The sequence below is a fragment of the Arthrobacter glacialis genome, from assembly GCF_002909445.1.
GTDB classification, from domain to species: domain Bacteria; phylum Actinomycetota; class Actinomycetes; order Actinomycetales; family Micrococcaceae; genus Specibacter; species Specibacter glacialis.
In genome coordinates this window covers 113,938-171,608 of record NZ_PPXC01000003.1, presented here as the reverse complement: position 1 = coordinate 171,608, position 57,671 = coordinate 113,938, and the positions used below count along the sequence as shown (strand labels likewise).

51 protein-coding genes and 1 tRNA gene (2 of these 52 only partly in view) are annotated in these 57,671 nt (G+C 61.3%); 35 read left to right on the top strand and 17 right to left on the bottom strand.

Annotation, left to right across the window (positions count from 1 at the left end; translation table 11 throughout):
- A protein-coding gene (locus CVS27_RS04655) for a hypothetical protein (RefSeq protein WP_103464565.1) crosses the window boundary here: on the bottom strand, positions 1 to 604 show its 5' portion. 242 nt of this gene lie to the left of the window's left edge; the window shows 604 of its 846 coding nt (coding positions 1–604); it begins with the start codon at positions 602 to 604; its stop codon lies off the left edge, out of view.
- Positions 605 to 914: 310 nt separating this feature from the next.
- Here CVS27_RS04655 and CVS27_RS04650 point away from each other — a divergent pair, with 310 nt between their 5' ends.
- Positions 915 to 2,780, top strand: coding sequence for an HNH endonuclease (locus CVS27_RS04650; protein ID WP_165788251.1), 1,866 nt, complete (start codon positions 915 to 917; stop codon positions 2,778 to 2,780).
- 1 nt (position 2,781) lies between these two features.
- Here the strand turns inward: CVS27_RS04650 and CVS27_RS04645 are convergent, their stop codons facing one another.
- The 6 genes from CVS27_RS04645 to CVS27_RS04620 all read right to left on the bottom strand — a co-directional run bounded on the left by CVS27_RS04645 (position 2,782) and on the right by CVS27_RS04620 (position 12,882).
- Positions 2,782 to 3,426 (bottom strand): class I SAM-dependent methyltransferase, encoded by a 645-nt coding sequence (locus CVS27_RS04645; protein WP_103464563.1) that lies wholly within the window; start codon positions 3,424 to 3,426, stop codon positions 2,782 to 2,784.
- A gap of 103 nt (positions 3,427 to 3,529) precedes the next feature.
- Positions 3,530 to 7,810, bottom strand: a complete 4,281-nt coding sequence (locus tag CVS27_RS04640) for an alpha-L-fucosidase (RefSeq protein ID WP_103464562.1) — start codon at positions 7,808 to 7,810, stop codon at positions 3,530 to 3,532.
- Positions 7,811 to 8,046: 236 nt separating this feature from the next.
- Positions 8,047 to 9,507, bottom strand: coding sequence for a carboxylesterase/lipase family protein (locus CVS27_RS04635; RefSeq protein WP_103464561.1), 1,461 nt, complete (start codon positions 9,505 to 9,507; stop codon positions 8,047 to 8,049).
- 58 nt (positions 9,508 to 9,565) lie between these two features.
- On the bottom strand, positions 9,566 to 10,978 hold the full coding sequence (locus CVS27_RS04630; RefSeq protein WP_103464560.1) for a GH1 family beta-glucosidase: 1,413 nt from the start codon (positions 10,976 to 10,978) through the stop codon (positions 9,566 to 9,568).
- 94 nt (positions 10,979 to 11,072) lie between these two features.
- Positions 11,073 to 12,035, bottom strand: a complete 963-nt coding sequence (locus CVS27_RS04625; RefSeq protein WP_103464559.1) for an endonuclease/exonuclease/phosphatase family protein — start codon at positions 12,033 to 12,035, stop codon at positions 11,073 to 11,075.
- Between the two features lie 52 nt (positions 12,036 to 12,087).
- Entirely contained in the window at positions 12,088 to 12,882 is a 795-nt protein-coding gene (locus CVS27_RS04620; protein ID WP_103464558.1) for an AraC family transcriptional regulator, read from the bottom strand.
- 72 nt (positions 12,883 to 12,954) lie between these two features.
- Between CVS27_RS04620 and CVS27_RS04615 the strand changes: the two genes are divergently transcribed.
- The gene (locus CVS27_RS04615; RefSeq protein ID WP_103464557.1) at positions 12,955 to 13,464 is read left to right on the top strand and encodes a VOC family protein; all 510 of its coding nucleotides are present in this window, start codon (positions 12,955 to 12,957) and stop codon (positions 13,462 to 13,464) included.
- A 52-nt stretch (positions 13,465 to 13,516) separates the two neighbouring features.
- On the opposite strand, the gene CVS27_RS04610 is transcribed toward CVS27_RS04615, so the two are convergent.
- A tRNA-Arg gene (locus tag CVS27_RS04610) sits at positions 13,517 to 13,589 on the bottom strand.
- Positions 13,590 to 13,763: 174 nt separating this feature from the next.
- Here CVS27_RS04610 and CVS27_RS04605 point away from each other — a divergent pair.
- The 10 genes from CVS27_RS04605 to CVS27_RS04560 all read left to right on the top strand — a co-directional run bounded on the left by CVS27_RS04605 (position 13,764) and on the right by CVS27_RS04560 (position 27,207).
- Positions 13,764 to 15,041: an MFS transporter gene (locus CVS27_RS04605; protein WP_103464556.1), complete on the top strand. Its 1,278-nt coding sequence runs from the start codon at positions 13,764 to 13,766 to the stop codon at positions 15,039 to 15,041.
- Positions 15,042 to 15,084: 43 nt separating this feature from the next.
- A complete protein-coding gene (gene argS, locus CVS27_RS04600) occupies positions 15,085 to 16,737 on the top strand; it encodes an arginine--tRNA ligase (RefSeq protein WP_103464555.1) in 1,653 nt (550 codons plus the stop codon).
- Positions 16,738 to 16,740: 3 nt separating this feature from the next.
- Positions 16,741 to 18,207 (top strand): diaminopimelate decarboxylase, encoded by a 1,467-nt coding sequence (gene lysA / locus CVS27_RS04595; RefSeq protein ID WP_103464554.1) that lies wholly within the window; start codon positions 16,741 to 16,743, stop codon positions 18,205 to 18,207.
- 37 nt (positions 18,208 to 18,244) lie between these two features.
- The gene (locus CVS27_RS04590; RefSeq protein ID WP_103464750.1) at positions 18,245 to 19,582 is read left to right on the top strand and encodes a homoserine dehydrogenase; all 1,338 of its coding nucleotides are present in this window, start codon (positions 18,245 to 18,247) and stop codon (positions 19,580 to 19,582) included.
- A complete protein-coding gene (gene thrC / locus CVS27_RS04585) occupies positions 19,582 to 20,685 on the top strand; it encodes a threonine synthase (protein ID WP_103464553.1) in 1,104 nt (367 codons plus the stop codon). Before CVS27_RS04590 ends, thrC begins: the two co-directional genes overlap by 1 nt.
- A 27-nt stretch (positions 20,686 to 20,712) precedes the next feature.
- Positions 20,713 to 21,687: a homoserine kinase gene (gene thrB, locus CVS27_RS04580; RefSeq protein ID WP_243400053.1), complete on the top strand. Its 975-nt coding sequence runs from the start codon at positions 20,713 to 20,715 to the stop codon at positions 21,685 to 21,687.
- A gap of 330 nt (positions 21,688 to 22,017) precedes the next feature.
- Positions 22,018 to 24,183, top strand: a complete 2,166-nt coding sequence (rho, locus tag CVS27_RS04575; protein ID WP_103464551.1) for a transcription termination factor Rho — start codon at positions 22,018 to 22,020, stop codon at positions 24,181 to 24,183.
- Between the two features lie 154 nt (positions 24,184 to 24,337).
- Positions 24,338 to 25,414: a peptide chain release factor 1 gene (prfA, locus tag CVS27_RS04570; protein WP_103464550.1), complete on the top strand. Its 1,077-nt coding sequence runs from the start codon at positions 24,338 to 24,340 to the stop codon at positions 25,412 to 25,414.
- Complete coding sequence (gene prmC / locus CVS27_RS04565; protein WP_103464549.1) at positions 25,377 to 26,267, top strand: peptide chain release factor N(5)-glutamine methyltransferase; 891 nt, start codon at positions 25,377 to 25,379, stop codon at positions 26,265 to 26,267. Before prfA ends, prmC begins: the two co-directional genes overlap by 38 nt.
- 73 nt (positions 26,268 to 26,340) lie before the next feature.
- Positions 26,341 to 27,207, top strand: a complete 867-nt coding sequence (locus tag CVS27_RS04560; RefSeq protein ID WP_103464548.1) for an L-threonylcarbamoyladenylate synthase — start codon at positions 26,341 to 26,343, stop codon at positions 27,205 to 27,207.
- 85 nt (positions 27,208 to 27,292) lie between these two features.
- Here CVS27_RS04560 and CVS27_RS04555 read toward each other — a convergent pair whose 3' ends face one another.
- The 4 genes from CVS27_RS04555 to CVS27_RS04540 form a co-directional block, all read right to left on the bottom strand.
- Positions 27,293 to 27,682, bottom strand: coding sequence for a (R)-mandelonitrile lyase (locus tag CVS27_RS04555; RefSeq protein WP_103464547.1), 390 nt, complete (start codon positions 27,680 to 27,682; stop codon positions 27,293 to 27,295).
- A gap of 118 nt (positions 27,683 to 27,800) precedes the next feature.
- Entirely contained in the window at positions 27,801 to 28,802 is a 1,002-nt protein-coding gene (locus tag CVS27_RS04550; RefSeq protein ID WP_103464546.1) for an NAD-dependent epimerase/dehydratase family protein, read from the bottom strand.
- Complete coding sequence (locus tag CVS27_RS04545) at positions 28,792 to 29,775, bottom strand: glycosyltransferase (protein ID WP_165788085.1); 984 nt, start codon at positions 29,773 to 29,775, stop codon at positions 28,792 to 28,794. Before CVS27_RS04545 ends, CVS27_RS04550 begins: the two co-directional genes overlap by 11 nt.
- Complete coding sequence (locus CVS27_RS04540; protein ID WP_103464749.1) at positions 29,772 to 30,671, bottom strand: glycosyltransferase family 2 protein; 900 nt, start codon at positions 30,669 to 30,671, stop codon at positions 29,772 to 29,774. Before CVS27_RS04540 ends, CVS27_RS04545 begins: the two co-directional genes overlap by 4 nt.
- Before the next feature lie 195 nt (positions 30,672 to 30,866).
- Between CVS27_RS04540 and CVS27_RS04535 the strand changes: the two genes are divergently transcribed.
- The 14 genes from CVS27_RS04535 to CVS27_RS04470 all read left to right on the top strand — a co-directional run bounded on the left by CVS27_RS04535 (position 30,867) and on the right by CVS27_RS04470 (position 42,983).
- Positions 30,867 to 32,750 (top strand): nucleoside-diphosphate sugar epimerase/dehydratase, encoded by a 1,884-nt coding sequence (locus CVS27_RS04535; protein WP_243399726.1) that lies wholly within the window; start codon positions 30,867 to 30,869, stop codon positions 32,748 to 32,750.
- Positions 32,750 to 33,787, top strand: coding sequence for an MraY family glycosyltransferase (locus CVS27_RS04530; RefSeq protein WP_103464544.1), 1,038 nt, complete (start codon positions 32,750 to 32,752; stop codon positions 33,785 to 33,787). The genes CVS27_RS04535 and CVS27_RS04530 overlap by 1 nt, the downstream gene beginning before the upstream one ends.
- 145 nt (positions 33,788 to 33,932) lie before the next feature.
- A complete protein-coding gene (locus tag CVS27_RS04525) occupies positions 33,933 to 34,442 on the top strand; it encodes a Cg1360 family ATP-synthase-associated protein (protein ID WP_207767446.1) in 510 nt (169 codons plus the stop codon).
- On the top strand, positions 34,432 to 34,686 hold the full coding sequence (locus CVS27_RS04520; RefSeq protein WP_103464543.1) for an MFS transporter: 255 nt from the start codon (positions 34,432 to 34,434) through the stop codon (positions 34,684 to 34,686). Before CVS27_RS04525 ends, CVS27_RS04520 begins: the two co-directional genes overlap by 11 nt.
- Positions 34,687 to 34,777: 91 nt before the next feature.
- On the top strand, positions 34,778 to 35,590 hold the full coding sequence (atpB, locus tag CVS27_RS04515; protein WP_165788084.1) for a F0F1 ATP synthase subunit A: 813 nt from the start codon (positions 34,778 to 34,780) through the stop codon (positions 35,588 to 35,590).
- 87 nt (positions 35,591 to 35,677) lie between these two features.
- Positions 35,678 to 35,893: an ATP synthase F0 subunit C gene (locus CVS27_RS04510; RefSeq protein WP_038463392.1), complete on the top strand. Its 216-nt coding sequence runs from the start codon at positions 35,678 to 35,680 to the stop codon at positions 35,891 to 35,893.
- Between the two features lie 75 nt (positions 35,894 to 35,968).
- Entirely contained in the window at positions 35,969 to 36,523 is a 555-nt protein-coding gene (locus CVS27_RS04505) for a F0F1 ATP synthase subunit B (RefSeq protein WP_370739465.1), read from the top strand.
- Positions 36,523 to 37,338 carry a F0F1 ATP synthase subunit delta gene (locus tag CVS27_RS04500; protein ID WP_103464542.1) on the top strand — a complete coding sequence of 272 codons (816 nt, stop codon included), beginning with the start codon at positions 36,523 to 36,525 and terminating at the stop codon, positions 37,336 to 37,338. The genes CVS27_RS04505 and CVS27_RS04500 overlap by 1 nt, the downstream gene beginning before the upstream one ends.
- Before the next feature lie 114 nt (positions 37,339 to 37,452).
- Positions 37,453 to 39,090 (top strand): F0F1 ATP synthase subunit alpha, encoded by a 1,638-nt coding sequence (gene atpA / locus CVS27_RS04495; protein ID WP_103464541.1) that lies wholly within the window; start codon positions 37,453 to 37,455, stop codon positions 39,088 to 39,090.
- Positions 39,091 to 39,161: 71 nt separating this feature from the next.
- Positions 39,162 to 40,055: a F0F1 ATP synthase subunit gamma gene (locus CVS27_RS04490; RefSeq protein WP_103464540.1), complete on the top strand. Its 894-nt coding sequence runs from the start codon at positions 39,162 to 39,164 to the stop codon at positions 40,053 to 40,055.
- Positions 40,056 to 40,106: 51 nt separating this feature from the next.
- A complete protein-coding gene (gene atpD / locus CVS27_RS04485) occupies positions 40,107 to 41,564 on the top strand; it encodes a F0F1 ATP synthase subunit beta (protein WP_103464539.1) in 1,458 nt (485 codons plus the stop codon).
- A gap of 2 nt (positions 41,565 to 41,566) precedes the next feature.
- Complete coding sequence (locus CVS27_RS04480) at positions 41,567 to 41,857, top strand: F0F1 ATP synthase subunit epsilon (RefSeq protein WP_103464538.1); 291 nt, start codon at positions 41,567 to 41,569, stop codon at positions 41,855 to 41,857.
- 10 nt (positions 41,858 to 41,867) lie between these two features.
- Positions 41,868 to 42,299 (top strand): DUF2550 domain-containing protein, encoded by a 432-nt coding sequence (locus CVS27_RS04475; protein WP_103464537.1) that lies wholly within the window; start codon positions 41,868 to 41,870, stop codon positions 42,297 to 42,299.
- Between the two features lie 126 nt (positions 42,300 to 42,425).
- Positions 42,426 to 42,983 carry a DM13 domain-containing protein gene (locus tag CVS27_RS04470; protein ID WP_243400052.1) on the top strand — a complete coding sequence of 186 codons (558 nt, stop codon included), beginning with the start codon at positions 42,426 to 42,428 and terminating at the stop codon, positions 42,981 to 42,983.
- A 75-nt stretch (positions 42,984 to 43,058) separates the two neighbouring features.
- Here CVS27_RS04470 and CVS27_RS04465 read toward each other — a convergent pair whose 3' ends face one another.
- The 3 genes from CVS27_RS04465 to nucS form a co-directional block, all read right to left on the bottom strand.
- The gene (locus CVS27_RS04465) at positions 43,059 to 43,262 is read right to left on the bottom strand and encodes a cold-shock protein (protein ID WP_103464536.1); all 204 of its coding nucleotides are present in this window, start codon (positions 43,260 to 43,262) and stop codon (positions 43,059 to 43,061) included.
- 202 nt (positions 43,263 to 43,464) lie between these two features.
- Positions 43,465 to 44,709, bottom strand: coding sequence for an N-acetylglucosamine-6-phosphate deacetylase (locus CVS27_RS04460; protein ID WP_103464535.1), 1,245 nt, complete (start codon positions 44,707 to 44,709; stop codon positions 43,465 to 43,467).
- A 34-nt stretch (positions 44,710 to 44,743) separates the two neighbouring features.
- On the bottom strand, positions 44,744 to 45,439 hold the full coding sequence (nucS, locus tag CVS27_RS04455) for an endonuclease NucS (RefSeq protein WP_103464744.1): 696 nt from the start codon (positions 45,437 to 45,439) through the stop codon (positions 44,744 to 44,746).
- A 122-nt stretch (positions 45,440 to 45,561) separates the two neighbouring features.
- Between nucS and CVS27_RS04450 the strand changes: the two genes are divergently transcribed.
- A complete protein-coding gene (locus CVS27_RS04450) occupies positions 45,562 to 45,885 on the top strand; it encodes an Rv1322 family protein (RefSeq protein ID WP_103464534.1) in 324 nt (107 codons plus the stop codon).
- Positions 45,886 to 45,895: 10 nt separating this feature from the next.
- Entirely contained in the window at positions 45,896 to 46,687 is a 792-nt protein-coding gene (locus tag CVS27_RS04445; protein WP_103464533.1) for an alpha/beta hydrolase, read from the top strand.
- A gap of 82 nt (positions 46,688 to 46,769) precedes the next feature.
- Here the strand turns inward: CVS27_RS04445 and CVS27_RS04440 are convergent, their stop codons facing one another.
- Positions 46,770 to 48,197, bottom strand: a complete 1,428-nt coding sequence (locus tag CVS27_RS04440; protein WP_103464532.1) for an AI-2E family transporter — start codon at positions 48,195 to 48,197, stop codon at positions 46,770 to 46,772.
- 206 nt (positions 48,198 to 48,403) lie between these two features.
- Between CVS27_RS04440 and CVS27_RS04435 the strand changes: the two genes are divergently transcribed.
- The 7 genes from CVS27_RS04435 (at position 48,404) to CVS27_RS04405 (ending at position 57,450) form a co-directional block, all read left to right on the top strand.
- Positions 48,404 to 50,569, top strand: coding sequence for a DUF8094 domain-containing protein (locus CVS27_RS04435; protein WP_133162874.1), 2,166 nt, complete (start codon positions 48,404 to 48,406; stop codon positions 50,567 to 50,569).
- An 86-nt stretch (positions 50,570 to 50,655) separates the two neighbouring features.
- A complete protein-coding gene (locus CVS27_RS04430) occupies positions 50,656 to 51,588 on the top strand; it encodes a tetratricopeptide repeat protein (protein WP_103464530.1) in 933 nt (310 codons plus the stop codon).
- 151 nt (positions 51,589 to 51,739) lie between these two features.
- Positions 51,740 to 52,531, top strand: coding sequence for an ABC transporter ATP-binding protein (locus CVS27_RS04425; protein WP_103464529.1), 792 nt, complete (start codon positions 51,740 to 51,742; stop codon positions 52,529 to 52,531).
- A complete protein-coding gene (locus CVS27_RS04420; RefSeq protein WP_103464528.1) occupies positions 52,513 to 54,108 on the top strand; it encodes a transporter in 1,596 nt (531 codons plus the stop codon). Before CVS27_RS04425 ends, CVS27_RS04420 begins: the two co-directional genes overlap by 19 nt.
- Positions 54,109 to 54,205: 97 nt before the next feature.
- Positions 54,206 to 54,988 (top strand): glucosamine-6-phosphate deaminase, encoded by a 783-nt coding sequence (gene nagB / locus CVS27_RS04415; RefSeq protein ID WP_103464527.1) that lies wholly within the window; start codon positions 54,206 to 54,208, stop codon positions 54,986 to 54,988.
- A 264-nt stretch (positions 54,989 to 55,252) separates the two neighbouring features.
- Positions 55,253 to 55,576: a DUF3039 domain-containing protein gene (locus tag CVS27_RS04410; RefSeq protein ID WP_103464526.1), complete on the top strand. Its 324-nt coding sequence runs from the start codon at positions 55,253 to 55,255 to the stop codon at positions 55,574 to 55,576.
- Positions 55,577 to 55,680: 104 nt separating this feature from the next.
- On the top strand, positions 55,681 to 57,450 hold the full coding sequence (locus tag CVS27_RS04405) for a DEAD/DEAH box helicase (RefSeq protein ID WP_103464525.1): 1,770 nt from the start codon (positions 55,681 to 55,683) through the stop codon (positions 57,448 to 57,450).
- Positions 57,451 to 57,566: 116 nt separating this feature from the next.
- On the opposite strand, the gene CVS27_RS04400 is transcribed toward CVS27_RS04405, so the two are convergent.
- A protein-coding gene (locus tag CVS27_RS04400; RefSeq protein ID WP_103464524.1) for an isochorismatase family protein crosses the window boundary here: on the bottom strand, positions 57,567 to 57,671 show its 3' portion. Its footprint extends 513 nt past the window's final position; 105 of the gene's 618 nt are visible here — the last part of the coding sequence; its start codon lies beyond the right edge, outside the window; its stop codon occupies positions 57,567 to 57,569.

Here is a 57,671-nt window from a genome sequence, read left to right as displayed (position 1 = left end):
TTCGAGCCGACAGTTCGCGCCAACGGCGGTCAAATGCAGACATGCGCGGATCCGCCAGAGCAAGCGTGGTGTTGAGCCGGTGCAGGGCAAGAACTGCGGAACCGCCAAAGGCAACGGCCATGAGAAGGAGGGGCACGCCGTCGTTCTTCACAGCGATGAACCCCGGAACCAGCCCTGCGGTGATGACGAAAGCCGTGAAAGCAGCCAGAATCGCGGCCGGGAGTAGGAATGCGCGCTTAGGCAGCAGCGGGAACCTGGTGTTGCTAGCCGGAATTTTGGTGGCGGGGAGGGCGGAGAACAGGAGCAGCCCGCCGCTGGCCGAGAGCCCGGCGGTGACGGCAACCGGCAGGCCCTCTTGGCCGGACAGGCCAACGGACAGCCGGAAAAGGGTGGCAAACATGACCGCTGCAAAGGCGATTGCTGCCACTGTGCGCCATTGGGCTTTCTTCATGGCCCTATCCTGCTCAACAGGCGTGGCATGGATCTGTGCCCTGCCGGCGCCAATGGCTAACGGTGCCTTCTTTTTGGCGATCCATGATGCGGTGGCAGTGGCGGCCCAGGCCAGGGCGGCAAGAATCGCCAACGCAGCAATCAATTTGGTCATGGGGGAAAGTCTTTCATGGATCACGCGGGCGCCGGCCTTGTCACTTCCATGTGGCTGGAGTGGGTCATCGTTGCTTCGTGGCCCTTTTCCTGATTGATTCCTCCACAGGCAACGCTGGGCGTGCCGCCATCCACAGATTTCGCTCAAAGGCCTTGCAGGGCTGCCAGAATGTCAGAGCCGGGCGATAGAATCTATGTATAAGAAGAACAGAAGTAATCCGTATAAATATTTGATTATCGATTCAGGATTTGGCCACATCAAGGGCTTTGGTTCTCGGAGCTGGAGCTGGACTGGCAAGGCGGTGAGCGGCATGGCTGTACCCGAATGGCTCGACCCCACGGCCATGGACCCTGCCGGGCTGGCCGCCGACGTGGCAGGGGCCGCCGAAGGAGGTATGCCGCCGTTTGGAGCCGTCATCTCTCAGATGACCGAAAGCCCTGCAAACCCTGGCGCAGCGGCCATGGAAAAGTGCCACGACATGGTGGCCATCGGTACCGCCATGCTGGAATTCTGCGGCGGCTTCTTCGACCCTGTGGTCCTAGCACAGCTGGATGCCGCACTTGCACACGAGTTTTCCCGGCAGGAACGGGGCAAGGTTGCTGCCGCCACAGCGGCTGTGGCGGCGGGTGTCCGCGAAGGGCGCACCGCGGAAGTGCTGGCCCATTTGAGCCAGCGCGTGGCAACAGCTAGGACTGCGTCCACCAAGTCCGAGTCCCAGGCCGCCTTGGCCACAGGGGTCCTCACCTCCCTGGGCGGTTCAGCAGATGCGGGCGGATTTGATCCTCATACTGTGGATCAAATCTCGGGCGCGGCCCTGATCGATCTCATTGGTGTCCTGGAGGAAGCCAAGAATGCCATTTCCGCCACCCAAGCCCACGCCCAGACACTGTTCGTTGCCCAACAGCGGCTTGAACAGGCTTGTGCAGGAATTCCCAAGGAAAAACTGGGCAGGGGCATTGCCCATCAGCTGGCCCTGGCCCGCCATGAATCTCCCCACCGCGGGCGCCAGCTGTGTGAATTGTCTGAAGTTTTGGTGCGGGAATTGCCCTACAGCATGAGGGCCTTTTCACAGGGCCGGATCAGCGAGTACAAGGCTGGGACTATCGCCAAGGAAACAGTGTTCCTTTCATTGGCGGACCGGGCCCATGTGGACCAATCCATCTGCGGGGACCCGGACGCCGTCGGACTTCTGGGCAATAGGGAACTGGGCGCCGCGGCAAGAAAGGCCGCCTATACCCTGGATCCCCCGGCTTTTGTGAAGCGCCATGAGAAAGCCGTGGGGGACAGATATGTCTCGCTTCGCCCGGCCGCCGACGGCATGACCTACCTGACCGCGCTGATACCGCTGAAACAAGGGGTCCGCATTCTGACCGCGCTCACCAAGGTTGCCGACAGCCTCAGGGCGTCCGGTGACGAACGGGGCAAGGGGCAGATCATGGCGGATGCGCTCATGCACCGGTTGGTCCGCCATGCCCCCTGCAACGATGGCGCCGGAACACCGAGCGACCACAGGGGTGTGCCGGTGGGAGGTTCTGCGCAGGATCAGGCTAGTTTGCAGGCAATAGCTCTAACGGGCGGGACCCAAGTCCAGACATTGTGCACCACTGTAGATGAAGCCAGTATTTCCCTTGAACTGGTCATGACTGACAGATCGCTTTTTGGCAGTGCAAACGATCCGGCTGTGCTGGTCGGCTACGACCCCATTCCGGCGCCCATTGCGCGCAGCATGGTCCTTGGCGGTGGCGGTGGCGGTGGCGGTGGCGGGTCCGCCCCGCAAGTGTGGCTGAAGAGGCTGTTTACGCATCCGGAGACCAGCCAGCTCATGGCCATGGACTCTCAAGCCAGACTCTTCCCTGAGGGCATGAAAGAGTTCCTTAGACTCCAGGACCAGCGATGCCAAACACCGTATTGTGATGCGCCCATTCGCGAATACGACCACATCAAGGCCTATGCGGCCGGTGGCGCCACGTCCGTGGACAACGGCCAAGGCCTGTGCTCCGACTGCAACCAGGCAAAGGAAGCGCCGGGCTGGTCGTCCACCAAGGCTGCCGAGGCTTCTGTTGCACGCGAGGGCCCGCCCATCACCGAAATCAAAACTCCAACGGGGCACCGATATATCTCCACAGCGCCCCCGCTGCCAGGCCCTCAAGGACGTCGCCGCAGGCATCGACGGTAACTCACTTCAACCGTACGGCCCGCATGACCTCGTCGTGGATGGTGATGGTTTCGCCGTCGGGCCCTGACGCACTTCGGGGACGGGATGCGGCAACCACCACGTCCCACTGTGAGGGGTCCAAGGCTTCGGCGATCTGCTTGGCAGTGAAGAACATATCCGCACCCAGTGCCCGGTGGGCGCCAGCTGCACTGTCCGACGGCGCGTGCCCCACGATCAGCAGCGTCCCACCCGGGACAACGGCTGCCGCCAGCCGTGCAAACAACTTGTCTCGATCAGGGCGCGGCAGGTGCATGAATTGGGCCGAGATCAGGTCGAACGAGGCTGCCGGAGGAGTCCAGCCCAGCAGGTCGTGGTGCTCCCAGGCGACGGATCCGGGAAGCTCCAGCTCGGCCGAGTGGGCAGCTGCACGCTGCAAAGCAACCGTGGAGATGTCCACACCCGTCACCTGCCAGCCCTGCCCGGCCAGCCAGACGGAATCGGCGCCCTCGCCGCAGCCGACGTCGAGTGCTTTCTTGGGCGCCTGTACCGAACCGGAATCGAGTGCAGCAGCCTCGGCGACGAGTTGCGGATTGGGGTTGCCGCTCCAGATCTTGCCGCTGTTGCCGTAGCGCTCGTTCCAATAGGTCTCATCAAAAATAGTCGTCATGGATACAGGCTACAACGGCCGCCAATCCGCGACGGGAACAGCTGTGCCCGGCACACCGTGTGTACCGGGCACAGACTTTATTCAGTTGTGGTGTTCAGATCAGCTATGCCCGCTTGCCGCGACGTCGGATCATCAGGACAGAAGCTGATCCGGCCAGCAGAAGGACCATCGCCCACAGGAGCCCTGACGTTGCGGTGGACCCTGTGGTTGCCAGATCGCCCTTGTCAGCGGCTGCTGGGGTGGTGGCAGCCGTCGCAGCGGCAGTGGACGGGGAGGTGGCCGCTGTTGACGGACCGCCAGCCGCTGCCACGTTCACCGTGATGCTGACTTCAGCTGCCCTTCCGTCACCAGCGGTGCCGCTGATGACAATCGTGTGGACACCCGCGGGGACACTCACTGGCACCGTGGCCGTGAGGGTTGCAGTCCCGTTGGCTGCCACCCCCGCGGTGCCCAGGACCACGGGGTCCGAATGCAGGGTAAAGGTTGCGGTGCTCCCCGGCTTGAAGTTCTTGCCGGTCATGGTCAGCTCGGAACCCGCAGCCACGGTTTCCTTGTTGACCGTGCCCGCCGGCTCACCGCTGGCAGGAGTCGTGGTGGCTGGTGCCGTAGTTGCCGGAACTGTTGGTGGCGCCGTAGTGGGTGGTGCCGTGGTGGGAGCAGCCGTTGTGGGCGGCGCCGTAGTTGCCGGAACTGTTGGTGGCGCCGTAGTGGGTGGCGCCGTAGTGGGAACCACCACCGGAGCCGTGACCTTTAGTGCCGCAGAGGCAGTCTTTGCACCTTGGGTCGCCGCCACTGTGAAGTCCCCGGCAGACGTTGCGCCCGGAACTGTAACGGCAATGGTTGCACCGCCCTGGGCATTCGTGGTGATCTTGCCCAGGCTGATGGCTCCCGGACGCAGTTCCAGCGTGGCTTCCTGATTGGCTGAAAAGCCGGCCAGGGTGACTGTGACGCTCTTGCCGGCCTCAACAGTGGCCGCACTCAGGCTCGTTGTCGGTGTGGCGGGTTCCACCACGCCTGCGACCGTCCAGCCCTTGGAGGCGAACGCGCCAAACTTCTCGGCCAGTGGTTTGCCGCCGATCAACGCTGCCGCGCCTGTGCCGTACGAGGTGACGGTGATTGGCGCAGCAGCCGTTCCATAGCCCCAGAAGGGGGTGTCGGATGCTGCGCAGTCGGTACCGGCCTTGAACGCGATGGTGGCTCCGGTGGCGATTTCCAACTGGCGGAACTGCTCTAGGGAGTTGAATGGGCGGGCCTCGGTGCCAATCCCGGCAAGTGGGGCCTTGCAGTCAACATAGAGGTTCATGGCAGGCGCGGGGGCAGCTGCCAAATCACCGTAGAGCGAGAGGTTGGACAGGTGCGCGGGTGCACGGGTTTCCTTGATGGTGACGCGGAATTCCTTTGCCGTCACAGGGGCGGCAAACTTCAGGATGCGTGTGACACCGATGGTGCCCCCGCCTGTTCCGCCACCGTTGGTGGCGTCATTGTTGACGGCCGTCCACGTGCCATTGACCTTGGCTTCCACAGTGAACTTCTCCACTGTTTGGCCGTGTTCAAGCACGTGTTCGCTCAACGAGATGTTGCTGACGGCCTTGGCCGAGCCCAGATCGATGCCCACCACGGAATCCACGCTCAGGGCCTGGCTGGCGCCCGTGCGGGCATTGTCATCCGTGAGCAACATGGAGTTTTCGCCGTTGACTGACACGGGCAGGCCCAACGCCAGATCATTAGTGAACGACTTGTCCCGAGCCGTCTTGAACCCCTGCAGTGCTGTCACCGAGGCAGGCGCAAACTTGCCCGTGGTGGTGGGGGGAACGTTGAGCAGCAGCACAGAGTTTCGGCCAACGGACTGGTAGTACTTGTTCATCATTTCGGCGGGCTGCTTGGGGGCATCGTTGGGGTGCGCAAACCAGCCCTGGGTCAGGCGCATGTCAGCCTCGCCCGGCCACCAGTGCAGGCTGTTGGCCTGGCCGTTCTTGACCGAACTGATCACGGAGGACCGCGAGCCGAGATTGTCCGAACCCTCTGATGCAACGGACTTGATCTTGCCGCCGTCCGTGGGACGGGTGATGGGCAGCACGCCCCATTCATTGGCACGGGCCACGCCCTGCTCGTTGCCGATCCAGCGAACGTCGTTGCCGCCTACAGCGACCACTGACTGGGGCTGAAGCTTGGCAATCATGTCGTAGAACGCGGGGTAGTCGTAGAACTCCTGCTTGCCCGTGTTGCCTTGGGCGCCGTCGAACCAGACCTCATCAACCTGGCCGTACTGGGTCAGGATCTCGTACAGGGTGTTCAGGAAGAAGGCGCCGTAGTCGGTGGCCTGGTACTTGAAGGAGGGGATGGTCTTGCCTGCGCGGTCATCGCCGGCAACAAGGGTGGGGATGGTGCGTTCGCTCTTGGCGCTGCCGTTGCCGAACACGCCGTCGACTTCCTGGTTGGAGTCGGCGGGGGACATGTACAGGCCAACCTTCATGCCGTACTTGTGGGCGGCATCGGTGAATTCCTTCACCACGTCGCCCTTGCCGTTCTTCCACGGTGAGGATGCCACCGTGTAGTCGGTGTAGCGGGAGGGGTAGGACAAGAAGCCGTCGTGGTGCTTAACAGTCAACACTGCGTAGCGGTAGCCGTTGTCGCGCAGGGTCTTGACCCAGCTGTCCGCGTCAAAGTCCGTGGGGTTGAAACGGGCGGGGTCTTCGGTGCCGTGGCCCCACTCCTGGTTGTAGAAGGTGTTGATGCCGAAGTGGAGGAAAGCTGTCTGGCGGGACTCCTGCCATTCCAGCTGTGCCTTGGTGGGGCGCACGAGCGCTGATTTGGCCAGGATATTGGCTTCGCAGTCGCCCGTGCTGACGGAGATGTAGTTGGCCGGATCAACCAGAAGAGGCTCGCACACCTCGGGCTCGCCGGGAGTGAGGTCCTGGTACTTCACGGCTGCGGGCTCGTAGCCGGCGGTCAGTGCGGCGAAGCGGGTCTTGTCCAATGATCCCTTGAAGGCACGGTTGTTTGCGGCTTCCTTCACCTCGGCACCGAAGGTTGCCGTGGTGTTGGATGCGGAGTTCTTAATGGCTTGCAGGCCTGTCACGGGCGCCAGCAGCTTACCGTCCATGCCGGCAACCACCTCGGCGGTGCCGTCGCTCTTGGGCACATAGACCATGGAGAAAGTGTGCGGCTTGTTGACTTCAGGCACCGGAACTGACTCGGAGTAGGTCTTCCAGGAGCCGCTCGCGTTGGAGCTAAAACCGTATTCAAACGACGTCCCGCCGTTGTTGTAGCGGGCAAACAGATTGCCGCCAACGGCGATCACGGGTGCCTGGGCAACCTGGGGTCCGGACGGTGTGAACGTTGCCTCGGCAACAAAGCCCTTGTCCAGCTTGGTGGTGCCGAGCGGAAAGGCTGTTGCCGTGAAGTCCATACCCTCGTCGGTGGCCGTCAGGGTGGCTTTGCCCCCGGCAACAGTCTCGGTGCCGGCTCGGCGGTTCAGGGTGCCCAGCAGTACATCGCTGCCGGAGGCCGTGTAGGCGTTGCCTGCCAGTGCGCCGTCGTAGGAGACGTCAAGCAGATCTGTGGAGGCGGGCTTGGGCTGGTATTCAAAGGCGGAGGGGGCGAAGGCACCCGCTGCCTTGGCCAAGCGGGCATCGTGCAGCATGCCGCTGAATCCTCGTCCGGATCCGCCCGGGTTGATCTCGTAACCGAAACCAAAAATGGAGCCCAGGTTGGCGGCGTTCTTCGCCGGGGCCGTGCTGCTCACGGCTGGCAGCGTCACGCCGTCGAGCATGACGGTGAGCGTGGCGCCTGTCGCCGTGGGGAAGTAGTGGAAGGAAAGTGCGTGTTCCTTGTTCAGGGCCGGGTACGCAAAAGTGGCCTTGTTGGATGTCCAGGTTGATCCGGTGAGGGAGTCGAAGCCGTAGCGCAGCTCGCCGCTTTGGGCGCGGATATAGAAGTTGCCGCCAGCGGAGAAAATGGTGGACAAGTCCGCAGAGCTGGCGGGCGTGAACTTCACCTCGCCCAAGAAGCCCTGGTCCGCCGTGTCGGTGCCGGTGGTCATGTCGGTGGGTGCGTAGCGGATGCCCTGGGCGCCGCCCGTGAGCCGCACGCCGGAGAGCGGGACCTGCTCCTCATTGCCGGTCACCCGGTTGAGTGCGCCGTGCATGATTTCATCCCCTGTGGTGGTGTAGGCGGTGTTGCCCACCAGGGAACCGTTGAACCCCACGTTGAGCGAATCGCTCGTAGCTGCCTGGGCCGCAAGGTTCGGTGCCATGAGGGCCCCCACCAGGCCCAGCGTGGCAAGCCCGGCCAGGGCAGGGGCTTTCCGGGATTTGCCCCGGGAACTTGGCGGTGCAGGCGCAGGCGCACCTTTCGCCTTGATGCGGACGGAGTCGAAAATCATGAAGGCTTCTCCCTTGTAAATGAACCAGTCTCAGGTCGGCACAGCCATGATTTGGTCAGGCAACGCCGCCCACACCCAACTTAAACATCGGATGTATGTGATTCAAGATACTCGCAGAGGGCTTGTTGGTGCTGAATATTACGGGAAAGTTCTCGATAACAACATTGTCAATTAGAGCAACTTGTCTATTCGTCAACGGGTAGTAGACATCAGATGTTGCGAGGGAGTTAAGCCCGCTACGGAGTGAGTGCTGCGCGTTCGTCATCCCGTGGTGCCAGGACCACGGGGTTGCCTGCGCCGTCGAACATCTTGACGGGCCGGTGAGCTGTCCAAGGCTGCCAGCCGGGGCTCCCGGAAACGGCAAAGTCCACCCACGCCTTGTGCATCTCGGTGGCCAGCGCTTGCGGGGCGGTGCTGCCGGCCAACCCCAGCGAATCGGGGGAGGACAGATCGTCAAAGACAAATCCAAGTTCGACGGCGTGTGCGGCTCGCAGATACTCCACAGGGCTCTGCCAAGCGAACTCATACACAAAAGTGGGCGCCGGTCCGGACAAGCGGGCATCGGCGAGCTGGTTGACTGGCACACGCAGCAGCTTGTCGGTGGCCAGTGCACCGAGGATTTCACCCGTGATGGAGTGGGGGCGGTTGCGCTTGAATAGCATGACGGCGGCGGCGGAGATGCCAACTTTGCGCCGAGCAAGGGCCAGATGGATGCCCTTGAGTTTCATGACCAGACCGGAGGGGACCAGCCACAGCCGGGCCTCGTCCGTGGTTGTCCCAATGAGCAGGGGGATCCCTGTTCCGGCCCCGGAAGTCAGGGCATCGAAGGGGTTCGCCGGCACCAGCGCCGGATCCAGAGTCAGAGCGTAACCTGCCCCTCCCGTAATGGGGGTGGAACCGGCGGTGACCCGTGCCTGGGCGGCCAAAAGTTCCTCAGGAGTCGTCCGGGCAAAGTCGTCCCGGGTGGCCGAAACCTTCAGATCCTTGGCGATCTTGGCGGTGATCCTGCCAGACTTCTTCGCTGGCTGTGCGGTGAGCGGTCCGCTTTGAATGATGGCGCGGCTGAACAGGTCCGATGCCTGCGGGTGGGCCAGCAAGGCTGCCACCGTGTTGCCCCCGGCAGACTGGCCAAACACCGTCACGCGGGTAGGGTCGCCGCCAAAGGCAGCAATTTCAGCCTGGACCCAGCGCAGCGCCGCCAGCTGATCCGCCAGGCCCAAGTTCAGCGGGGCATCCTCAAGGACGGAAAATCCCTCGGCACCCAGCCGGTAGTTGGGCGCCACATAGACCACGCCATCACGGGCGAATGCGCCACCTTGGTACCCGCTCAAGGCGTTGGAACCATGCTGCAGCGAGCCGCCGTGAAACCACACCATGACCGGCAACAGTCCCTCGCCACGCTCGGCGGGTGCGGCAATGTTGAGGTTCAAATAGTCATCGCCGGGGATGATCGCTGTGGGCAGAATCCTCGCCATGGCGCCGGCGTAGGGGTTTTGGGGCGCAGTGGGGCCCAGCTCCGTGGCGCTGCGCACGCCCTCCCACGGCGTCACCGGTGCGGGCAGGGCAAACCTCAGTGCGCCTGTTGGTGCGCTGGCGTAGGGTATGCCCAAATAGTGTTCGACGCCGTGACTCACGGACCCTTGAACGTCACCCGCGGAGGTGGATGCCGTGGGGCGTTCGGTGCCGATTTCTGTCACAAGGAGCTCCTTATTTCTGCGGCAGTCCACCAGCTGGTGGCATCCACGATGGTGTTGCTCACTGTACAGGGGCGCCGTTTGCTTCCATTTTGGTTGGGGCGGCGCTTTTTGTGTGGCGGATCAACTGTTGGTACCAGTGGTAGGAATCCTTGGGAGTGCGCTTTTGGGTTTCGTAGTCAACATGGACCAGTCCGAATCGCTGGGAGAAGCCCACAGCCCACTCAAAGTTATCCAGCAGGGACCAGTGGAAGTAGCCCCTGACATCGACCCCTGCGTCCATGGCGGTCTTTAGGGCATGCAGGTGGCCGTTGGTGTACTCGATCCGGCGCGCATCCCGCACCCGTCCTTCACCATCGGGACCATCATTGATGGCGGCGCCGTTCTCGGTGATGTAGATGGGCGGCAACTTTTCGCCATAGCGCTCCTTGAAACCGAGCAGCAACTCGGTGAACGCCTCCGGCACAATTGGCCAGTCAAAGTCTGTGCGGGGGTACCCCTCGAGCGTCCGCAAGGAGAACGGCAGGGTCGAGTCCAGGGCATGGCCGTCAATTAGTGCTGCCTCCCCACCTGCGGGCGCACCCACCAGAGTGGGGTTGTAGGAGTTGATGCCGTACCAGTCGATGGGGGTTGAAATGGTGGCCAAATCGCCGTCGGGAACGGGCGGCAGGAAGGGGGCCAACTCCTGGGGGTAGGCGCCAGCGAGAATGGGGTCGGCAAAGATCCAGTTGGCCACGTTGTCGTAGAGCCCGGCAGCCTGCAGGTCCTCTTCACGCTCACTGGCCGGCCAGGTTGCGGCATGGTTGTTGGCGATGCCAATGTTCCCCGCACCGGCGGATCGCAAGGCTTGAACGCCCAGACCATGTGCCAATAGGAGGTTGTGGGCTGCGGGGAGTGCGTCAAAGCCCAACGAAAGTCCTGGCGCCTGGATGCCTGCCCCGTAGCCGAGCATGGTCAACACCACTGGTTCGTTGATGGTGATCCAGCGGGGAATCCTGTCCGCAAAGTGTTCGCCCACAATGAGTGCGTAGTCGGCAAAACGGCTGGCAGTGTCGCGATTGAGCCAGCCGCCGCTCTGTTCGAGTTCCAGCGGGGTGTCCCAGTGGAACAGTGTTGGGCTGGGGGCGATGCCCGACTCCAACAAACCGTCAACAAGCCTGTCGTAGAAAGCCAGGCCCGCCGGGTTCACCGGCCCGGTTCCGCCCGGCTGTATCCGTGACCAGGAGAAACTAAAGCGGTAGGCATCCACACCCAGTTCACTCATGAGCGCGATGTCTTCCGGGTAGCGGTGGTAGTGGTCGCAGGCAACATCTCCGGTGTCACCATTGACTATTCGCCCCGGCTCAGCCACAAAGGCATCCCAGCTCGAAGGGCCCCTGCCAGCTTCTTTAATTGCGCCCTCAATTTGGTATGCGGCGGTGGAAACGCCCCACACAAAATCGCGCGGAAAATGGGGGAAAGTGAGTTTTTCCACGGAGACCTTTCATTGACGCCCTTGGGCATGAGCCTCTCGGAAGAGCGGCTGGAAGTCAAGGTTTTCCCCGCTGGGGACCGTCTACAGGTTGAAGCTACAGGTTGAAGGTGGCGTGGATGGCCAGGTGGTCACTGGCCCCGGCGGGCACCACAGAGTTTGAGGTAACGGTCAAGCCGCGTTGGAGAATATGGTCCAGACGGGTGATTGGCATCGGTTTGGCGGGCCAGGTGAACCCCGCCAAGCCGTCGTCCTGGGCGGGTTCACTCAGGTGTTTGGTGAGGGCGGAGAAGTATCTGTCGGTGGACGCTGCATTAAAGTCGCCCACCGCGATGACCTTCTTGCTCGGGTCCTCGGCTATTGTCTGGGCAAGGCTGGCCAGCATGGTGTCCCTGTCGGAATGCTCCAACGGCCGGGCGGATGCAGCGTGCACCACATAGATGCGCACCAGGCCGCCGGGCGTATCAAGATCCGCCGACAAGGCCCTGTTCCAGCCCAGGCCCAGGCCCTGCGGTGAGGGGTTGAGGATGGGGTAGTTGCTCCACAGCCCAACAGTGCCAATGCGGTAAGAGAATTCGTAGTGGGGGTTGAGCTCGGCGTCCACGGCGTCCCGGGACGCGCCGTCGATCTCCTGCAAGGCAATAACCTGGGCGCCTGTGGCGGCAAGGCTCCTGGCCGAGTCGCCCGCGGTGCCTGATCCGGCCTGAACGTTTTGGCTGATAACGCTCAACGACGCTTCCGATGATGCAGGCGCGGACCAGGCCAGGGGAACCATTCCCGGAATAAAAAGCAGCGCCCAGACCAGTGCTGGCACCAGGACGGCAACGGCCAGCTGCCTGGGTCGCGCGGCGAGGGCCAGCAGGCCAAGGACAGGGATCAGGGCGCCAAACCAGATCAGGCCCGAATCCACAATGAGACCCAGCCCGGCGATTTCCGGGAGCCATGCGTGGGCCAGCAGTATGAAGGTCAAGGTCAGGGAACCGAGCAGCACAAAAAGGTTCAGTACCGGGCGTTTCCGGGACCGTCGTGTGGGGCCGTGGTGTTCCTGAAGCAAGTCCATCGCATCCACGTTGTCACGGGATTGTGAGCGAATGCTGAGAGGAAGCAGTGGGTTAAGGGTGCGGGCCGTTCACTGTGCTGCGGTAACTGCTGGGGGAGAATTCCAGGAATCGTTGGAAGTCATTGGCCAGATGGGCTTGATCGGCGTAGCCAAGGTCGGCGGCGATCCCGGCCAGGTCAAGCCCGGGGTGGGTCCGGACCTTGTCGGCGGCCTCCTGCAGGCGCCGTCGTCGAATCAAGGCAGCCGGACTCAGCCCAACATACTTCTTGGCCAGCCGTTGCAGGGTCCGCGGCGACACCGCCAGCTGCTGTGCTGCGTCCTCGATCCGGACTACTTCCGGTGAGGACCCAAGCAGCTCCGCCATGGAATTGGCCAGCAAGGCTTCGGGGGAGACCTCGGCAACGGTTTCCAGGAGCCACGCCGTGAATTCCTCAACGGCATCGTTTCGGCGCTGAGCGGGGTCGGCGCCACCCATCGCCGCCACCACGGCAGATTGCAAGGCCGGAAGACTCAGGGCCACCTCGCGATCGCGCAATGCTGCGGGATCCGTGGTGAAGGCGGGAATGGCAGCCGGGCGCAGCAGCGCCCCCACGGCCCACCCATGGCCGGTGAGATCACGGTGTGAGGTGCGGGTGGTCGGGCCGGAGAACTCCACTGCGTGGGGCTGAACCACCAGATTGGAGGCGGCGAAGGCTATCAACTGCTGTCGGGATGAACGGCCAGGTTCAATGTCCCATTCCGGGATCCAAAACCACTGCACCAGGTCCTTAACGGAATCTGGTGCGGGCAAACGGTGAAATGTTGGCAATCGGGTGGGGTACAGGATGCCTTTGAAGGGATTCGCCACGCACCGAGTCTACTTTTTGTGCTGTCGCGAATCTACAAGCTTATTTCCGTGACTATGAGTACCGTCGCTTCCATGACTGAAAACAAGAGCCCAGAATTGACCGCAGCAGCCAATGGAGAATTCACCACTCAGGGGGTTCCGCACGGCTTCACATCCCTGACGCCGTTTCTGGCCATCCCGGGTGCCAAGGACGCGCTCGCATTCTATGCAGAAGTGTTTGGCGCCCGGGTGCTCGGTGTTACCGAGTTCGACGGCGTGGTGGTGCACGCCGAGCTCGACTTTGGCCAGGGCCGCCTGCAGATCGGTGAACCGAGTCCGCACTACCATCTGGTTCCGTCCCCGGAAGGCGACAACGACTGCTATTCGATGGGCTTGTACTGCCCGGATGTGGATGCTCTGGTGGCCCGGGCTCAGGAGGCCGGGGCAGTGATTCGGGAACCCGTCACCAATTTTGTCTCGGGCGACCGTTTCGCCAGCATCAGGGACCCCTTCGGTGTTCGGTGGTCCATCATGACGCGGGTTCAGGACCTCTCCGAGGATGAAAGCGCGCAGCGGGTTGCGGATTGGGCCGCGTCGCAATAAAGAAGGCATAAAGAAACCCCGCCAATTCAATGAATTGGCGGGGTTTTTTGTGTGCCCTCGGAGGGATTCGAACCCCCGACCTACGGTACCGGAAACCGACGCTCTATCCCCTGAGCTACGAAGGCGTGGCAACCGTGGCTGCCAAAGGGAACGAGAAAGAGCTTAGCAGGTGCGGGGCGCCCAATGTAAAACCGGGTCCACAACAGCCCTAAACACGTGGCAAGCATCATCACCGCGGCCGCCGAATAATGCTGTCGGGACCAACACCCGCGGGGTAACGTTGGGGCAATGGTGAACACATGGTAGGCAAATTGCGTCCCTCCGCATGGATTCTCGCGGCGGCCATAATCCTGACGGCGTTGACGCTGCGATCCGCTGTGACAGTGGTGCCGCCACTCATTACCAGCATTAACAACGACCTCCCGCTGAGTGCCACTTCCATCGGCATCCTGGGCATGCTTCCCACCGCGGCGTTCGGGCTTTTCGGCTTTCTGACCCCCTATGTGATCCGCTGGGCCTCCCTGGAAAAACTCATCATCCTTTCCATTCTGGTGGGGATTGTGGGTCAGATTGCCCGCGTCCTGGCACCCAACACCCCACTTTTTCTGGTCTTTTCGGTGATTGCCTTTGGCGGCCTGGGCGCCGGCAACGTGCTCCTGCCGCCGCTGGTCAAGAAGTATTTCCCCGCCAAGGTGGGCCTGATGACGGCCCTCTATGTGACAGCACTTTCGCTCGGCACGGCCATTCCGGCTCAGCTCGCGGTCCCCATCGCCGACGCCACTTCCTGGCAGCTTTCCCTTGCTGCGTGGGCCGGGATCAGCACCATTGCCTTGATCCCGTGGCTGGTTGCCTTCATGTCACCACGGACGACGTCGAACCCGGCTTCCCCGAGAACCCCGCCCGCCGCTGTGCCCGCCGAGGCGGACTTGGTGATCAAGTCATCCTCGGCAACAGTCTCACCGGCCAAGGCGCCAAAAATGAACCTGTGGCGCTCGCCCACCGCGTGGGGACTGACGCTCATGTTCGGCTGCACGTCCCTGAATACCTATGCCATGTTCGCCTGGTTGCCGGCCATCCTTACTGAGGCCGGTCTGGACAGGGGAGCCGCCGGCTCAATGCTGGCCCTCTTTGCGGCCCTGGGCTTGCCATTGAGCCTTGCTATCCCTCTCATCGCGGCAAAAATGCGCAATCCCTTCCCGGCTGTGCTGGTCATGCTGGGCTGCTTCATCGCGGGGTACCTGGGGCTGCTGCTTTCACCGGCGTCGGGCACCTGGATTTGGGTGTCACTGGCCGGTTTGGGCCCTGGAACGTTCCCGCTGTCGCTGCTGCTGATCAACCACCGCACCCGGACCCAGCTCGGGGCCGGAGCGCTCTCTGGATTCAGCCAGGGGATGGGCTACACCTTCGCCTGCACGGGTCCGCTGTTCTTTGGCCTGCTGCATCAGTGGACGGGCTCGTGGACGGCCCCGTTCCTGTTCCTGTTCGCCACCTTGATGCTTCTGGGGGCCGGCGCCTGGATCATCTGCCGCCCCAAGATGCTCGAGGACGATTTCGCGCAAGCTCCCGTCAACTCCTAGCAGGATTGGGGGAGGGAACGGGGAGAACCGTACACTTAGGGGTGTGACTCCTGAAGAACTTTCTGCCGCCATTACCACCTGCCTAAAAGATGCCGTCGACGCCGGTGAACTCAGTGTTCCCGTCGAGGCCCTGCCCACGGAAGTCAAGGTGGACCGGCCCAAGAGCCGCGAGCACGGCGACTGGGCCACCAATATTGCCCTCCAGCTGGCCAAGCCGGCGGGAGTTCCGCCGCGCAAAATCGCCGAAGTCCTCAGCACCCGCCTGGCGCAAATTCCCGGCGTTTCCACGGTGGACATTGCCGGTCCCGGCTTCCTGAACATCATTCTTGACGCTGCCGCCGCAGGCGAACTGGCCAAGGCAATCGTTGAAGCCGGCGAAAGCTTCGGCACCACTGCAGCCATGGCCGGCACCAAGATCAACCTGGAATTCGTCTCCGCCAACCCCACCGGCCCCATCCACCTCGGTGGCACCCGTTGGGCAGCAGTGGGCGACTCCCTGGCCCGCATCTTCCAGTCTCAGGGCGCCGACGTCACTCGTGAGTACTACTTCAATGACCACGGCAACCAGATTGACAAGTTTGCCCGCTCATTGCTGGCCAGCGCCAAGGGCGAGGCCGCACCGGAAGACGGCTACGGCGGCGACTACATCGAGGACATCGCCAAGGAAGTCATGGCGAACAACCCCGGCATCCTTGACTCAGCGGATCCCCAGGAAGAGTTCCGCGCCCAGGGCGTTGAGCTCATGTTTGCCGCCATCCGCGCCTCCCTGCACGAGTTCGGCGTGGACTTTGATGTCTACTTCCACGAGAACTCCTTGTTTGAGAACGGTGCCGTGGAGAAGCTTCTGGACCAGCTCAAGGGCTCCGGCAACATGTACCTCAAGGACGGCGCCTGGTGGCTGAACTCCACCGACTACGGCGACGACAAGGACCGCGTGGTCATCAAGAGTGACGGCAACGCAGCCTATATTGCCGGCGATATAGCCTACTTCAAGAACAAGCGCGACCGCGGCTTTGACCTGTGCATCTACATGCTCGGCGCCGACCACCACGGCTATGTTGCCCGCCTGAAGGCAGCAGCTGCGGCCATGGGCGACGACGCCAACCGCGTTGAGGTCCTCATCGGCCAGATGGTGAACCTGGTTCAGGACGGCAAGCCAGTCCGCATGTCCAAGCGCGCCGGCACAGTGGTCACCATGGAAGACCTCGTGGAGGTTGTTGGCACGGACGCCGCCCGCTACTCGCTGGCCCGCTTCTCCTCCGACTCCAACATTGACATCGACTTGGACGTGCTGACCAAGAAGTCCAACGAGAACCCCGTGTTCTACGTGCAGTACGCCCATGCCCGCACCCGCGCGGTGGGCCGCAACGCAGCAGCCGCAGACGTGGAGCGCACCTCCTTTGATGCAGCAACCCTGACCCACGCAACGGAGTCTGAGCTCCTCGCCGTGCTGGGCCAGTACCCGGGCGTGCTCAACCAGGCCGCCTCCTTCCGCGAACCGCACCGCGTGGCCCGCCACCTGGAAGTCATCGCCGGCGCCTATCACCGCTGGTACGACGCCTGCCGCGTGACCCCCATGGGCGAGGAAGCCATCACCGACACGAACCGCACCCGCCTCTGGCTCAACGACGCCGTGGGCCAGGTTCTCGCCAACGGCCTGTCCCTGTTGGGTGTCTCAGCTCCGGAACGGATGTAAGCCATGACTGACACAACCTCAGCGGTCCAGCAGATTGCCGGCGCCGAGCTGGCACCGGCGTGGCTGCCTGCCGCCGGTGACGTCAATGAGCTTGTCCCTGCCATGTGGGCGCACGACGTCGAACGCGGACCAAACGGGGAAGTCACCATCAGTGGCATCCCGGTGAGTGAACTGAAGGCCCAGTTTGGCACCCCGCTGTTCGTCATGAGCGAGGACGACTTCCGCGCCCGTGCACGGACGTTCAAGACTGCCTTTGATCAGGCATTCAAAGACATTTGCGGCGGCGTGGACGTCTACTACGCAGGCAAGGCCTTCTTGTCCACCGAAGTGGCCCGCTGGGTGGATTCCGAGGGCCTGCGCCTGGACACGTGCTCCGGCGGTGAACTGGCCGTGGCCAAGCGTGCCGGCCTGTCCGGCGCAAACCTGGGGTTGCACGGCAACAACAAGTCCAGCGCCGAGATCAACCGCGCCCTGGACATGGGCCTGGGTCGCATTGTTGTGGACAGCTTGCATGAGCTTGCGCGGGTGGCCGACATTGCGGGCGCCCGCGGCGTGAAGGCCAACGTCATGTTGCGCCTGACCCCCGGCGTGCACGCCCACACGCACGAATCGATTGCCACAGCGCACGAGGACCAGAAGTTCGGCCTCTCCTTCATTGCCGAGGATCCGGAGGCACCCGGCATGAGCGCTGCCGAGGCGGCCGCAAAGCTGGCCGTGGAGTCGGCGAGCATCAACTTCCTGGGCTTCCACGCCCACATCGGATCGCAAATCTTTGAGGCCGAGGGCTTTGAAATTGCCGCCCGCAAGCTGTTGGCCTTCACCAACGAAATCCAGAACAAGTACAGCATCACGCTGCCCGAGCTGGACCTGGGTGGCGGCTACGGCATCGCCTATACGGCAGTGGACACCCCGCGGCCCGCCGCCGAGGTCGCGGAGGCCATGGCCGCCGTCGTCCGAGAAACTTGCGCACAGCTGGGCATGAGCTGCCCGCGCCTGTCCATTGAGCCCGGCCGTGCCATTGTCGGCAGCACCACCTTCACCTTGTATGAGACCGGCACGCTGAAAACCGTGCAGGTTGAGGTGGACGGCCAAGAAGATGTGACGGCGCCGCGCCGCTATGTTTCGGTGGATGGCGGTATGAGCGACAACGCCCGTCCGGTGCTTTATGACGCGGATTATTCGGCCGTCGTGGCCAACAGGTCCTCCATTGCGACTCCAGCTTTGTCCCGAGTGGTGGGCAAACATTGCGAGAGTGGTGACATTGTTGTTAGAGATGTATATCTGCCCAATGACGTGGCGGCCGGGGATTTGCTTGCAGTCCCCGGAACGGGCGCGTACTGCTGGGCATTGGCCAGCAACTATAACTATGTGCCCCGTCCGCCCGTCGTCGCCGTAAAAAACGGCACCGCACGCTTGATTGTGCGGGGCGAAACCGAAGATGATTTGCTGGCACGCGATTTAGGGGCCTAGAGGGACTTTGACAGAGCGCAACACCGCGGACACTGATGTGACCGCCAATAGCAAGACCTTGAAAGTGGCGCTCCTTGGAGCAGGAAATGTGGGCTCGCAAGTCGCGCGCATTTTGCTCGACGACGCCGACGCCTTGGCTGCCCGCACGGGTGCCCGTTTGGAGTTGGTGGGCATTGCCGTGCGGAACGTTGACGCGCCCCGTGAGGTTGAACTGCCCCGCGAGCTATTTACCACCGACGCCTCGGCGCTAGTGCGTGGAGCCGACATTGTCATTGAGCTCATGGGTGGCTTGGAGCCGGCCCGCACGCTGATTCTGGAAGCCATTGAGCACGGCGCCGCAGTTGTCACCGGAAACAAGGCGCTGCTGGCAGTGGATGGCCCCACCTTGTATGAGAAGGCTGACGCCGCAGGCGTCCAGCTCTCCTTCGAGGCTGCCGTGGCTGGCGCCATCCCCATTCTGCGCCCCATCAATGACAGCCTGGCCGGGGACAAGATCACCCGCATCATGGGCATCGTCAATGGCACCACCAACTACATCCTGGACGCAATGGATTCCACCGGGGCCCAGTTTGCTGACGCGTTGGCTGACGCCACTCGCCTGGGCTACGCCGAAGCAGACCCCACAGCCGACATTGAAGGTCACGACGCGGCAGCCAAGGGCGCCATTTTGGCCTCACTGGCCTTCCACACCCGCTTTGCACTGGAGGATGTGGATTGCCAGGGCATCACCGAGGTGACGGCGGCTGACATCGCAGCGGCCAAGGATGCCGGCTACGTCATCAAGCTGCTGGCGATTGCCGAGAAACTTGAGGCAGCGAACAGCGACGGCGCGATCACCAGTGGTGTCAGCGTCCGCGTGCACCCCACCTTGATTCCCCGTGAGCACCCGCTGGGTGCCGTGCGCGGAGCCTTCAACGCTGTATTTGTTGAGGCGGAATCGGCCGGTGAATTGATGTTCTATGGTCGTGGCGCCGGTGGGTCGCCCACCGCGTCCGCAGTCATGGGCGATGTTGTCTCGGCTGCACGCCGCATGGTCTTGGGCGGCCCCGGCCGCACCGAATCAACCATTGAGGTGCTGCCGGTACTGCCGATCGAAGCCGTCACCACGCAGTACTACATTGGCATAGACGCGGCGGACCAGCCGGGCGTTCTGGCAAAGATTTCAGCGCTCTTTGCGCAGAATGGTGTCTCCATTGAGACCATGCGACAAACAGTGCACAGTGAAGGCAACGGCCACGACGGGCCCGGCTCGGCAGAGCTGCGCATCGTCACACACCGTGCCAGCGAGGCTGCCTTGGCAGCAACTGTTGAGGCCATCAAGGGTCTTGACATCATTAATTCCGTAACGAGTGTCTTGAGGGTGGAGGGAGTCTAATGGCTCACCAGTGGCGCGGAGTTGTCCGCGAATATGCAGAGCGTTTGCCGGTCACGGCAGAAACCAAGATCATCACGTTGGGTGAAGGTGGCACACCGCTGGTGTTCGCTACGCACCTTTCCGAGCTCACCGGTTCCAAGGTCTACCTGAAGGTGGAGGGCATGAACCCCACCGGTTCCTTCAAGGACCGCGGCATGACCATGGCCATGACGGCAGCTGTTGCGGCAGGGGCCAAGGCAGTGGTTTGCGCTTCCACCGGCAACACCTCAGCCTCCGCGGCAGCCTATGCCAAGGCTGCCGGGCTCACCTGTGCGGTCTTGGTGCCTGAGGGCAAGATTTCCATGGGCAAGCTCAGCCAGGCCGTGGCCCACGGCGCCACCATTTTGCAAGTTGACGGCAACTTTGACAACTGCCTGGATGTGGCCCGCAAGCTGGCTGACTCCTACCCCGTTTTCCTGGTGAACTCGGTTAACCCAGCACGCATTGAAGGCCAGAAGACTGGCGCCTTTGAGGTAGTTGACGCCCTGGGTGACGCTCCGGATTACCATGTGCTGCCCGTTGGCAACGCAGGCAACATCAGCGCCTACTGGAGGGGCTACCGCGAATACGCAGCCCCCTACGAGTCGGCAACTGCCGGCACCCTGCCTGCAGTCTCCACGCACACCCCCATCATGTGGGGCTTCCAGGCAGCTGGCGCAGCACCGTTCGTGGCCGGCCACCCCATCACCGAGCCGGACACCATCGCCACGGCCATTCGCATTGGCAACCCGGCGTCCTGGGACATGGCCATTGCGGCCCGCGATGAGTCCGGTGGACTCATCGAAGCCGTGACGGATGAAGAAATCCTTGCCGCCCACCGCTGGCTCTCAGCCAAGGAAGGCGTCTTTGTTGAACCGGGTTCGGCAGCAGGTGTTGCCGGCTTGATCAAGAAGCACGCAGCCGGCCAGGTCCCCACAGGCAAGACCTTTGTCGTCACTGTCACCGGCCACGGTTTGAAGGATCCCGACTGGGCCCTGAAAAACGCCGATGGCAGCGCGGCCGAGCCGAAGTCAGTTCCCTTTGACGTGGTCACAGTTGCCACCGCACTGGGCCTGACGGACTAGCAGCACACCATCATGACAGGGCTCACCATGACTTCCCCGCTTCTGAAAACTCCCGCAACCGGGGCCACCGCCACCGTGCGCGTCCCCGGCACCAGCGCGAATCTTGGCCCCGGCTTTGATTCCCTGGGCCTGGCCGTTTCGCTCTACGACACCTTGAGCATCACCGTGTTGGAGACCCCGGCGCTGGAGTTTGAACTAAGCGGGGAAGGGGTTGAGTCCCTGCCAAGGGATGCCAGTCACCTGGTGGTCAAGACCATGGACCTGGTCTGGGAACGCCTGGGCTACAGCCGTGGGGGATTGCGCGTTTCGGCGAGTAACGTACTCCCACACGGCCGCGGCCTGGGCTCCTCGGCGTCGGCCATTGTGGCAGCCATCATGGCTGCCAACGCCTTGGTTGCCCCGGCCGACCAGCAAGACGATGCCTGGGTTTTGCAGCTGGCCTCGGAACTTGAAGGCCATCCGGACAACGTGGCCCCGGCCATCTTTGGCGCCGTCGCTGTTTCCTGGCAAGAAGCTGCCGGTTTCGCCAGTGCCAAGGTCATGCCACACGCAGGGGTCATTCCGGTGGCCGCCATTCCCGATGTGGAATTGAAAACAGAACGTGCCCGCGGCATGCTGCCGGCAACTGTTCCGCACGCAGACGCTGCGGCAAATTCGGGTAGGGCAGCGTTGTTGATGCATGCCCTGAGTGCCGAGCCGACGCTGTTGCTCGCCGGCACCCGTGACTACCTGCACCAGGATTACCGTGCAGAAGCCATGCCCGGCAGTGCAGCCCTGGTGGCACAATTGCGCCAAGAAGGCCACGCCGCCTTCATTTCAGGTGCCGGGCCAACGGTCATGACACTTGCCAATGGTGTTGAAGAAGCTGAGCTGATAGTGCACCGGATCAACGAATTGGGTGCAAGCACATCCATGCCCGCGATTTCCGGCGTGTCTTGGCGTGTTCTGCGGCTCCAGGTGGACCTTGAAGGTGCTAAAGTGGAAGTGCATCCCAGCTTATAAACACCTTCCTCAAGCTGCTTTTAAACGGCAGTTGCGGAAATGAAGTATGTTTATTGGCCTTGATGCCGCTCTTGTGGCCCGCGTTATCTTGTGCGGTGCCTACTGGATTGAACTTTCGGCAGCCGCCGTAGCGATCCAGAGAGTCACACCATTTGAGATTTGATTCAAAGAGTGAATTTCACCATTCCATTTCACCCCCGTCGTTTTGTGGGGAAACGGAATGGAACCTCAGATTTTCCCTGTGAGCCTGTGCGGCAACAACAGAGGAATCTGACACTAATCATCGCGGCCCCAATAATTGGGCCCGCCATCGAGGGGGAAGGATCCTTCGTGACCGAAACAATTACTTCAGCCGCTGCTCCCACAGCTGCTGATGCGGACACCACAACCAACGCACCTGCCAAGTCCGCGGGACTGGCTGGACTAAAGCTTGCCCAGTTGCAGGTTTTGGCTGGACAGTTAGGCATCACTGGCGGTTCCAGGATGCGCAAGGGCGATCTTGTTGAAGCCATTTCAGCACACCAGCGCGGATCATCGGTTGCCGACCGCCAGAGCCGCGGCACCAAGGCTCCCGCCGAGTCCGCACCGGCAAAGACGGCCGAGCCCATTGCCGAGAACAAGGGCGCTGCCGAGTCTACCTCCGGCGCAACTGACGCAACTGAGCGTCCTGCCCGTGGCCGTGGCCGCACCCGCCGCGCTGCCAGCAGCGACGGCATCATCACCACCGGTACCAGCGCAGAAGCTGGCGTTGTAGCCCAGGCTCCGGCCGCCGTCGAGCCTACCGAGGCTGCTGCGCCTGAAACTGCCGAGAACGACGGCGAAAACCGCCGCCCTACGCGCACCCGCAACCGCCGTGCACAAGGTGGCGGACGCCAGCAGGAGGCTGCAAACGAGGCTCCGGCCGCCGTCGAATCCGCTCCCGCCGAGGCCAACGAGGCCACACAGGCTGAATCTGCCGGTGATAACGGTGAAGGCAACGATCGCAATCAGCGCAACCAGCGCAACAATAACCAGCGCAACCAGCGCAACGCAGGTGAGCGGAATGTCACCGAGCGCAACACCGGAGAGCGCGCAGCCGGCGATCGCAACGCGAGCACCAACAACGACGACGAAGACGGCTCGCGCAACAACCGCAACCGCCGCAACCGTCGTGACCGCAACGTCAACGAGTCAACCGAGCGCAACGATCGCAGCGGCAACAACGATCGAAGTGGCAACAACAGCCGCAACGACCGCAATGATCGCAACGACCGTTTCCGTGACCGCAACGAGCGCCGCCGCGGCCGCAACGCCGGTCCCGACTTTGATGACACCGAGGTCACCGAAGATGACGTGCTGCTGCCCGTAGCCGGCATCTTGGACATCCTGGAAAACTACGCATTCGTGCGCACCTCCGGCTACCTGCCCGGCTCCAACGATGTTTACGTTTCCCTCTCACAGGTCAAGAAGTACAACCTGCGCAAGGGCGATGCAGTGGTTGGTGCCATCCGTGCACCGCGCGAAGGCGAAGACCGCAGCCAGGCCCAGACCGCCCGCCAGAAGTTCAACGCCTTGGTGCGCGTCACCAGCGTCAACGGCAAGAACCCGGACGAGCTCAAGGACCGTGTTGAGTTCTCCAAGCTCGTGCCGCTGTACCCCTCAGAGCGTCTGCGTCTGGAGACCGATCCCAAGAAGATCGGCCCCCGCGTCATCGACCTGGTGGCGCCCATCGGCAAGGGCCAGCGCGGTTTGATCGTGTCCCCGCCCAAGGCTGGCAAGACCTTGATCCTGCAGTCCATTGCCAACGCCATCACCATCAACAATCCTGAGGTTCACCTCATGATGGTTCTTGTTGACGAACGCCCTGAAGAAGTCACCGACATGCAGCGCACCGTCAAGGGTGAGGTTATTGCCTCCACCTTCGACCGTCCGGCCGATGACCACACCCAGGTTGCCGAGCTCTCCATTGAGCGTGCCAAGCGCCTGGTGGAAATGGGCATGGACGTTGTTGTTCTGCTGGACTCCATGACCCGTTTGGGCCGTGCCTACAACAACTCTGCCCCGTCCTCCGGACGCATCCTTTCCGGTGGTGTGGACTCTGCTGCCCTGTACCCGCCCAAGCGTTTCTTCGGTGCGGCCCGCAACATCGAAAACGGCGGCTCACTGACCATCTTGGCCACGGCACTGGTGGAAACCGGTTCCAAGGCTGATGAGGTCATCTTCGAGGAGTTCAAGGGCACCGGCAACATGGAGCTGCGCCTGTCCCGCCAGCTGGCTGACAAGCGCATCTTCCCGGCCGTTGACGTCAACGCCTCGGGTACTCGCCGCGAAGAAAACCTGCTGTCCCCGGAAGAGGTCAAGATCATGTGGCGCCTGCGCCGCGTTCTTTCCGGCCTGGAAATGCAGCAGTCCCTTGAACTGCTCACCTCCAAGATCCGTGAAACAGGCTCCAACGTCGAGTTCCTCATGCAGATCCAGAAGACAACCCTGGGCTCCAAGGCCGAACAAGACAAATAGCTGTTCAAACTAATCCGCCTTCGTAGAGAAGGGGCCCGCCCAGGCTCCTTCTCTACTTCGGGCGGATTAGTGCGTTAACAGCTTTCCGTGACGGCGCCGGCAGCGCATCATCTTGAAGTTATTAGACTTGACTTACGTCGAGAGAGGTTTTGAAATGTTTGAATCAATCCATGGGTTGCTCGATGAGCATGCCGAGTTGCAGATGCGTCTGAGCGAACCCGAGGTGCATGCTGATCAGTCGCTGGCACGCAAGCTCGGCCGCCGCTATGCGGAACTGAGCAATGTGGTGGAAGGCTACCACCAGGTTGAAACAATCAGCGATGACCTCGAAGCTGCCAAGGAAATGGCTGCCGAGGACGCAGAGTTTGCTGCTGAGGTGCCTGTTTTGGAGGAGCAACTGGCCGCGGCGCAGGAGAAGCTGCGCCGCCTGTTGATCCCGCGCGATCCGGACGACGCCCGTGATGTGATCCTTGAAGTCAAGGCCGGCGAAGGTGGCGATGAAGCTGCGCTGTTCGCCGCCGACCTGGTGCGCATGTACACGCGTTATGCCGAAAATCGTGGGTGGAAGACTGAAGTCATCTCAGCCACGCATTCAGACCTTGGCGGCTACAAGGATATTTCCATCGCCGTCAAGGGCCGTTCCAACGACCCCGCCGAAGGCGTATTTGCCCGCCTGAAGTTTGAGGGCGGCGTGCACCGCGTGCAGCGCGTGCCGGCCACCGAGTCCCAGGGGCGCATCCACACCTCCGCTGCCGGTGTTCTGGTGCTGCCGGAAGTTGATGAGCCCGAGGAAGTGGACATCAACCAAAACGACCTTAAGATTGACGTTTACCGTTCCTCTGGCCCCGGTGGCCAGTCGGTTAACACCACTGACTCTGCAGTGCGCATCACGCACTTGCCCACGGGCATTGTGGTCGCCATGCAGAATGAGAAGTCGCAGCTGCAAAACCGTGAGGCAGGCATGCGCGTGCTGCGTGCCCGCATCCTGGCCCACCAGCAGGCCATCATCGACGCCGAGAACTCGGCCGTGCGCAAGTCGCAGATCCGCACCATGGACCGTTCCGAGCGCATCCGCACGTACAACTACCCGGAAAACCGGATCGCCGACCACCGCACCGGGTACAAGGCCTACAACCTTGACGCCGTCATGAACGGTGACCTGGAACCCGTTGTCCAGTCGGCCATTGTGATGGATGAGCAAACCCGTTTGGACGCCCTGGGTGACCAGTAGCCTTTCTGATGCTGTTTCGGGAGCGACGGCGGCCCTTGCGGCCGCCGGCGTGCCCTCACCGGCGGTGGATGCCCAGCTTTTAGCTGCGCACCTGCTCGGTGTGGGCCTGGGAGAATTGGCTGCCATGCTATTTGGCACAGCTGTAGCACCTGCGGGCTATGCGGAGCTGGTGGCACGTCGTGCCGCTCGCGAACCCCTGCAGCACATCACCGGTATCGCCTATTTCAGGCACCTTGAACTGGCCGTGGGCAAGGGCGTCTTCGTGCCGCGGCCGGAGACTGAATCCGTGGTTCAATTGGCCATCGACGTATTAGCACGGCTGCGCCAAGAACGCGGTGGGGAGACCGAACTTCTCGCCGTTGATCTCGGCACGGGCTCCGGTGCCATCGCCGGTGCCATGGCCACGGAGGCCGCCGGAACCCGCGTCTACGCTGTGGAACTCAGTGACGACGCATACCCGTGGGCTGCGAAGAATCTGGCCAACACCGGCGCCACCTTGGTTCGAGGCGACATGCGAGATGCTCTGGGCGAACTGGAGGGAACAGTGGACGTGGTGGTGTCCAACCCGCCATACATTCCAGCCGATGCCATTCCGCGGGACGTGGAAGTTCGGCTGTACGACCCGCACATGGCGCTTTACGGCGGGGGAGCGGACGGCATGGACATGCCCAAGGCGGCCTTGGCAAGTGCTGCGCGGCTTCTGCGCCCGGGTGGCTTCTTCGTCATGGAGCATGCAGAAGTGCAGGCAGAACAAATGGCGGAGCTGTTTGAGCAGAGCGGACAGTGGCGCAATGTGCGCACACACCTGGATTTGACCGGGCGCGACAGGGCCACCAGCGGCTACCGCCGCTAGATTATTGCGCTCTAACTTCATGATTGGCTGTGCGCGTTCAAATCTATGGGCGCCGTGATGAAAGAATGAACTTGTGAGTACCACTTCTTATAACTGCACCAATGATGCCCAGCGCGCCGAGGGTCTTGCCCACGCACAGAAGGCCATTGCTGCCAAGCAAGTTATCGTCATGCCCACGGATACCGTTTACGGCGTTGCCGCAGACGCGTTCTCGCCCCAGGCAGTGGCCACCTTGCTGGCTGCCAAGGGCCGCGGCCGCAACATGCCGCCTCCGGTGTTGATGCCGCGCATTGGCACCATGGAGGGTCTGGCCACAGAGATTCCAGACGACGCCCGGAAGCTTGCGGAGAAGTACTGGCCCGGCCCCTTGACCCTGATCTTCCACGCCCAGCCCTCGTTGACCTGGGATTTGGGCGACACCGTGGGCACTGTGGCCTTGCGTGTGCCAGATGACCAGTTGGCCCTTGATCTGCTGACTCTCACGGGCCCCCTTGCAGTATCCAGTGCCAACCGGACCGGTCAGCCGGCGGCACAGACAGCCTCCGAAGCCCGTGCCCAACTGGCAGAATCGGTTGAGGTGTATTTGGAGGGCGGCTTCCGTCCGCTGGAGGGAACCGATCCCACTCCGTCCACCATTGTGGACGCCACCGGCCTGCGCCTGCGCGTGGTCCGTGAGGGCGCCATTTCCCTCGCCGACATCCAAAAGATTGTGCCCAGTGCCTTGGGCTCCGAGCCGGAACCGGAAATGTGGTCCCCGCCGAACCTGACCAAGGACGAACCGGCCGAAACTGACGGTGAATCAGTTGAATCCACTGAAGCGGAAGCAGCCGATGAGGCTGCTCCGCCCATCAATCTGAGCAAGCCCGCCCCCGGGTCTGTCCCGAAATCAGCGGCTGAACCCGTGGACTTGGACAACAAGGATCCCGAAACGACGACTTAGGCACCATTCCCTGCGGTCAGTGTGCAGCTGGTGCGAGGTGGGCCCCCCCAACTCGCATCAGCTGCACACTCACCGTTTCCTGTGGTCAGCCGAGTTGGACGTGCTCGCCCCATTCGGTCTCCGGCCCGTCCTGGCCTTCGGCCAGTGATTCCCACATGGCCAAATGTGCCATGAAGTGTTCGGGTGTGGCGCCGTGCCAGTGCCAAACGCCCGGGGGAGTGTAGACGGTGTCGCCCTGACGCATCTCAATGATGTCCCCGCCGCGGGATTGCACCAGCCCCATCCCGTCGGTGATGTGAAGTGTCTGGCCATTGGCATGGCGGTGCCAGGCGGTGTGTGCGCCGGGGGCGAAACGAACAAGGTTGACGCGCAGCCGTGAAGGGGCCTCGCCAGCGGCGATGACGTCGAAGTGGACGTCGCCGCAAAACATCTCGGCGGGTCCTTTGGTGGTTGGAGTCTTGGGTACCAGGTGCATTCTTGAGTCCTTGCTGACATGTTGATCGCGGACCTCGGATCTGGTCCGTGGTCACAACCGTATGTCAGGACCGAAAGTTGTGGCAGGCACTGTTGGTACCTGCCACGGCAGAAACTCCCTACAGGGTGAGACTGACTCGCTCCAACAGCGGCCGGATGGCGGACGGGGGCACCAACCCCACTTCTTCGGCCCAACCCGGTGTTTGCTCCTGACCCAGCCACATGAGTTCCACCCGACGAAGGGAACCATGCAGGCGTTCGCCCAAAAGTCCGGACACAAAGTAGCCCGAGGCCAGAATGGGCCGGCACAGCCACGCGGGAATCACCATGGGTGCCTGCCCACCGGCGGCGGCCAGCACGTCCGTGACGGTAAGCCCCTCCCACGGCTGCAGCACCAGCGCCGGGACATGGCCGGCGAATGCACCCGCCTCCACCACAAACCAGGCCAGGGAGTCAATGGAGCTGACGGGTGTTGGGGCGGTTCCGGGCGAGGCCACCGAGGCTAACGGGGACGCCGCAATTTTGGCCAGTGACAAGGTGGTGGACCGGCTGGGCCCCTGGACGGAGGTGGCCCGAATGGTCACCACTGTCGAGTCGGGATCTACTGCCGCAACGGTGTCGCCGGCCAGGACTTCCAGCACCTCTTCGCCGAGAGTCTTGGAGCGTGAGTAGGCCGAGAACGGGGCGCGGACGGAGGTTTCATCGATGACGCGGCGGTGTCCCTGAACCGAGGCGCTGCTCAGATGCACCAAGCGTTTGACCCCGGCGGCGCGCGCGGCCAGGGCAATGACGGCGGGCAGGAAAGCGTTGGCGCCTGTCAGTGCTGGGGATTCGGCGTCGCCGGGGGCTGCCAGCCCCGCGGCGTTGACCACCACATCCACACCGTCAAATGCCTGCAGCAGCGCGGCATAGTCAGCGGCGCTCGTGGATCGGCCAGGACTTGTGAAAAGGCGGGCCTGGTCCGCAAGCGCCTGTGCGGTTGTTGCAACGCTGTTGAGCCGTGGCGCTGCGAGCGTGGCAACCTTCAGCCCCCTGCCGCGGAGCTCGGCAACTACGGCACTGCCAACAAAACCGGAGGCGCCCAGCACCAGCCAATGCGCGTGGGTTGGTTCACTGCTCATGCGGACTCACCTGCTCCAGGGCGGGCATCGGCTCAAAGTCCGTGGCGGCAAGAATCCGTCTGGACTCCAACCACCCTTTCCAGAGTTTGCGCCAGCCCCGCAGGGTCCGCTCCACGGCCACCAGCCGCAGCATCTCCTTGGCAGCGGTCAAGGCTGTCCCCAGGGCGAAGCCAACCGGGTTGAAGAGTCCGTGGACCCGTAGGTACTGCCCCACCAGTCCCCGGTTGCGCATGACGTAGTAACGGCTCAGATCTGAGGAGTCGTTGAGGTGCCGAATGCCCAGATCCATGCTGCGCTGGGCGCGAGCCTTATGCAGCACAAACTCGTTGACGTAGCGCACAGGCCGCTGGAGCGAAATCAACCAGCCAAAGGTGGTGTCATCCCAGTTCAGGAAGAATCGTGGATCCGGCAGGCCAACACCTCGCACGGCATCGGCATGCACCAGCATGCCCTCAAAGCAACCCACATTGGTGGCAAATTCGTTGGTCTTATCAAAGACGTCGCCGCGTACGGGCAGGGGGAAACCCAAGAAGGTGCTGAAGTTGTTCTGCCAGTAGAACGGTTCACCCGATGCGTCGTAGCGGCGTCCAATGATGGCGTCGTATTTCTCCATCCAGGGTCCAAAGGCAGCGATCGCCCCGGGAACGGTGGTGACGTCGTCGTCCATGAGCCACATCCATTGGGCGCCCTCGGCCAGGGCACGCTCCACACCTGCGGAGAATCCGCCAGCGCCGCCTGAATTGACAGCAAGCTCGTGATGAATCACGGCGACGGGGGACGGCAGGGCGGCACAGTGCGCCCGGGCCTGCTCAATGACCGAAACGGTGCCGTCGGTGCTGGCGTTGTTGACAACAATCACGCCATCCGGGGCGGGCTCCAGCGCGGCAATCGAGTCGAGCAGATCGGCAAGGTAGTCAGCACGGTTAAACGTGGTGATGACAAGGTAAAACTGCTCCCGCCGGCTCAAACTCAAAACTTCTGGTCCTTCATGGGACCAAATTTTGCCCCACGCAGACCGGCCCCATAGGTGCTGGCCCATTTGAGCAACCCCTTGACGTCGCCCTTTTTAAGGAAGAACAGCGGATAACCCACGGCATCTGCCACCAAGGAGCGCACGCGGCGATGCTTGCGGGTGAGGAATCCGCGGTTGCGGTAGTAGTAAAAACGCTTGAAGGGAGTTTCCGGAACCAGCACGTGCAGGCGGTCGCCCAGGACTTCCTGAACTTCACCCCAACCGGCCGGGTGGGTCAGGGCAACGGAGGTCACGGTGCCAAATTTCACCTTGGCTTCGCGCAGGCGCAGCATGAAGTCAGTTTCATCGCCGCGGATAAACAGGCGCAGATCGGGCAGGCCCACCTTGAAGAAGACATCGGTGCGGATCAAGGCGCCATTGAAGAACTGGCCCACATTGTCAATGAAGCCCAGCGGCTCAACCACTGCGCGGTCATGCGTCAGGTGGCCGTCAATCCGGAACGGGAAGGACAGTTTGGTGGGTTCGCCGGGGGCCACAATCAAGGGCACCACAACGTCCAGGCCGCGGGTCTTGGCGGCCGCCAACAGCGTGGCCAGGCAAGCGGGATCTTCGGGATGGGCGTCGTCGTCCATGATCCACACCCAGTCCGCACCGGAGGCAATGGCGTTCAAGATGGCCAGCGAGAACCCGCCGGCACCGCCCAGATTGGCCAGTGAGCGCACGTACGTAACCGGCGCAGCCGCCTCTGCGGCGATGTGGCCCACGGCCTCGGTGCCTGAATCCACCAAGGCTATGGCGTGCGGGGTGTGGGTTTGCTGTGCAAGGGCCCCCAGCAATGTGCGTACGTCCTCGGGCCTGTCAAAGGTGACGGCAGCGACGGCTACGGTATCGGTCAAGGAGGGTCCTCTCGGGCGGTGCTCGCGGCGAGGCGCGGCATCCGGCACGGCTAAACAGTGAGTAATCATCGGAAGGGATTACTATTCTTGTGTACCCTCCACTTTAGTACAGCCACCATCTTGTGGACTGTTGCGCCGTGGACAACTGGGCCTTAGTCAGCAACAACCGGGCAGAATACGGAAAAACGAATCACGTTGAATACCTCCAGCAAACAGGCAGCCGGCAACCCCGCGGTCATTTCCGGGGACGGGGAGCGCAAGCCGCTGCTGTGGCTCTGGTCACAGGCGATTCTCGATTCCCTGGCATGGGCGGTGGCCCTCTTTTTGGCGGTTTTACTCCGTTATGAGCTCGATATTGGTCTCATAAACTTTGTTGGCTTGGCCGTGCTGATAGGTGTTGCCGTCGCCACGCAGCTCATTGCCGGTTGGTATATGGCCCTGTACCGGGGCCGGTACACCTTTGGCAGCATCCACGAAGCACGGGTGCTCATTGCCGTGACGTTGATTGTGGGTGTTGTCACCAGCGTCTTTCTCTCACTTTTCATCAACGAGCTCCACATTGCCCGTTCAGTGGCCATCATTGCCTTCCCCTTCGCGGCCCTGTCCATGGCCGCCGTGCGGTACGCCAAGCGGCTGTACGTTGAGGGGAAACCGATCTTTGGCGAAGAAGCCCAGCGGACGCTGATTTACGGAGCAGGTTTCCTGGGCAACTCGCTGGTGACCCGCATGGTCCAAGACCCGGAGTCGCCCTACGTGCCCGTGGGTCTCATTGACGACGACGCCTCGAAAAAGCGTCTGCGGTTGAGTTCGGTAGGTGTTCTGGGCGGTGGACGTGAGCTCCCGGAAATCATCAAGCGCACCAAGTCCACAGTTGTGGTCCTTGCCGTGGCGCACCTCAGCGCCAAGCGCATCCGCGAGATCTCGGACAGCGTGTCAGGTCTGGGCGTCAAGGTTCTGGTGCTCCCGCCGCTGCAGGAGATGCTCAGCAGCAACACCAACAGGGACCACAAGGGCGGGTTGACGGACTTCCGGGAGATCGACGTCGCCGACCTCATTGGCCGCACACCCGTGGAAACGCAGGTGGAGGAAATTGCCGGCTACATCAGGGGCAAGCGGGTGCTTGTTACGGGCGCCGGCGGCTCCATTGGCTCCGAACTCTGCCGTCAGCTGCACGGTTTTGATCCGGCCGAGCTCATGATGTTGGACCGTGACGAATCCGGTCTCCAGCAAACGCAGCTTTCCATTGTGGGCCACGGCCTGCTCCAGGATGCCAACATTGTGCTCGCGGACATCCGGGACGCCGAGTCCCTTAATGAGATTTTTGCCCAGCGCCGTCCCGAAGTTGTCTTCCACGCAGCGGCACTCAAGCATGCACCGCTGCTGCAGATGTACCCCAAGGAGGGTTGGAAGACCAACGTGCTGGGCTCCCTGAATGTGCTCCAGGCCGCCCGCAGCGTTGATGTTGAAACTTTTGTGAACGTTTCCACCGACAAGGCGGCCAGCCCCACCACTGCCCTGGGTCATTCCAAGCGTGCAGCGGAGAAACTCACGGCCTGGATGGCGGGGGAGACCGGCAAACGCTATGTGTCGGTGCGCTTTGGCAATGTGATTGGCAGTCGAGGCTCCATGCTGCCGCTGTTCACGGACCAGATCAACAATGGCGGTCCGGTGACTGTCACGCATCCGGAGGTGACGCGTTTCTTCATGACCATCCCCGAAGCCTGCCAGCTGGTCATCCAGGCCGGCGCCATCGGCCACGGCGGTGACGTGCTGATCCTGGACATGGGCGAGCCGGTGCGCATCATGGATGTTGCCGAGCGCATGATCGCCATGTCGGGACGTGACATTAAGATCAAGATCACGGGCCTGCGCCCCTCGGAGAAACTGCACGAACAGTTGACCGGTGAGGATGAGGTCCAGGATCCGGACGGGCACAAGAAGATTTCCCACACCCAGGCACGCCCCCTGAACCCGGCTGAGCTGGATTTGGAACTGTGGCTGCAACGGTGCCGCGACGAGGCGGGTGATGATGCCCCCAGCATCGATGACTCCGACGGCGACGTAGCGGCGGGAGCGTAATGGAACTCGCAGCTTTTATAACAGTCGGTGCCATTGCGTTGATCCTGGCACTGCTTTTGCCTGTGGTGGTTCGTCCGCTGCTGGCCCGGGCCGGCGTCCTTGACGTCCCCAATGCGCGCTCCTCGCACCAAATCCCCACCATTCGTGGCATGGGAATTACGACGGCGGTCGCGTTGCCCGCCGCCGTGCTGGTGGCCATCTTCCTTCCCCAGTCCGGGCCGGGGAACCAGGGTGCCTTGATCCTTGTGGTGATTGTTGCGCTCATGCTGGCTGCGGCAACCATTGGCTGGATTGAGGATATTCGCGGCTTGAGCGTGAAGGTCCGTGCCAGTTTGCAGCTCCTGGTGGGAGGAGCGGCAACAGCCGCTGTGGCCATCATTGATCCGGGCCAGCAACAGCTCTGGCTCATTCCGGCAGGCGCCATTGCCGTGGCCGCCTACATCAACGTTGCCAACTTCATGGACGGCATCAACGGCATCTCTGGAATGCACGGACTGTTGGTGGGTGGCCTGTACGCTTACGCCGGCTACGCCACAGGCCATTCCTGGCTGGTCTATGTTGGCATTGCCATAGCGATGGCTTTTGCCGGCTTCCTGCCGTGGAACCTGGGACGCAACAATGTGTTCCTGGGGGACGTGGGCAGCTATTTGCTGGGCGCCTCCATAGCTGTCACCGCAATGTGCGCTTTCTTGTCCGGCGTTCCCGTGGAGTATATTTTCTCCCCCGTGTTGATCTACCTGACGGACACGTTTGTGACGTTCCTGCGCAGGCTTCTGGCAGGTGAGCGTTGGTATGTGGCGCACCGCGAGCACGTTTATCAGCGCCTGACAATTGTTGGCCTGAGCCATGGTGCGGCCACGGCCGTTGTGTCGCTGGCGACCTTGTTAGTGAGTCTTCTGGGCATTGCTGCGGCTCGGGGCGGGGAAATGGTGCAGCTTATTGCCACGGCTGCCGGCTTCCTGATTGTCCTGGCCTATTTACGCTCCCCAACGCTGTTTCAGCGCTACCTTGGCCGGCGGGCCAAGCGCAGCAGCTAAACTTATAGGAACCCCCACGTCGTAATGAACTTCTATGTCGTGTAGAATTCCCTACGGTGACTATCGCACCGCCATACCTTGAAAACGTCACATTCGTGCACAATATTTCTTTCCTGCCCCAATCATTCCCCATTTTGGAGTTCCCATGAAGGACAAAGGCGCCCAACACAGCGTTGCACGAGGTCATCTTGTGGCCTCCGGTCCCACTGCGAGCCCCAGTTGGAACATCCTGAAGCGTTGCCTTCTGGTGGGTGGAATGGCCTTGGTGGTCATGGTGGTTGTGGCTTTCTTCTTCACAAACCTCGACGGCGTGCTCAGCGTGCTGTTCGGCTCGCTCCTGGTGATGGCCTTCTTTGGCCTGAGTCTGCTGGTGGGTCACCTCGCCAGTAAGAAGATGCCATCGGCTGTCATGGGTGTGTTCGTCATGACGTACTTCGTCAAGGTTGTGGGATTCGCGGCAGTGCTTTTTGCGCTCGGCACCCCCACTTGGCTCAACAAGCCCTGGTTTGCGGCTGCCGCCGTCGTCAGTGTCTTGTTGTGGCAGGCCACGGAGGTTGTCATTTTCAGCAAGCAGCGTTTCTTGTTCTTTGACGAACCGGCAGCGGTGGATCCGCAGGACAAAAACGACGCAAAGGATCTGCCTCATGGCGAATAAGAACCCGGCTGACCACGAGCCTCATCACGTGGTAGTTCCACCCAAGTCTGATGCCGGAAAGCTGGACTTCACCTACATTATTGGCGGAATCCTGCTCTGGGGTTTGATAGGGTGGGGAGTGGACAATTTGTTGAATACTGGTTGGATTCTGTTCGCTGCCCTGCCTGTTGGGGCGGTGTGTGGATATTTTCTCGCCCGGCATCATCAAAGGCATGGCCGCCACGATGATACGCCGCAACAATGATTTCCACCATCAGACTTTTTCACGGTGCTGACCATCTTTTGATGGGCCGCCACACTTGCCCTATGACCGAAACTGCAGAGAGGACAGCGCGTTGACCGCGTTTGCGCTTCCGATGGCCTCGAATGACGGTGGCTTCATCCCACCGACGATTAGTGACACCCACCTCCCAGACATCCTTCCCTGGATGGCCGAATACGGCACTGGACTTGGCAAGCAGATGGTAATGATCATCTTGTCGGTGGTTCTGATCACTTGGTTCTTTATGGCTGCGATCCGAAACCCGAAACTGGTTCCGGGCAAAGTCCAATTCTTCGCCGAAGGCTTCTACAGCTTCGCGCGCAACACTGTTGGCCGCGACATCATGGGTGAGAAGAACTTCCGCCCCTGGGTGCCGCTGCTCTTCTCAGTGTTCTTGTTCGTGCTGCTGAACAACCTCTTTGGTGCTGTTCCGTTCTTGCAGCTTCCGTCCTTCTCCCACGCCGGCAGTGCTTATGCAATTGCCTTGATTATCTACTTCACGTGGATTGCTGTTGGTGTTCAGAAGCATGGAATCCGGTTCTTCAAGCTGGCAGTTGTTCCCTCCGGTGTTCCCGGTTGGATCCTGCCCCTGCTGGTGCCGTTGGAAATCATTTCCAACTTCATTGTTCGCCCGCTGACGCATTCCTTGCGTTTGATGGCAACAATGCTTGCCGGCCACATGATTGTGGTCCTGGCAGCCAGCGGTGCACGGTTCTTGATGACGGAACAAGACAACCTCTTGCTCCAAGGCACCGGCGTTGCTGTGATCATCGGTTTTGTAGCCATGTATGGCTTGGAACTGTTGATCATGGTGCTGCAGGCATTCGTCTTCACCTTGCTGACAGCTATCTATATCCAGGGCAGCCTGGAAGCTGACGCACACTAAGTTTTCCTCGCATCACCTTAGTTTTTCTCGAATAAAGAATCACCTCACAACCTGCCGGCACAATGCCGGTATCTTGAAAGGAACGAAATGGAACTCCACGGCTCGCTCAACATGATTGGCTACGGCCTGGCAGCAATTGGCTCGGCTATTGGTGTGGGTATGATCTTCGCTGCCTACATCAACGGTGTAGCCCGCCAGCCGGAAGCTCAGCGCATCCTGCAGCCCATCGCTTTGCTCGGCTTCGCCCTTGCAGAAGCATTGGCCATCCTTGGTTTGGTCTTCGCCTTCGTCGTTGGCGTCTAGTCCAAAGACTTGTGGGTCCTTATCCCAAAGGATCCGTTGTTCATGGACGAATATCAGATTAAGGATTAGTGAGAAATGATTACCGCAGAAGTAATCCTCGCTGCTAGTGAGGGTGCAAACCCACTCCTGCCTAACCCGTGGGAAATTCTAGTCACGGCTGTAGCTTTCGCTGTCCTGCTCTTCGTGGTGAAGAAATTCATCGCACCCACCTTTGAGAAGTCATACACGGATCGTGTAGAAGCCATCGAGGGCGGGATTGAGAAGGCAGAAGAGGCTCAGGCCGAAGCTAATGCCCTCTTGGAGCAGTACAAGGCCCAGCTGCTGGACGCCCGCACGGAAGCCAACAGCATCCGTGAGAGCGCCCGTGCAGAAGGCGCACAGATCCTGGCCGACCTGAAGGAGAAGGCTGCAGAGGAATCTGCACGCATCACCGCTCAGGCCCAGGTTCAGATCGAATCCGAGCGTGTTGCAGCAGTGAACTCCCTCCGCAACGAGGTTGGCACACTGGCAACACAGCTGGCAGGCAAAATCGTGGGCGAAGCCCTCAACGATGATGCGCGTTCCAACCGTGTTGTTGAGCGCTTCCTGACCGATCTGGAAAACCAGGCGAACGCGGGTGTGTCGAAGTAATGGCAGGTGTATCGAGCAAGTCATTGGCAGCGGCTTTGGAGTCGTTGGAACCCAAGCTTGCCACTGCGTCGATCGCATTGGCTAAGGACCTCTTTTCCATCTTGGAGCTCCTTGACAGCAACGCCGGCCTGCGCCGCGCCCTGACTGATCCCTCTCGTGAGAGCGCGGATAAGGCAGCCCTCGTTGCCAAGCTCCTTGCGGGCAACGTTGCTCCGGAAGCACAGAACGTGTTTCTGGGACTGGTTGCCTCACGATGGAGCTCGGCACGTGACCTTGGCGATGCACTAGAAGTCTTGGCAGCAACGTCGGCGATCTCGGTTGCTGAAGGTCAGGGTGACGGCTCTGCCAACCTGGACAAGCTTGAAGAGGAACTCTTCTCGTTTATCCGAGTTGTGGGCTCCAGTCATGATCTGCAGCGTGCGTTAGACGATTCACAGGCCTCGGATGCAGCAAAGAGCGCCTTGGCGCTGCGCGTTGTTCCTGCGGCAAGTACCGTCTCCGCCCTGTTGATCCGCCAGGCCGTACTGGCCCCTCGCGGGCTCAAGCCCACGGCCTTGGTGCAACGTTTCGTGGAATTGGTTGCCAAACGCCAGCAGCGTTGGATTGCCTACGTCAGTGTCACCCGTGACCTGAACGCAGAGCAGTTGACGCGCCTGCAGGCCGGTTTGAACAATCTCTATGGTCGCGAATTGAAGATCAATGTCAATATCGACCCGACATTAGTCGGCGGAATCAAGGTTGTTGTGGGGGATGAGGTTGTTGACGCAACCGCAGCCACACGACTTGCCGAACTTCGCCGCCGGTTGGCAGTCTAAGGAACGTTCGTTTCTTAGCAGCCAGTCCACAACAGACTGAATCAAAAATTTAGGCTACCGCAGCTCACTGATTTATGCGGCGGTATCCACAACTTAGGAGAGCAGGGACTGCAGATGGCCGACTTGACCATCAATGCCGACGACGTCCGCAATGCCTTGAATGAGTTCGCAGCGTCCTATGAACCGGGCAACGCAGAGCGCGTCGAGGTTGGCCGCGTCACCACCGCAAGTGACGGCATTGCCAAGGTAGAGGGACTTCCCTCTGTCATGGCCAACGAGCTGCTTCGTTTCGAAGACGGCACACTGGGCCTGGCCCAGAACTTGGACACTCGCGAGATCGGTGTGGTTGTCCTTGGCGACTTCGCCGGAATCGCCGAAGGTCAGCAAGTCCACCGTACCGGGGAGATCCTCTCCGTGCCGGTTGGCGATAACTTCCTTGGCCGCGTGGTTGACCCCTTGGGTCAGCCGATTGATGACCTGGGCGAGATTGAATCCGAAGGCCGCCGCGCCTTGGAACTTCAGGCACCTGGTGTTACCGAGCGCAAGTCGGTTCACGAACCGCTGCAGACCGGTATGAAGGCCATTGACGCCATGATCCCGATCGGCCGTGGCCAGCGTCAGCTGATCATTGGTGACCGTCAGACAGGCAAGACGGCTTTGGCCGTTGACGCCATCATCAACCAGAAGGCCAACTGGGCTTCCGGAGATGTCAAGAAGCAGGTTCGTTGCGTTTACGTAGCAATCGGCCAGAAGGCATCCACGATCGCTGCTGTTCGCCAGACCCTGGCTGACCACGGCGCGTTGGAGTACACCACCATTGTGGCTTCTCCGGCATCTGACCCGGCCGGTTTCAAGTACTTGGCACCGTACACCGGTTCGGCCATTGGCCAGCACTGGATGTACGCCGGCAAGCATGTTCTGATCGTCTTTGATGATCTGTCCAAGCAGGCTGAAGCCTACCGCGCTGTTTCGCTGCTGCTGCGTCGCCCACCGGGACGCGAAGCCTACCCCGGCGACGTGTTCTACTTGCACTCCCGTCTGCTCGAACGTTGTGCCAAGCTCTCTGACGCGCTTGGTGCTGGTTCAATGACCGGTCTGCCAATCATTGAAACCAAGGCAAATGACGTTTCGGCTTACATCCCGACCAACGTCATCTCCATTACCGATGGTCAGATCTTCTTGCAGTCGGACCTCTTCAACGCCAACCAGCGTCCCGCCGTCGACGTGGGTATCTCCGTATCCCGCGTGGGTGGTTCGGCACAGGTCAAGGCCATGAAGAAGGTTGCCGGTACTTTGAAGCTGGAACTGGCTCAGTACCGTGACATGCAGGCTTTCGCCATGTTCGCCTCCGACTTGGATGCTGCTACCAAGCAGCAGCTGACCCGTGGTGCGCGCCTGATGGAACTGCTCAAGCAGGGTCAGTACGCACCGTTCCCGGTCGAGAACCAGGTTGTTTCCATCTGGATGGGCACCACCGGCCACTTGGACAACGTCCCGGTGGAGGATGTCCTCCGCTTTGAGGCCGAGTTCCTTGACTACCTGCGTCACCGCACGTCGATCCTGACCACGTTGGCTGAAACCAACGTGCTGGAACCTTCGACTGTAGACGCGCTCAAGTCCAACATTGACGCCTTCAAGAAGGGCTTCTTTGCGGAGGGCGACGACCACTTGGTTGGCGCCGGCCACGAGGAGTTCGGTGCTCTTGCCGCCGAGGACGTTGACCAGGAAAAGATCGTCAAGCAGAAACGCTGACACCATCTCTGATTTGGGTTGTTGGCCCTTAACGGGCCAACAACCCAAACAAGGATAAGGAAAGGACAAACATGGGAGCCCAGATACGGGTTTACCGCCAGAAGATCTCATCGACCACGTCGATGCAAAAGATCTTCAAGGCGATGGAACTTATCGCTGCGTCCCGCATTGGAAAGGCACGTGTACGTGTCGCGGCATCCTTGCCGTACTCCAATGCGATTACCCGTGCCGTTTCTGCCGTTGCGTCCCAGTCCGAGGTCGACCACCCGCTGACAACCGAGCCGGATCAGATCCGCCGGGCCGCAGTATTGGTTATGACTTCCGACCGTGGTCTTGCCGGTTCCTACTCCGCCAGCGTTTTGAAGCAGGCAGAGCACCTCATCGAATTGCTGCACGGAGAAGGCAAGGACGTCTCGACCTATTTGGTCGGCCGCAAGGCACAGGCATACTTTGACTTCCGAGGTCGCGATTACGCCAAGGTGTGGACCGGTGGAACTGACGCCCCGGAATTTGAAACTGCACGTGAACTGCGCGTCGCCCTGCTACAGGACTTCGCAACAGACTTTGAAGAGGGTGGCGTGGATGAAATCCACGTCGTTTACACCCAGTTCAAGTCAATGATTCTTCAGGAGCCGACAGTAATTCGTCTGCTGCCGCTGGAAGTTGTTGAGGAAGAAGTTGAATCCTCGGATGACCTGTTGCCGCTGTACGAATTCGAGCCGCAGGCTGAAGACGTCCTGGACGCCTTGTTGCCGCGGTACATCGAATCACGCATCTTCTCAGCATTGTTGCAGGCCGCAGCTTCCGAGCTCGCAGCACGCCAGCGGGCCATGAAGTCCGCAGGCGATAACGCCAGCGATCTGATCAAGAAGTACACGCGTCTTCGTAACAACGCCCGCCAGGCTGAGGTTACGCAGGAGCTCTCCGAGATTGTTGCGGGCGCTGATGCGCTCAACGCGTCTTAGTAGCCCAATTCATACTTATTCAATGCCATCTACACAAGTGAAGTGAGAGAGATGACTGCCCAACTTAACGAGCAGGGAACCGCAGCGAAGGCCGGTGCCACAGGCCGCATTGCGCGCGTCATCGGCCCGGTTGTCGACGTCGAATTCCCGGCTGACGGCATTCCCGCCATTTACAATGCACTCACCACCGAGATCACTCTCAACGGTGAGACCAAGACCATCACCTTCGAAACCAGCCAGCACCTCGGAGACGGCCTCATCCGCGCCATCTCCTTGCAGGCTACCGACGGACTTGTCCGCGGTACCAGCGTGCAGGACTTGGGTTCCCCCATCACCGTGCCTGTTGGTGACGGCGTCAAGGGTCACATCTTCAACGTCTTGGGCGAACCCCTGGACGTGAAGGAATCGGAGCTGAACATCTCCGAGCGCTGGCCCATCCACCGCAAGCCCCCGGCATTTGCCAGCCTCGAAGGCTCCACGGAGATGCTCGAGACCGGTATCAAGTCCATTGACTTGCTCACCCCGTACATCAAGGGTGGAAAGATTGGTCTGTTCGGTGGTGCCGGTGTCGGCAAGACCGTTTTGATCCAGGAAATGATCACCCGTGTGGCCCGCAACTTCGGTGGTACTTCGGTATTCGCCGGTGTTGGCGAGCGTACCCGTGAAGGTAATGACCTTTGGGTTGAAATGGAAGAAGCCGGTGTTCTTAAGGACACCGCGCTGGTCTTTGGCCAGATGGATGAGCCGCCGGGAACGCGTCTTCGCGTTGCTCTGTCGGCACTGACCATGGCTGAGTACTTCCGCGACGTGCAGAACCAGGATGTGTTGCTCTTCATCGACAACATCTTCCGTTTCACACAGGCCGGTTCCGAAGTTTCCACACTGTTGGGCCGTATGCCTTCAGCTGTGGGTTACCAGCCCAACCTGGCCGATGAGATGGGTCTCCTGCAGGAGCGCATCACCTCGACCAAGGGTCACTCCATCACGTCCATGCAGGCCGTCTACGTGCCTGCTGATGACTACACGGACCCGGCCCCGGCCGCGACCTTCGCCCACTTGGATGCAACCACGGAACTTTCCCGTGAAATTGCTTCACGTGGTCTGTACCCGGCCATCGATCCGTTGACGTCCACGTCACGAATCCTTGACCCGCAGTACGTTGGCCAGGCTCACTATGACACGGCTGTCCGTGTCAAGCAGATCCTGCAGAAGAACAAGGAACTTCAGGACATCATCGCGATCCTCGGTATCGATGAGCTCGGTGAAGAGGACAAGATCGTTGTATCGCGTGCTCGCCGTATCCAGCAGTTCCTGTCGCAGAACACCTACACCGCCAAGCAGTTCACCGGCGTTGAAGGTTCCACGGTTTCGATCGCGGACACCATTGAAGGCTTCACGGCCATCTGCGACGGCGACGTCGACCACATTGCCGAGCAGGCGTTCTTCAACATCGGTGGCATGGATGATGTTGAGCGTCAGTGGGCTGCAATCCAGGAATCGACGAAGTAATCATGGCTAACCTCGAAGTTGAAATCGTAGCGGCTGACCACGCTGTTTGGTCTGGCGCAGCGACCCTTGTCAAGGGGTTTACCAGCGAAGGTGAGATCGGGATTCTTCCCGGTCACTCCCCGTTGCTCGCGGTTTTGGCGCCGGGCTTGCTGGAGATCGCACCCGTGGACGGCAACCGTTTTTCGGTTGACGTTGACGGCGGCTTCTTCTCCGTTGACAGCAACCGGGTCGTGATCGTTGCTGATGGTGCTCGTCTCCACGAGGGTACTTCAGCAAACGCAGGGATTCGCTAGCAATCAATTGATGAACCAATTAGGTTTTGCGTTCATCGTCCTAGCGGGAGTTTTTCTGCTAGTTGTAGTTTCACTGTGTCTGTTTGGGGTGCGCCGCATTGTTTTGCGGCGCACCTGGGGCACAGTCGACGCCTCCATTTGCACGGCGAACAATCGCTGGGCAATGGGGGTTTGTCGTTACCAGGAGTCGGACCTCGAGTGGGTTCGGCTTCTGTCGTTAAGTCCGCTCCCGGCCAAAACCATGAAGCGCAACAAAATTGTGCTGTTGGGTCGCCGCGAGCCCACTGAAAACGAGCTGACGCGCGTTCCGCCCAGCGTTGTCATCGTCATGCTCAACTATGAGGGCAACGAGGTGCTGCTGGCCATGAAGTTTGCCGCCTATGCGGGCCTGTCCTCCTGGCTGGAAGCCGGCCCCCAGCCCGGCCCAGGCCGCTGGCACTAGCAGCAGGCATTGCGGACTGGAGCGCAGGATACTATGGCCCTCTAGTCAAATATTGACCGCGGACCCACCAGAGCCGGGTAGGATCTGATCTTATTCGGCCAGTGGATAGTTGTTATGCTCAACTGCATGAGCAAGTTTATGAGCAGGCGGGTTCTGATTCCGCTTGTACTCCTTATGGCAACTGCTGTGGCCGCGCTTGGACTTTACTTGTTCCAACCGTGGCGGATTTTCACTAGTTCGACGGCGACCGAGGGACTTCCGAGTTTCGCGCCGACCCCCATTCCGAGCTCTGAGTCTGCCGGCGATTCTGCCCCTGCACCCACTCCGTTGGCTCCCCGCGAATTGGTCAGCGGAGAGCTCATCAGCCATGAACACGCCAGCTCGGGATCCGTAAGGATACTGGAATTACCTGATGGCAGCCGGATCCTGCGCTTCGAGGGCCTTGACACCTCCGACGGCCCCGACCTTAAGGTATGGCTTAGTGATGCCCCGGTGATCGAGGGGACGGCAGGTTGGCATGTCTTCGACGACGGGGCGTACCTGAGCCTGGGAGCACTCAAAGCCAGCAAGGGTGATCAGAACTATGAGATACCAGCAGGGACGGTGTTGGGCGACTATAGCTCAGTCAGTATTTGGTGCGCGCGATTCGCTGTCTCCTTCGCCGCGGCAGAACTAAGAATGTAGACAAGAAACAGCCCCCGGGGAGCAGTTCATGCCGGGGGCTGTTGATTGTGCCGGAATTCTTGAGGCACGGAAGGACTAGATGGTGGTTACACCCGTGGCCTGGGGTCCCTTGGTGCCTTGACCGACCTCAAACTCGACCCGGGCGTTTTCATCCAAGGTCTTGAAGCCGCCGCTTTGGATTTCCGAGTAGTGAACAAAGACATCCGCCTCGGCGTTATCCGGGGTGATGAAGCCGAAGCCCTTTTCAGCGTTGAACCACTTGACGGTACCCTGTGCCATACGTTTTCTCCTTGTGATGACAGCGCAAATGTACTGCGCCGTGTATTGCCTAGCTCTTGGCATATTGCCTAATTAGAGGCCAAACTCAGCATGGCATGAGTCACATGTCAGGTCAATGAAGTGCACAAAAGAGACGGAAATATTAACTAGTTCAACCACAGAGCGGAACGCATGACGCGCTCCATGGCCACGTTGGCATCAACTACTTCAACCACAGTCCGCCTCGCATGACGCGCTGGAGGGCCAAATCGGCGTCGACTATCAGGAAATCTGCCCGCAACCCACGGCGCAGGGAACCAACCTCGTCGGTCAGACCCAGCACGGCGGCCGGAACCACTGTGGCGGACTTGAGCGCATCGGTGAACTTCACTCCAGCCGCGGTGGTGTGGCGGACTACATCGAGCAAGGTGGCTGTGCCGCCGGCAATGGAGCCCGTGGCATCCAGGGTTGCCACGCCGTCGGTGACGCTCACAGGGGACGGGCCCAACATGTACTGGCCATCTGCCAGCCCGGCTGCGGCCATGGAATCGGTGACCAGCACAATGTTGGCGGCACCCACCAGTTCAAAGACTGTCTGGACTGTTTCCGGATCCAGGTGGGTGTTGTCGGCAATAAGCTCCACGGCCGCGTTCCCGGCCTTGGCAATGCGCAAACACGCGGCGACAGGGCCGGGGGATCGGTGGTGCATGGGAGGCATGCCGTTGAAAAGGTGGGTAACCGTGGGGCGGCCGGAAACGCCGTCGAACCCGGTGGAATCCAAGCCTTCACGGGCCTGCTCCAAGGAGTCGGCGGCCGTCGCCGTGTCGCAATCGGTGTGGCCCAGTGACGGTGTGATCCCATGGCTTGTCATCAGGTCAACCAGTTCGGGGGCACCGGGGAGTTCGGGAGCGTACGTCATGGTGGTGATGGTGCCGCGGCCGGCCTCGATCAGGGATCCCATGATCTCAAGGTCAGGTTCCAGCAGGAAGGCCGGGTTCTGTGCACCGCATCGTGCGTGGGAGAGGAAGGGGCCTTCCAGATGAATGCCGGCCAGCAACCCTTCATCAGTCATGTTGGCGTAAATGCCAATGCCCTTGATGAGGTCTTCCGGAGATGCCGTCACCATGCTGGCCAGCAAGGTGGTGGTCCCTGAACGGTGCAGGAAATCCACTGCAATGCGTGCCGAGGCCTCGTCACCGCTGGGGAAATCGCCACCGTTGCCGCCGTGGTTGTGGATGTCGATGAGGCCGGGAATGATGCGCTGGCCTGCCGGGAGGGAAATGATGTTGGCCGCGTCCAGGGATTCCTGGCTGAAGTCGGGCTCGTCGAAATGGTCGGCCCGGCCGGCGTACACAATCCGATCGCCTTCGACGGCGAGCAATCCACCTTCAATGACACCGTGGTCGGTAACTACGGCACCGTGGAGGAGGTATTTGGTGGACACGGGCGCGGGATTCGGAGCAGTCATGGCTCAAGTCTAGTCAGGAACAGCTGGCCTTTGCCTAGAACAGCCGTGAGGCGCTGTCATCTACTCCGCGCATGGCGTCGTAATCAAGTGTCTTGCACTCAATGCCCCTGTCGGTTGCCAGTGTTTTGGCTTGCGGCTTGATTTGCTGGGCGGCGAAAATACCGCGCACCGGAGCCAGCAGCGGATCACGGTTGAGCAGTTCCAGGTAGCGGGTGAGCTGCTCGACGCCGTCAATGTCGCCACGGCGCTTGAGCTCAATGGCCACGGTGGCTCCCTTGGCGTCCCGGGCCAGAATGTCAACAGGCCCAATGGCTGTGAAATATTCCCGGCGAATGAGCGTGAAACCCTCGCCCAGCAGCCCAATCTGTTCGGCAAGCAGGCGCTGCAGATCGGCTTCCACGCCGTCCTTGATCAAGCCCGGATCCACGCCAAGGTCATGGCTGGAGTCGCTGATGTGCTCATAGATGTTGATGATGAGCCTGTCATCGGTCTTGCTCGACTGCACGATCCACTGATCGATCACACCGTTTTCAAGGTCGGCCTCGTCCGGGTTGAGTGTCCGCATGGTGGCGGGCGGACTCATCCAGTTCAGCGGCTTGTAGGAGCCGCCGTCCGAGTGGACCAGGACGGAACCGTCGGCCTTGACCAACAAGAGCCGAACGGCAAGGGGAAGATGGGCTTTGAGGCGTCCGACGTAATCGACGGAGCACTTGGCAATCACTAAACGCACGCCCTCCACTGTAGCCGCTCTCCGTTGGTGGTTGGTGGTGGTTGGACCGAGTGGCCTGGGTGGAAGCCGCTGGGCGCCCTGGACGCTTCGCGCTCGCTGCGCCGGTGCGGCACAATGGAAACATGCCCCGTTCAAACCGCCCGCGCCGTCGTTCCGCTGCCCCCAAGGGCTGGCAGGAGCAAGAGGAGCCGGATCTGGACCGGGCGCGGATGGGAGTTCCGGCCCGCGAGTCAGCGCCCGACGGGCAATGGGCCGTGCGGTCCATCACGGCGAGCAATGCGCAAAAGGTCTACACCTGCCCCGGCTGCCACCGTGCTGTTGAACCGGGGGTAGCCCACTTGGTGGTGTGGCAGGAGGACGCCATGTTTGGCGCCGAGGCCGGCTTGCGCGACCGCAGGCACTGGCACAGCAATTGCTGGCGCGGTCGTAGCTACAAGTACAGATAGGCTAGTGGACATGGTTTTTGACCCCGCATCCCACGACCTGGTTGACGCAGCTGCCCTTGTTGACGTCCGCGCCGCCACCATTTTGCCCGCCATCCGGGAAAATATTGAGCTGAGAACGGCCGACGGCTTGACCCTGGTGGGAGAGTTGGCGTTGCCGGCCGACGGCGTGGTGAAGGCGACGTTGATCACCTTCCACCCGCTGCCCACGCACGGTGGCTTCATGGATTCGCACGTCTACAAGAAGGCCTCCTACCGCCTTCCGGCCATGGCCGGCATTGCCGTACTGCGATTCAACACCCGGGGCACTTCTTCGCCACGAGGCACCAGCGACGGGGTCTTCGAGGAAGGGCTGGGCGAGCGCCTGGACGTTGAGGCGGCTGTCCAGTTTGCGGTTGACCGCGGCCTGCCCAACCGTTGGCTCGTGGGCTGGTCCTTTGGCACAGAGCTGGTGCTGAAATACGGTGCCGTGGCTCCTGTATCAGAGCTTATTGAGGGCGCCGTTTTACTGTCACCGCCGCTGCACCGGGCAACGGATGCGGATCTGGGCGCCTGGGCCAGCTTCGGCAAGCCCCTGTGTGTTCTGGTGCCGGAATTTGATGACTACCTCCAGCCCGCGGCGGCAACGGCCCGCTTCTCCGTGGTTCCTCAGGCCCAACTGGTTGCTGTTGCGGGGGCCAAGCACCTCTGGGTGGGGGAGAAGTACGCAGCCCGTGCCTTGAATGAGATTGCCTCGGCAGTTTTGGGCAGCGCCGTGGAGTTGCCAGGCCAATGGCATGAAGTCGCGGCGCCACTTCAAGCCTAGGACTTGCTCATGCGAACGGCCCCGCACCTTGTTGGTGCGGGGCCGTTCGCTGTTTACAACCCAGGTCACGCGGTGAGCTTGGTTAGTTCTTGTCTTGGCGGGCAATGAAGACTTCCCGCACCAGCAGCATGACGGCGGCTGCCGTGGGAATGGCTATCAAGGCGCCCAGCACGCCCAACAGGCTGCCACCGGCAATAACTGAAATGACAGCCACGGCACCAGGAACGGCCACTGCCTTTTGCATGATGCGGGGGGAGATGAAGTAGGCCTCAAACTGCAGGTACGCCAGGTAGGCGACGGCGTAGATCAATGCCACTTGCCAGCCGCCCGTCAGGCTCACGGCGATGACCACGACGGCGGCAATCATGCCGCCTACCAGCGGAATGAACGCCAGCAGCGCCACAACAAACGCCAGCAGGATGCTGAACGGCACATTCAAAATGGTCATGACGATGAACGCGAAGCTGGCGTTGAGAACGGCCACGCAAACCTGTCCTATGACGTAGTTGCCCACGCCGCGGGTGATTTCCTCGCTTAAATCCTCAACACGGGCCCGGCGCGAGCGCGGTGCCAAGCGGTAGCCCCACTTTTTGATCCCGGGCAGGGAGGCCAGGAAGTACAGGCTCAACACCAACACAATCAAGGTTCCAAAAAGGGCGTTGGCAATGGTGGTTCCAACACCCACCACTCCACCAAAGATGCCGCCCACGGCTTGGGCGTCCTGGAAGAATTTGGCAACCTGGGCGTTGATGGTGTCCAGCACGCGATACTGGACATCAAGTTGCTTGAAGAATTCCGAATTCAGGAAGTCGTTGATCCAGCCCGGAGCTTTATTCACCAGCTGCGTTGTCTGTTCGACGATGGTGGGAATCAGCGTGGCGAAGAAGATGGCCACAAGGCCCAGCAAGGCGCCCAGCACCAGAACTATGCCCAGCGGACGTGGCACGCTGCGCCGCTCCAACCAGCGGACCACCGGGTCCAGACCCAAGGCAATGAACAGGGCTGTGACTATCCACAGCAGCAGCGATTGGGTGTTGGCCAGCATGTAGCTAACGGATAAGGCGATGCCGACACCAACAGTACCCATGAAGCCAAAGTAGATGGGGTGGCGGAAAAGGCCGGAGCTGGGTGCTGCATCAACCATGGCCTGGGTGGCCTTGGCCTGCTCCTCGAAGATGGTCTCCGCCGGCAGGTCAAAACGCACGCGGGGCTGGGCTCCCGGAATCGGCTTGAGAACCTTTTTTGCCACCCACTCCCGCCATCCCACATGGTGACCCGCGCCGTGGCCCGTTCCAGCAGCCGCAGCGGCTGCTACTGGCGCTGGGGGAAGTGGTTGGCTCTGCGAATCCGACCCGGCCCCGTCAGTGTCCCCACGAGGTGTGGACTGCCCCGGCGGGGACGTTTCAGAGCCGGCAGGCTCGGGCCTGGCAGGGTTGGGGCTGGCTTGTGCAGAGTTGGTGCCGTCGTCAGGGACGGGGCCAGTTGCGCTTGAATCAGGGGTCGAACTCACGGGTATTGCCTTCGCATCCAGGATTTTGCGGATGATTGGCTCCGCACCACAATTGTGACTCGAGAGTATCAGCGCAGCCCAGTACTGGCGGCATGCATTCGATGAAATAACGTGAGATTCGTCAATTGGGCATGCCCTTAAGATAACGGTTCAGTTACCCTAGAAGGAACGTTCACAGCAGTGTTCCGCCGATGTTAGGTAAGTACGTGCGTTCAAAAATTGCAATTGTCCTGGCTATTTTGGGTTTGTTGGTGTTGGGTTCCGGTATTGGCCAGCGCACCATCTGGCTCCCTGCCGCGCAGCTGACAGCCACCACCCCAGCCGATGTAAGCGCCGCACCGCTGACTGTCATCAGCCCAGAGATACTCAAGACCCGTGACGGTCACTTCACTCTGACCGTCAAAAGCGACGGCCCCATCCAGCTCGCTGTGGCGCGGGAGCGCGACATCATCGGCTGGATTGGCGACGCCGCCTACACACAGGTGGACGGTGCCAACGACGATTTCACGGCCCTGAGCACACAGAGCAATGCAGGTGCCGCCTCTGTGCCCAATCCCGCTGGTTCGGATCTGTGGGTCAGTGAGGAGAAGGCCACCGGCGAGTTGACCTACACCTGGCAGGCTCCAGGACATGGTGACTGGGCATTGCTGCTCTCCTCCGACGGCAAGGCTGCTGCGCCGACAAATATTTCCATGACTGTTGACAATCAGGCCGGAACCCCGTGGGCAGTGCCGTTGATGATTCTTGGTTCGGCCATGCTGGCAGCAGCTGCCTTGCTGTTTTTGATTGCACCGCGCAAACCCAAGAGCGGCGAACCTGCTCCCGTTGGCCGACGCGCGGCCGGCAAGGCCCCGGCCGACCCCGCCACGGGCGCTTTGGAGGTCGACAAGCTGGTGGCAGCCCGTGAAGCCGCCAAGTCGGCTGCGGCGACGGGCAAGGATGCCCCGTCCACCATTGCCGAGGCCAGGAACGCAGAGAGGCCCGTTGCAGGCGCCAAGGCTGGCGGGGAAGCCTCGGCCCCGGCCTTTGTCAGCGATGCCACGTCCGCGTTGCCGGCAGTCCTGCAGCCACCGGCTGCCCAAGACCCTGAAGCTGGCTCCGCGGCCGGGGCCAAGAGTAACGACAAGAACGATGACGACTCCACGAAGGGTTCCGGAGGCGGTGACGACGACGGCAAGGGTGCATCGACGCCGGAGAATGATGCTGACGTGAAGGGCGCTGACGTGACCGAAGCCAAGACCGAAGCCAAGAACGATGCCAAGAAAAAGGGCAAGGCGGACTTCAGCGCCAGCTCACCCACAGAGGTTGCAACACCCCGCACCATGCACAAAACCATGAACCACAAGAGCCGTTGGGGTGCGGCATTGGCCGTGATCCTGGTCGCAGGCAGTGTTGGCCCGGCCGTGGCGGAGGATGCCACCACAGGCGCTGCCACACCGGCCCCCACCAGTTCCGCCTCGAGCACGGCGCCCGCTGCCAGTGCTGATGCGAACACGCCCGGCTTCCCGTCTCTTCTGGACAGCCAGGTTCAGCGCATTGCCACCGCCGTGGCCACGGTTGTTGCCTCGGGGGACAATGCCAAGAACGCCAAGGAATTGGAATCACGCGTCACCGGCATGGCTTTGGAGGTTCGCACAGCCAACTACAAGATTCGTTCCCAGGTTGCCAGCGCCCCAGCGCCGGAACCCGTCAGCGCCACACAGCTGCTGGCCAAGGTTGTCACCACCACGGACACCTGGCCGCGGTCAGCCATGTTCGTCACCAAGGGTGAGAACAATGAGCTGCCGCAGTTGCTGACATTGGTTCAGCAAAGCCCGCGGGAAAATTACAAGCTGATCAAGTCCACGCCTTTGCTGCCCGGCCAGACCTTTCCCACAGTGGACAAGGAAGGCACCAAGGAAGTAGCCATTGACGAGAGCGCCGGCCTGAAAATGAGCCCCAAGGACGCCATTGCGGCGCTCAGCGACCGTTTGACCAAGGATGACAGCAAGTTCAAGGACTCCTTCAACGACAGCGTCTACATCACGAGTGTTCTCGATGCGCAGAAGAAGATTGTTGCTGACGCCAAGGATGCCACCAACGTCTTCAGCCATACGGCCGACACCAAGTCACCCGTTGCCATGCGCACAGCCGACGGCGGGGCCATGGTTGTGGTGGGATACACCTTCGGCATTGACACAACGTCCAAGGAAGATGCAACCCTCACCGTGCCCGCCGACGCGGCCGTGTTCACCGGCGGCACAGAGACCACCAAGGGCTTCACCTTGAGCTACGCGGAACCTGTTGTCATGTACATTCCGGCAGCCTCCGGTGATGGAAAGATCACGCTGCTCTCGGCAACCCGGGATCTTGTGGGCGGCCAGTTCAAGTAACCCGGCAGCGGGGCGTTGGCAAAGCAAAGTTTCACCCGCGGCGAGATCTTGGAAAAGTCGCGGGCCAGCACAGTTAGAGTGAGTTCATGAGTCAAAATAGCCCCATGGCACCCAACGGAGCGCCCGGGATCAACCTGCGCGGCGCCGTCGACCTTTCAGCGTTGAAGAACCGGGCCACGGCCGCCCCTTCAACACCATCGCCCTACGCGGTTGATGTCAACGAGCAAAGCTTCCAGGAACTTGTTCAGCTTTCCTCCAAGGTGCCGGTGGTGGTGCTGCTGGGATCTGCACGCTCACACCAATCCTCGGTGGTGACAGGCGTGCTGGAGGGGATTGTCAACGAGTACGGCGGGCAGCTTGCCTTGGGCCGGGTGGATGTTGATTCCAGCCCCCAAATTGCGCAGGCGTTTGGTGCCAGCGCGGTGCCTACGGTGGTGGCCTTGATCAAGGGGCAGCCGGTGCCCATGTTCGAGGGTGAACTGCCGGCGGAGCAGATCAAGGAGTTCTTCACCGAACTGCTCAAGGTTGCTGCCAGCAACGGCGTCACAGGAAACTTGGGCGGCGCCCAGGACCCCGAAGCTCCGGCGGAGCCACCGCTGCCTCCGTTGCACCAGGCTGCCCGCGACGCCATCGACGCCGGTGACTTGCTGCTGGCCCAGACCAGCTATGAGAAGGCGCTGGCCGAAATGCCGTCCGACGCCGCCGCAAAGGTTGGCTTGGCGCAGGTCCACCTCATGCGCCGCACAGCGGAGCTGAACGTTGCAGACGCCGAGGCGCTGCGGGCCCGTGCGGCTGGGGACCCGGATGATCTCGAGGCAACCCTTTCGGTAGCTGACTTGGATGTGACGGGCGGCCATGTTGAGGACGCCTTTGCCCGCATTGTGAAGTTCATCGGCACGCACTTTGGTCCCGAACGGGACACCGCCCGGGTGAGGTTGTTGGAGCTTTATGACGCCATTGGCGTCAGCGATCCCCGCGTATCCGCATCCCGCCAAGCCCTGGCACGCGCCCTGTTCTAGGCTGGCGACGCGCAACGAAGCTCCTGTTCTAACCTCCCTGTCATGGAAGGTTGGGGCGGGAGCTTTTTTGCGCCGTCAGGGTCCGCAAGGACAGCCAATCTCATCCTTTGGGATGCCGTGCCCGCACCATCGGGGTTGTTAGGGTGTGCCTATGAGCAACTCCTTTGAGCAAGCAAAAGACACAGGGCTGCCACCGGCCCTCTCCATCCGTGGCTTGACCAAACACTTTGGCAACAAAGTGGCCGTCGATGGTATTGATCTTGACGTCCCCGCCGGGTCCTTTTACGGCCTGGTGGGACCCAACGGCGCCGGCAAGACAACGTCGCTGTCCATGGCAACGGGCCTTTTACGTCCGGACGCGGGGCAGGTTTGGGTGCACGGGGTGGACGTGTGGAGCCATCCCCTGGAATCCAAACGCCTCATGGGTCTCCTGCCCGACGGCGTTCGGCTCTTTGACCGGCTCAGCGGGGAGCAGCTTGTCAGCTACGCCGGTTTGTTGCGTGGCATGGACAAGGACACTGTGACAGCCCGCGTCAAGGACCTGCTCTCCGCCCTGGACCTGAGCAAGGATGCCGGGACTTTGGTGGTGGACTACTCCGCCGGCATGACCAAGAAGATTGCCCTGGCGGCGGCACTGATTCATGCCCCGAAACTCCTGGTGCTCGATGAACCCTTTGAATCCGTGGACCCGGTGTCCGCAGCCAACATTCGTGACATTTTGCACGACTACGTCAACACCGGCGGCACCGTCATCGTTTCCAGCCATGTCATGGATCTGGTGCAGCGCATGTGCGACCATGTTGCCGTGATTGCCGGCGGCCGGGTTCTTGCCGCCGGCACGGTCGATGAGGTGCGCGGAAGCCAAAGCCTGGAGGAAAAGTTCGTGGACCTCGTTGGCGGACGCAAGGAGAATACGGGGTTGTCATGGTTGCGCAACTCGTAAGCCTAAAGCTGACCCTGCTGCGCAATTCACTTAAGCGCAGCCCCTGGCAATTGGTGGGGCTCATCATTGGCGGACTGTACGGCCTGGGCGTGCTGGCCATGACCTTGGTTGGCCTGGCTGCCTTGGGTGCGGGTGAGCCCGAACTCATTGGCACAGTTCTCACGCTGGCTGGAGCCGCACTGGTTCTTGGGTGGCTGATCATTCCCGTGGTTGCCGCCGGCCTGGACATGACCCTGGACCCGGCGCGTTTCACCACTTATGCCATCCCGATGAAGTCAATGCTCACGGGCCTGCTGTTGGGGAGTTTCATTGGCATTCCCGGGGCCATCACCCTCCTTGCCTCGCTGGGAACAGCCATCGCTTGGTGGCGCCACCCCCTCGCGGCCCTGGTGGCGCTGCTCTGCGGCGTGTTGGGCGCTGTGACCTGCATTGTGGCCTCGCGGGCCATCACAGCTGCCAGTACCAGCCTGGCCTCGTCGCGCCGTTTCAAGGATGCCAGCGGCATTGTGCTGCTGGTTCCCCTGATGTTCATGGGACCCATCATCAGCGGTGTGAGCTCTGGTGTGGGTGACTTCAAGGAGTACCTTCCGGCGTTGGCGCAGACCGTCTCCTGGACTCCCCTCGGAGCAGTCTGGTCGGTGCCCGCCGCCGTTGCTGCGGGTTCCTACGGTGCTGCCGGGCTCAAGCTCCTCATCGCGGTGGCAAGCATCGCCGCCTTGACGTGGATTTGGCGGGCGTGCCTGAGCAGGGCCCTGGTCACGCCCGCGTTCGCCGGTGGCGGACGGAAGGCAGGGGGCAAGCTGGGCTTCTTTAACTGGTTCCCGGCCACCCCCACAGGAGCAGTGGCAGCACGCTGCCTCACCTATTGGTTCCGGGACCCGCGGTACAGTGCTGGCCTGCTCATTGCCCCGTTACTGCCATTGATCTTTGTGTTTGCAGGGTCCCAGGCGGCCAGCGAAACAGGCGGCACGCAGTCCTTGGGAATTGCCCTGGGGCTGGGCGGGGCCCTTGCGGCATATCTGGTGGTGTGGTCCATCAGCTCCGATATTTCGTATGACAACACAGCCTTCGCCCTGCACATCGCCACAGGGGTGTCAGGGACCGCTGACAGGAGCGGACGGGCGCTTGCTGCGGCCGTCCTGGCACTGCCGCTGGGCATTTTGTACGCCGTGATCGGGGCAGTGCTGGCACATGACCTAGGCCAACTGCTGGCCACGGTGGGACTCGTGCTGGGTGTGGTGGGCTCCGGGCTTGGCTTGGCCAGTGTGTTCTCAGCCCGATTTACCATGGCTGTGCCGCTGCCCGGTGAGAGCCCCATGAAAACGCGGCCCGGCAACGGGCTCTCCTCGGTCTTCATTCAAATGTCGGGGTTTGTGGGCCTGGGCGTCCTGGTTTTGCCGGAGCTCATTCTTGCCATCGTTGCCATGGTGACGGGGCAGCTGCTGTACGCCTGGCTGGCCCTGGCCGTGGGAATCATCCTCGGTGCCGTGTTCCTGGTGGTGGGCATTCGCAAGGGCGCCGCCGTCTTCAACCAGCGTGCCCCCGAGTTGTTGCTTGCTGTGTCGGTGGACCGTTAACGGAACACCAGCAGTAATAGCTAAGGTTAGAGCTGGCAGATTAGCGTTGCAAGAGAATCGCACAGGCACGTACGTGTCGTGAAAGGAAGCGTGTTTCATGGAGGTCATCATCCTCCCCAGCAGTAAAGAAATTGGTGCCTTGGCCGCGGATGCCATTGAGGCCCTGATTCGGCAGAAGCCCAATGCGGTCCTTGGCCTGGCCACGGGTTCCTCGCCGCTGCCGATTTACGACGAGTTGGCACGACGCCACGACGAAGCCGGCCTGAACTTTGAACAGGTCAGCGGTTTTGCCCTGGATGAGTATGTGGGTCTGCCGGTGGGCCACTACGAGTCCTACCGCGAAGTTATCCGCCGCGAGTTCACCAACCGGGTGGATGTTGCAGCAGAAAACGTCCACGGCCCGGACGGTGCCACCGAGGACATCGCAGGAGCCTGCCAGAACTACGAGGTCGCCATCAAGGCAGCCGGCGGCATTGACCTGCAGATCCTGGGCGTTGGCACCAACGGCCACATCGGATTCAACGAGCCAGGCTCGTCGCTGGCATCGCGCACCCGGATCAAGACCCTTGCCGAGCAGACACGCCAAGACAATGCGCGCTTCTTTGATCATCTAGACCAGGTTCCCCACCACGTGGTCACCCAGGGCTTGGGCACCATCATGGATGCCCGCCACGTGGTCCTGGTGGCCTTTGGCGCGGGCAAGGCCGACGCGGTTCGCGACTTTGTGGAAGGACCCGTCTCGGCATCCTGCCCGGCATCCGTCCTGCAATTCCACCCCCGCGCCACCATCATCATTGACGAGGCCGCGGCAGCAAAGCTTGCCGGTGCATCCACCTACCGCCACGCCTTTGACAACAAGCCGTCCTGGCAGGGCATCTAACAGGCAGGACATCTAGCAAGCAGGGCCTCTAGCAAGCTGGCGCCTAAGCAGTTTGACGTGCGGCGGGGAGGGAAGTTAATCACTTAACTTCCCTCCCCGCCGCACGTTTTTTCACAGGCTATTGCCGCCCTGGCTGAAAAAACTGAAACGCCAGCGCAGTTGCTGCTGGAGCGTTGGACTTTGCGCAGCCGCGGTGGACAGCTGATATCCCAAATCGATGGATGCCTCGGTGAGTCGTGATCGTGTTGCCGCTAGAATGGTTTTATGAGTTTGCCTCCAGACCCCTTCGAAAACCAGCCCACGGGAAATCCTGAGCGCAGCGGTGGTTCCACCGCCGTGATCGAGCGCCAGGAATTGCAACAGGAAGTAGAACCTGGCGACAGCGAGCGGTTCTCGCACTATGTTCGCAAGGAAAAAATCATGGAATCTGCCATGACAGGCGACCCCGTGGTGGCCCTGTGTGGCAAGGTCTGGACCCCCGGCCGGGATCCGCATAAGTTCCCGGTCTGCCCAGACTGCAAGGCCATTTACGATGGCCTGAAGCCCGAGGGCGGCAAGGGTAAAGGCCCCAAGGAACCCAAGAAGTAACTTGGCTTCACCCTAAATTTTGTGCGGCCTCATGGCCGTTGTTTTACCGTGCCCGGTTCCGGACGCGGAGCAAAGAATGAAGTGACAAGGATGGCGGAGAATTCGTGACGGAAACATTGTTTGGTGGCCCGTCGCTGCCTCCGGCCTACCCTGAGCGTGCTGCATGGGGAACGGCCCAAAAACTTCGAGCATGGCAGAAAGAAGCCATGGAGAAGTACTTTACCGAAAACCCTAAGGACTTCTTGGCCGTCGCTACCCCAGGCGCCGGTAAGACGACCTTTGCCCTGCACATTGCCACCGAGCTTATGGCCCGTGGCACCATCAACAGGGTCACCATCGTCACCCCCACCGACCACCTGAAACGCCAGTGGGCGGATGCCGCCGCCAAGGTGGGTATCGCCATTGATCCCAACTTCAAGAACGCTGACGGCCGTCACGGCAAGGGGTTCGTGGGTGTCGCAGTGACCTACGCGCAGGTGGCCAGCAAGCCCATGCTGCACCGGGCCAAGACTGAGGCCGCCCGGACGCTGGTCATCATGGATGAGATCCACCACGGCGGTGACGCACTGAGCTGGGGCGATGGTATCCGTGAAGCATTTGACCCTGCCGCGCGCCGTCTGGCTCTGACCGGAACGCCGTTTCGTTCCGACACCGCAGCGATTCCGTTTGTGGAGTACGTCGAAGACCGTGACGGGATTCGCCGTTCCAAGGCCGACTACAACTATGGGTATGGCGAAGCGCTCAAGGATCATGTGGTGCGCCCTGTCATGTTCATGGCCTACTCGGGGCAAATGCGGTGGCGGACCAGCGCCGGTGAGGAAATGGCCGCGACACTGGGCGAAGCTGTCACCAAGGACGTCACAGCCCATGCGTGGCGTACGGCGCTAAACCCGGCAGGGGAGTGGATTCCGGCCGTACTCGCTGCTGCTGACAAGCGACTCACCGAAGTTCGCAGGGCAGTGCCCGACGCCGGTGCTCTGGTCATTGCCACTGATCACGAGGACGCCCGCGCCTACGCCGACCAGCTGAAGAAAATTACCGGCAGCTCTCCCACAGTTATTCTGTCCGACGACGCCAAGGCCTCAGACAAGATCGACGCGTTCTCCGCCGGGGACAATCGATGGATGGTGGCTGTGCGGATGGTGACCGAAGGCGTTGACGTACCGCGCCTGGCCGTCGGTGTTTACGCAACCTCCACGGCAACCCCGCTGTTCTTTGCTCAGGCCATCGGGCGTTTTGTGCGGTCCCGGAAAAGGGGCGAAACGGCGTCGATCTTCCTGCCCTCGGTGCCCAACTTGATGGGATTGGCCAACGAACTTGAGCTCGAACGCGACCACGCCTTGGACCGTCCGGACAAAGATCCCGATGGTTTCATGGAAGAAGACGCCGAGATGGAGGAAGCCAACCGTGAAGAAAAAGCCTCCGACACCATGGAGAAGTTCAAGTTTGAGGCGCTGGAATCCCAGGCGTCCTTTGACCGCGTCTTGTTCGACGGCGGCGAATTCGGCACTGGCGGGGCCATCGGCAGTGACGATGAAATGGACTTCCTGGGCATTCCCGGGTTGCTCGACGCCGATCAAATGGGTGTCCTGCTGCGCCAGCGCCAGGCAGATCAGCAAACCCGGCGCCGCAAGAAGGCTCCCGCAGCGGAGCCTGAAGCGCCGCCCTTGATTGATCACCGAATGTTGATGGATCTGCGCAACGAGCTGGCCAAAAACGTATCGGCGTGGAGTGCCCGCTCTGGTATGCCGCACGGCATGGTCCACAGCGAACTGCGCCGCATCTGTGGCGGACCTGCCGTGGCCCAGGCCAACGAATCGCAGCTGCAGATGCGGATGAAGAAACTCCAGGACTGGTTTATCGGCCGCAAATAAAACTAACCCGCAGAAAACGGCGAAAATCCTCGATTTGGAGGTGATTTTCGCCGTTTTCTGCGGGTCAGTTCTTGGCCCACGCGGCCGAGCTTGCGAGGCTGGGGAGGGCGTGGGGACTACTTGACCTCCACGCCTGCGTCTTCGAGTTCTTCCAAGACGTCTTCGCTGGCGTCTTCGTCAACGCCCGCAATGTAGTCGCGCAGCACCGTGGTGTTGTAGCC

Coding starts and splice junctions, on each gene's coding strand:
- CVS27_RS04650 (WP_165788251.1), top strand. CDS start 915: ATGGCTGTACCCGAATGGCTCGACCCCACGGCCATGGACCCTGCCGGG.
- CVS27_RS04645 (WP_103464563.1), bottom strand. CDS start 3,426: ATGACGACTATTTTTGATGAGACCTATTGGAACGAGCGCTACGGCAAC.
- CVS27_RS04640 (WP_103464562.1), bottom strand. CDS start 7,810: ATGATTTTCGACTCCGTCCGCATCAAGGCGAAAGGTGCGCCTGCGCCT.
- CVS27_RS04625 (WP_103464559.1), bottom strand. CDS start 12,035: ATGGACTTGCTTCAGGAACACCACGGCCCCACACGACGGTCCCGGAAA.
- CVS27_RS04615 (WP_103464557.1), top strand. CDS start 12,955: ATGACTGAAAACAAGAGCCCAGAATTGACCGCAGCAGCCAATGGAGAA.
- CVS27_RS04605 (WP_103464556.1), top strand. CDS start 13,764: ATGGTAGGCAAATTGCGTCCCTCCGCATGGATTCTCGCGGCGGCCATA.
- lysA (WP_103464554.1), top strand. CDS start 16,741: ATGACTGACACAACCTCAGCGGTCCAGCAGATTGCCGGCGCCGAGCTG.
- thrC (WP_103464553.1), top strand. CDS start 19,582: ATGGCTCACCAGTGGCGCGGAGTTGTCCGCGAATATGCAGAGCGTTTG.
- thrB (WP_243400053.1), top strand. CDS start 20,713: ATGACTTCCCCGCTTCTGAAAACTCCCGCAACCGGGGCCACCGCCACC.
- prfA (WP_103464550.1), top strand. CDS start 24,338: ATGTTTGAATCAATCCATGGGTTGCTCGATGAGCATGCCGAGTTGCAG.
- prmC (WP_103464549.1), top strand. CDS start 25,377: ATGAGCAAACCCGTTTGGACGCCCTGGGTGACCAGTAGCCTTTCTGAT.
- CVS27_RS04555 (WP_103464547.1), bottom strand. CDS start 27,682: ATGCACCTGGTACCCAAGACTCCAACCACCAAAGGACCCGCCGAGATG.
- CVS27_RS04550 (WP_103464546.1), bottom strand. CDS start 28,802: ATGAGCAGTGAACCAACCCACGCGCATTGGCTGGTGCTGGGCGCCTCC.
- CVS27_RS04530 (WP_103464544.1), top strand. CDS start 32,750: ATGGAACTCGCAGCTTTTATAACAGTCGGTGCCATTGCGTTGATCCTG.
- CVS27_RS04525 (WP_207767446.1), top strand. CDS start 33,933: ATGAAGGACAAAGGCGCCCAACACAGCGTTGCACGAGGTCATCTTGTG.
- CVS27_RS04520 (WP_103464543.1), top strand. CDS start 34,432: ATGGCGAATAAGAACCCGGCTGACCACGAGCCTCATCACGTGGTAGTT.
- CVS27_RS04510 (WP_038463392.1), top strand. CDS start 35,678: ATGGAACTCCACGGCTCGCTCAACATGATTGGCTACGGCCTGGCAGCA.
- CVS27_RS04505 (WP_370739465.1), top strand. CDS start 35,969: ATGATTACCGCAGAAGTAATCCTCGCTGCTAGTGAGGGTGCAAACCCA.
- CVS27_RS04500 (WP_103464542.1), top strand. CDS start 36,523: ATGGCAGGTGTATCGAGCAAGTCATTGGCAGCGGCTTTGGAGTCGTTG.
- atpA (WP_103464541.1), top strand. CDS start 37,453: ATGGCCGACTTGACCATCAATGCCGACGACGTCCGCAATGCCTTGAAT.
- CVS27_RS04490 (WP_103464540.1), top strand. CDS start 39,162: ATGGGAGCCCAGATACGGGTTTACCGCCAGAAGATCTCATCGACCACG.
- atpD (WP_103464539.1), top strand. CDS start 40,107: ATGACTGCCCAACTTAACGAGCAGGGAACCGCAGCGAAGGCCGGTGCC.
- CVS27_RS04480 (WP_103464538.1), top strand. CDS start 41,567: ATGGCTAACCTCGAAGTTGAAATCGTAGCGGCTGACCACGCTGTTTGG.
- CVS27_RS04475 (WP_103464537.1), top strand. CDS start 41,868: ATGAACCAATTAGGTTTTGCGTTCATCGTCCTAGCGGGAGTTTTTCTG.
- CVS27_RS04470 (WP_243400052.1), top strand. CDS start 42,426: ATGAGCAAGTTTATGAGCAGGCGGGTTCTGATTCCGCTTGTACTCCTT.
- CVS27_RS04465 (WP_103464536.1), bottom strand. CDS start 43,262: ATGGCACAGGGTACCGTCAAGTGGTTCAACGCTGAAAAGGGCTTCGGC.
- CVS27_RS04460 (WP_103464535.1), bottom strand. CDS start 44,709: ATGACTGCTCCGAATCCCGCGCCCGTGTCCACCAAATACCTCCTCCAC.
- CVS27_RS04450 (WP_103464534.1), top strand. CDS start 45,562: ATGCCCCGTTCAAACCGCCCGCGCCGTCGTTCCGCTGCCCCCAAGGGC.
- CVS27_RS04445 (WP_103464533.1), top strand. CDS start 45,896: ATGGTTTTTGACCCCGCATCCCACGACCTGGTTGACGCAGCTGCCCTT.
- CVS27_RS04430 (WP_103464530.1), top strand. CDS start 50,656: ATGAGTCAAAATAGCCCCATGGCACCCAACGGAGCGCCCGGGATCAAC.
- CVS27_RS04425 (WP_103464529.1), top strand. CDS start 51,740: ATGAGCAACTCCTTTGAGCAAGCAAAAGACACAGGGCTGCCACCGGCC.
- CVS27_RS04420 (WP_103464528.1), top strand. CDS start 52,513: ATGGTTGCGCAACTCGTAAGCCTAAAGCTGACCCTGCTGCGCAATTCA.
- nagB (WP_103464527.1), top strand. CDS start 54,206: ATGGAGGTCATCATCCTCCCCAGCAGTAAAGAAATTGGTGCCTTGGCC.
- CVS27_RS04410 (WP_103464526.1), top strand. CDS start 55,253: ATGAGTTTGCCTCCAGACCCCTTCGAAAACCAGCCCACGGGAAATCCT.